Genomic DNA, 57671 nt, shown 5'->3' with positions numbered 1-57671 from the left:
AGCGGCCTGAGCCGTTACAACCTCTTCACCCCGCAGGATTTTGTATGGGTGCTTACCCAGATGAAGAATGAATTTAACTGGGAGCGCATCAAAACCATCTTACCCACCGGCGGAACAGGCACATTGGGTGGCTTGTATAAAAACTACGAAGGACGGATCTATGCCAAAACCGGCACCCTCAGTAACCATGTAGCGTTAAGCGGTTATATCATCACCCGCAAGGGTAAGCAACTGATCTTTTCCTTCATGGTTAATGCACACCAGGCATCCGCCGCCAATATCCGGAAGGGAATTGAGAAGTTTTTAACCGCAATGATCGAAAAATATTAATTACCCCTCCGCCCTTCGGGCACCTCCCCTTTTCAAAAGGGGAGGAAGATTTAGCGTCCGAACATCTTATCGAGATAGTCTTCCTTAAACTCTAAATAAGTGGGGCTTCCAGTGGGTGTTACATTCGGGCTGCTGCAGGTAAACAGTTCTTCTACCAGTACCAGCATTTCTTTCTGTGTTAACGATTGGCCCGCTTTAATGGCCTGCTGTCTGGCCATACAACGAACCAGTTTCTCGCGTTTGCTGAATTTGATATCGCTGCTGAAATGTTTGAACTGCTCGATCAGTAATTCGATCGAATGTTTTTCATTACCCGGTAAAATATCTGCGGGTATGCCCTGTATCACAAAACTATTGTTACCAAAAGGTTCTACCTGGTAACCGATCGCCAGCAGATCGGGGAGGAGCTCGGTTAACAAAGCCGCATCCGAACCGGCCATATCCAATGTAACGGGAAACAAGCTTTGCTGCGTGGCCATCTGCTGACCATGTGCCGCCAGTCCATAACGCTCATACAAAATCCGCTCATGCGCCAGCTGCTGGTGCACCAGTAAAAAACCGCTGTTGGTGGAGGCGATGATATACGTGTTGTGTAATTGCAGTAAAGGGGTGTCTGGCAGAACGTGCAAACCAGTTTGGAGTTGGGAGTTGGGAGTTTGGAGTTGTTGGGGTAGACTGCGTTCTGCGTTGGGCGTTGGGCGTTCAGCATCTGCCGGAGAGAAGAATTCTTTCCAATGTTTTAGTTCACTCTTCTCTGTTGGAGAACTCTTCTCTATAAAATGTGCCTGGTTCTTTTGGGTAAAGGTTTTGAACAGGTTGGAGGAAGAAGCTGCATCTTTTTTATCCGTGGTAAACGGTTTGCTTACAGCGTCCAGTCCCTGGATCTCTGCATTCAGGGTAAAATCCAGCGAGGGTGCAATACTGAACTGTGCCAGTGCATGTTTTACCGCCGCCTGTACAAATGCATAAATGATCTTCTCATCTTCAAACTTAATTTCCTGTTTGGTAGGGTGTACATTGATATCCACCTGCGAAGGGTCCAGGTCTATGTACAATACATAACTCGGGAAACTGTCTTTGGCAATCATCTCGTCAAAAGCACTGTTCACCGCATGGTTCAGGTAAGCACTTTTGATGAAGCGGTTGTTCACAAAAAAATACTGATCGCCTCTGGTTTTACGGGCCGTTTCCGGTTTGCCTACAAAACCATAGATATTCATATAATCCGTTTCTTCATTCACACTTACCAGCTTGGCATTGTAGGCATTACCCAGGATCTGAACGATCCTTTGTTTTAAACTGCCCGCTTCCAGGTGAAATACTTCCTGCCCGTTACTGGTGAGTGAAAAAAAGATGGCCGGGAATGCCATGGCCACCCGGGTAAACTCATCCACTATATGCCGCATCTCGGCTGCATTGCTCTTTAAAAAATTTCTTCTGGCAGGTACATTAAAGAATAGATTCTTCATGCTGATGCTGGTTCCGGTAGCACAGGCACAGGGTTCCTGTTTTACCACCAGGCTATTCTCTATTTCGAGGTAAGTGCCCAGTTCATCTTCGGCTCTTTTGGTTTTTACTTCTACCTGCGATACCGCAGCAATCGAAGCCAGTGCCTCACCGCGGAAGCCCATGGTTTTGATGCGGAACAGGTCTTCAATATTCCGGATCTTGCTGGTAGCATGCCGTTCAAAAGCCATACGGGCATCTGTTTCGCTCATGCCACGGCCATTATCGATCACCTGTATCAGGGCCTTACCCGCATCGGTTACAAACAGGCGGATCTCAGTAGCGCCTGCATCGGCGGCATTCTCCAGCAATTCCTTCACGGCACTGGCCGGCCGCTGAATTACTTCTCCCGCCGCTATCTGGTTCGCTATATTATCCGGTAATAACTGTATGATATCCGCCACTGCCAATCTTTGTTTACTAAAGGGAGCAAAAATACCACTCTCCCGTAACTTTTGGAAAGTTTTAAAACTTTCCAAAAGTTAGCCCCTTAGCGTAAATTTGCCCCTCTAAACCGAGTAAATATGACATTGAGTGCGGATATCAGGAAAATGGAACGCCATTTTGTTCCGAAAGATTTTGTGGTAACAGATTGGGCCTCCCTGGAACCTTTTTTTAAGGACCTATCAGACAGAAAGCTGGATTCCCGGGCCGACCTCGAGAAATGGCTGAAAGATATGAGCGAGATCGAAGCCGTTGTAAGCGAAGACGCCTGCTGGCGCCAGATCAAAATGACCTGCGATACAACCGATAAAACACTGGAAGAGGCTTTCACCTATTTCTGTATGGAAATTCAGCCCAAACTGCAGCCCTATGCCGATCTACTGAACCGCAAACTGGTGGATTGTCCTTTTACCAGAGAACTGGATCAGCAGAAATATTTCACGTATCTGCGCAGCGTTAAAAAGAATATCGACCTGTTTCGCGAAGCTAATATTCCGCTGCAGGCAGAACTGAGTGTGATGCAGCAGCAATATGGTGCCATTGCCGGAAAAATGACGGTGGAAGTGAACGGACAGGAATATACCCTGCAACAGGCGGCTAAATTTCTGGAGAGTCACGACCGGAAACTGCGCGAAGAAGTGTACCGCAAGATCCAGGAGCGCAGGCTGCAGGATCAGCAGGCCATGCACGATCTCTACACACAACTCATTCATAAAAGAGATGAAGTAGCCAAAAATGCAGGCTTCGCCAATTACCGCGATTATAAGTTTGTAGAGCTGGGCCGTTTCGATTATACCAAAGAAGACTGCTACCAGTTTCATGAAGCGGTTAAATTGCATGTGCTTCCTTTGATCGAGAAAATTTACCAGAAGAAAAAAGCAAAACTCGGACTGGATACCCTGCGCCCATGGGATACCGAAGCCGAACCGGAAGGCATAGAACCTTTGAAGCCTTTCACCGACGGAAAGGATCTCTACGAAAAATCAGTGAAGTGTTTTGAAGAGCTTAATCCCTTCTTCGCAGATTGCCTGCGTAAGATGAATGAACTGAAACATTTTGATCTCGAAAGCCGTAAAGGCAAAGCACCGGGTGGTTATAACTGTCCGCTGTCTGAGAGTGGTGCACCGTTCATTTTTATGAACGCTGCCGGACAAATGAGCGATGTTACCACCATGGTACACGAAGGTGGCCACGCCATTCATTCCTTTCTCGCACATGAGCTGGAACTGAGTGCGTTCAAAGAATACCCGATGGAAATTGCCGAAGTAGCCAGTATGGCCATGGAACTTTTCAGCATGAATCATTGGGAGGCTTTCTTCGATAACAAAGAAGATCTGCAACGCGCCAAAGAACACCAGCTCGAAAGAACCATTACCATCTTCCCATGGATCGCTATCATCGATAAGTTTCAGCATTGGGTTTACGAAAATCCCAATCATACCATTGAAGAAAGAACCGCACAGTGGATGAGCATTCTCAACGAATTCTCAACCAACAGTATCGATTACACCGGACTGGATGCGTTCCGCCAAATAGGCTGGCAGCGCCAGTTACACCTGTTCGAAGTGCCTTTCTATTATATCGAATACGGCATAGCCCAGTTAGGCGCCATTGGTATGTGGATGCAGTACCAGCAGAACCCGCAACAGGCTTTGCAGAACTATATTCATGCCTTGAGCCTCGGTGGTACCAAAACCTTACCCGAATTATATAAAACTGCCGGATTAAAATTTGACCTGTCTCCGGCGCATATCAAAACACTGATGGAGTTTACGGCTACGGAGATGGATAAACTCTAAGTTTCAATAAGAGAAGAACGAAGAAAAAGAGATTGAAAAGATGACTCCTTTTCTTCTTTTCTCATTTATTGAAATCATCCCAATAAAAAACGCTACCAACTGGTAGCGTTTTTAGTATCAACTCTCTTTAGGTGGTTCCTCTCTCGGTGGTCCCTGCGGAGGCCGGTTTCCCTGTGGTCTCGGACCCTGGTTCCTTTGTCCCTGCTGTGGTCCGCGGTTTTGTTGCGGTGGTCTGGGTCCCTGTGGTCTTTGGCCTTGCTGACCGGGTTCTCTCGGTCCCTGGTTTCTGGGTCCTTGCTGTTGTTGCCCACCCTGTTGCGGTCCACGGTTTTGTTGTGGTGGCCTGGGTCCTTGCGGTCTCTGACCTCCTCCTTGTTGACCGCCTTCTCTGGGCCCCTGGTTTCTCTGGCCCTGCTGTTGTCCACCTTGTTGTCTCGGTCCCTGGTTTCTACCGCCTTGTGGCTGTCCGCCACGACTACCACGTTCCTGGTCTCTTCTGCGGCGGTCGTTTTTCTCCAGTGTTTTTAAACTGATCTGGCCTACGAGATCAACAAAAGCTGCCGGTTCATTTTCTTCTCTTTGTTTGCTGCTCACAATCTCTACCGGCTGCAGTTCGTCTACTTTCTGTCCCTCGCGGTTCAGTCTTTTGATCTCTTTAACCCGCTGTATAGTTAATGGGTAATGTTTGGTGTTATTAGGCAACACATACCACATCAGGTTCTTGAAAATATCTTTTTTGATGAGGTGGGCCGTACCCATGGCTGTATCCAGTGTTTCGGCATAATCCGGAAACTGTTGTAAAGCATCCAGGTAAGTATCCAGTTCATAGTTCAGGCAACATTTTAAACGGCCGCACTGACCACTGAGTTTGGTCTGGTTAATAGACAGGTTCTGGTAACGGGCGGCGGTGGTGTTCACACTTTTAAAATCGTTCAGCCAGGTACTGCAGCAGAGTTCGCGGCCGCAACTGCCAATACCACCCACTTTGGCGGCTTCCTGGCGAATACCGATCTGGCGCATTTCTACCTTCACTTTAAAATCGCCTGCATATACTTTGATCAGTTCCCGAAAATCCACCCGGTCATCGGCGGTATAAAAGAAAGTGCCTTTTTTACCATCGGCCTGGATCTCCACTTCGCTCAGCTTCATATTCACGTTCAGCTGGCGGGCAATGGCGCGGCTGCGGGCCAGGATCTCTTTCTCGCGTCCCTTGCTGATATGGAAGGTTTCAATATCTCTTTCAGAACTGCGGCGGAGGATTTTTTTCATCTCAGAACCAAACTCGTCCACGCCTTTTTTCTTCATCTGCAGACGAACCAGTTCACCTGTCAGGCTTACTTCGCCCACATCAAAACCGCTCACACCTTCTACGGTTACATAATCGCCTTTGTCAAAATATTGCAGGGTGGTATTGCGGTAAAATTCTTTGCGGCTTCCCTGTTTAAAACTTACTTCAATTACTTTACAGGTACTCTCGGGGTCGCTGAAAGGAAGGTTCAACAACCAATCGTGCACGTTTAACCGGTTACAGCCACCTGTGCTGCAACCGCCGTTGCTTTTACATCCCCCCGGTTTACCCCCGTCTTTGGAGGAACTACATGATCCACAGCCCATATCTTATCAGATAAAAAATTAGTTAATAAAACAGAGGAGATGATTGGGCGGGCGATAGTACTGCTATGATGCTTCGGTTGTGTCACTCACTTCAGGGTCCGGGGCGTTAATCGGCCACGACCGGTACACAAGTGATTCTCCGCATCTGCCTTCAAAATATATTGATAAGCGTAAAACAGTGCAACGTGTATGTATCAGCTTTTCATACAGCAGCCAATCACCTACACAAACCCACACAAATCCCTCTCACTGCTCAGAATGCTTTTGTTTTCCGGCAATAGCCATCCAACTTGGGCACCCAAAGCCTAGTTCATCAAAATTAGGGTTTTGTTCTGAATGATATGGTACAGTTTAATGGTCAGGGCCTGGAACAGCATTTTGGCGTTAGCGTTCCTTTCTACATAATAAGCGGCCCGGTCCAGCTCTTCAATAATAGCCTGTTGCTGGCTCACAGAAGCTATTTTATTCAGTCTTTGGGCAAAATCCTTCTCATTATCCCCCAAAAACACCCGATCTGCCCCCAACACCTTGATCCGGATGCTTTGCTCCAGCAGGTGGTTAAAGTAACGGAGAAACTGTTTCTGCTTCTCACGGCCCAGTTTGGCCACTTCTTCGGTAAATTTTACCTGGGCCATGGGGCCGCCTTTCAGGGTGGCATTCAGCCAGTCGCGCAGCAGGCTCTGCCAGTCCTGGTCGGCATGCTGTATCAGTTGCAGGGCTTCCCGGTAATTGCCTTCGCAGATGCCGGCTATCTGCCGGGCGGTATCCGGGGCCAGTTTGGCCCTTTCTACCAGTGCCTGTTCTATCTCGCTGTTTTCCGGCATGGGAATCTTCACCAGCTGGCACCTGCTCAGAATCGTAGGCAGGATCTGTTCATCATTCTCGGCCACCAGTATAAATAAGGTATTGGGTGGTGGCTCTTCAATCAGTTTCAGCAGTTTGTTGCCTTCTTTGCCCAGGTATTCGGGCATCCAGAGCAGTAACACTTTGTATTCGCTCTCAAAACTTTTCAGGCTCAGTTGCCGGTTAATCTCGTTACACTCTTCGGCGGTGATATTTCCCTGTTTGTTTTCGGCGCCGATAAACTGCAGCCAATCGTACACATTGCCGTAAGGGTAGTTTTTTACAAATTCCCGCCACTCAGCTATATAATCAGCGCTAACAGGTTTGTCGCCCGCTTTTCTCGGTATTACCGGGTAAGTAAAATGCAGGTCGGGATGAATCAGTTGTTCTGCCCGCTGAAAAGCGGCCTGTTCTGCAATATGATCCGGGTGAATATATGTGGGTGTGGGTTCCAGTGCCGTCATACCGCCAAACAGGTCTTCTACCACGGGTGCAGGTTGCGGCAGCGAAACAATGTACTGCGCAAAAGCCAATGCCAGGGGTAAAGCACCGCTTCCTTCTTTTCCCAGAAACAGCAAAGCATGGCTCAAACGGTTCTGTTCTACCATTTCTGCCAGGTGTTGTTTTACTGCTTGTTGTCCTATGACATCTTTGAAAAGCATGATGGATTTGCGGATTACGGATTAGTCTGGCGTCAAAAGTAAAGGTTCCTGAAAATAAAAAGGAGAATGTTTGTTCACAAACATTCTCCTTCAAAAAAATAAAATCCGCTAATCCATCATCCGCCAATCCGCGAATTATTTCAGATATTTCAGAATCTCTTCGCTATCCGGTTTCACTTTACTTTCAAAATAAGCGATCATTTTACCGTTTTCATCCAGTAAGAATTTATTGAAGTTCCATTTGATCTCTGCATCCAGCACGCCATTCTGTGTTTTGCTGGTCAGCCATTTGTAAATGGGCGCTGTATCTTCTCCTTTCACACTCACTTTGCTGGCCAAAGGAAATTTAACTCCAAAACGTGCTTTGCAGAATTCCTGGATCTCGCTGTCGGCGCCAGGCTCCTGTCCGCCAAAATTATTGGCCGGAAAACCTACGATCACCAGTTTGTCTTTATACTCCTCGTACACTTTTTCCAGTGCTTCGTACTGTGGCGTATACCCGCATTTGGAAGCGGTATTCACCACTAAGATCTTTTTGCCCTTGAACTTGGAAAAATCGATGGTTCCGCCTTCAATGGATTTTACTTTAAAGCCGTGGATACTGGGATCGCCCGGCAGGGTAAATGCGCTGAACATAATAGCTGCAGCAATGGTTAACAGGTATTTCATGGTTGGTTGTTTTAGTAATGAACAGTTAAATATAGAAAAGGTTGGGGGATTTTTAGTTAGGAGTTGATAGTTAAAAGTTAATAGTGAATGAACTGGAGTAAAATCGGCTTTACTTTTAACTACTCACTTTTAACTTTTAACTCAAAAAGTATACCCTGCTGCCACAACACTCAATTCCGCCCCCTTTACCGCCAGCATAGACGCTCCGCAGGCTTCCAGGGTTGCCCCGGTGGTAATAACATCATCTACCAGCAGGATCTCTTTGTGGGTCAGGAGCTTGGGTTGGGTAACGGCAAACACTTCTTCCATATTCTGCCACCTGCTCAGGCGGTTCTGGTGGGTCTGGGTTTCGGTAAAGCGGGTTCGGGTTACGGCGTTGGTAAGAATGGGTTTGGGCCATACTTCCGCTATTCCCTCACAAAGCAGGGCAGCCTGGTTATACCCCCGCATAAATTCCTTCTTCGGATGTAAGGGCAGGGGAACCAGTACATCTGTGTCTGCGAATCTTTCGGAGGCGGCCAATGCATGACCCAGCATTCGCCCTAAAAAATAACCGGCCTCTTTATTGTTTTTGTATTTGAGCTGTACCAGCAGGTGTTGCAGTAAAGAAGGCTTGGTAAAATAAAAAGCCGCTGCGGCCTGCTTAACAGGTACTCTTCCATAAAATATTTTTTCTACCGGGTTACCTGCCTTGGCAAAAAAACCAGTTGCCGGCAACTGATGCATGCAGCGGGCACAGAGAAACTGGTGATCATACAACAAATCCGAACCACAACCTTCGCAGGTATGCGGATAAAAGAGATGCAGTAAGGAAGAAAGATAGCTGTTTGTTAATAATGCCATCAGGCAAAGTTCGATGGGTTTTGCATTGGATGATTAGGTATTTACCGCAGGGGGGCGTGAGTAGTGAGTAGTGAGTAGTGAGTAGTGAGTAGTGAGTAGTGAGTAGTAAGTAGGGGATTGACCTGCCTACTCACTACTGACTACTCACCCCCTAAAACAGCTGCTGGTACACTTCATCCACCCTGCTTAATGCCAGTACCTGGATCTTATACGCTTTGGGGTCGAAACTTTTTTTGTTGTAGCGGGATACGATGATTTTCTCAAAACCCAGTTTTTCGGCTTCGGCAATGCGTTGTTCGATGCGGTTAACCGCCCGGATCTCGCCGTTCAGGCCTACTTCGCCGGCAAAACAGACATGGGCGGGTAGCGGAACGTCTTCGTAGGAAGAGAGCAGGGCGCAGATCACAGCCAGATCGATGGAGGGGTCTTCTACTTTGATACCGCCGGCAATATTTACAAACACATCTTTCATCCCGAACTGGAAACCACCGCGTTTTTCCAATACGGCCAGTAATAACTGTAATCGGCGCAGATCAAAACCGCTGACGGTTCTTTGTGGTGTGCCATACACACTTTGTGTTACCAGTGCCTGCACTTCTATCAATAGCGGACGCATTCCTTCCAGTGTAGCAGCAATGGCACTGCCGCTTAACTGTTCTTCTCTTTGTGCGATCAGGATCTCTGATGGGTTGGAAACGATGCGCATTCCTTCGCCCGTCATTTCATAAATGCCCAATTCGGCGGTGCTGCCAAAACGGTTTTTCAACGTGCGTAATATGCGGTAGGCATAATGACGGTCGCCCTCAAACTGCAGCACCGTGTCTACCATATGTTCGAGTATCTTGGGTCCGGCAATGGAACCATCTTTGGTGATATGACCGATCAGAAAAACAGGTGTGTTGGTTTCTTTGGCAAAACGTTGAAACTCTGAAGCACATTCCCGTATCTGGGAAACACTACCCGCAGATGAATCAATGCTGTTGGATTGTAAAGTCTGTATCGAATCAACGATTACCAGCTGCGGTTTCAGTTTCTTGATCTCCTGAAAGATAGTCTGGGTGCCGGTTTCCGTGAGCAGGTAAAAATTATCATTGGTGATCTTTAACCTGTCTGCCCGCATTTTTATCTGCTGTTCACTTTCCTCCCCGCTGATATACAGAATGCGCAACTGATCGATCAGTAAACCATTCTGCAGAAACAAAGTACTCTTGCCGATACCGGGTTCTCCGGCTACAAGAATAATACTTCCGGGAACAATACCGCCACCGAGTACACGGTTCAGTTCCGTATCTTTTGTAATGATTCTTTTTTCTTTGGTACTGATCACATCCTGCAAAGCCACCGTTTTGGTGTTTCTTTTTTCCGCACTGTAATTATCCCAGCTCTCCTCTTTATTATTTCCTTTATCGAGTACTTCTTCTGTAAACGTGTTCCATTGCGAGCAGCCCGGACATTTGCCGATCCACTTGGCACTTTCATACCCACAATTGCTACAGAAAAAAGCTGTTTTGATTTTGCTCATGCGATAAAGATAAAGGGAGTTACAGAATCTGTTGCCGCAGTAACCAGAAAGATGAAACAAACTGCTGCAAAGGAGATACTAAATAAAAAAAAACGTCGTTACGGGGATACAAAACAGGTGTTATAAAGGCTCGATGTATAAAACGTAAAAGGGCCAACATTGCTGTTGACCCCGTTACTTACTAACCCATTAAATTCTTCCACTAAATTACAATAATGGGGCAGATTCCAAAATTATTTTTTGACCCTGTGTGTAAAATTCCCTTCTCCGAAAGCTGCTGCCAGTTTGTTGCCAGCTTCCTTTTTTGAATTTCAACTTATTGATAATCAAATGTTTGCAATATCTGTGGAATATTTTCCGACCTTCCTGTCTGGCCCAATAATAAGTAAGCGGATGATTCTGAGTTGATTAAGTATGCCTCGAAATTATATTAATTTTTAATTAATATGTGTGGTATTTTTTTCTGTTATTTCCAATAAAGCAATTCTTCGGGAAAGCAAAGGTAAAATCAGTCATTATAACATTATGAATAATCATAATGTTATAATTTTTCCTCTTTTGCTCAATTTTTTCAAAAAAAAATCTTCTACTCACAAATTTTAAGGTGATAAAAAAATAGATATGTAAACTGAAACTGAGGTTGCGGATGCAATCATTTTAGTGGCTAAACATCAAAAAAATAACCTTCCACATCTTCATTTCACCGGTAAATTTTGCCGTTTTACCCCTAAATATGGTTTATTTTAACAAAGTGTTAAGATTAAAATAAGATTAAAATACCCTTAATGAAATGATTGTTGCGCAGCTTTTCTTTTACTTAGGTGGTCACAAAAGCTGATAAACGGTTACATTTAAAAAAATCACAACATGAGAAAAAAACTGCTAATGACAGTTTGTGCTTATGCTATGGCCATACTGGTCGGCTTTGCACAGACAACTATAACCGGTAAGGTTGTAGACGACAAAGGGTCTCCTGTATCTGGAGCCACTGTTTTAGAGAAAGGCTCCAAAAACGGTGTTAGTGCCGGCAACGACGGCGCTTTTTCTATCAAAGTAAAAAGCGGCGCAACCCTGGTCATCTCTGCCCTGGGTTTTGAAAACAAGACCATAACCGCCACTTCTTCCAACCTGATGGTTCAGTTGGTTACCGATGTTCGCTCATTGAGTGAAGTGGTGGTAACCGGAGTAGGTGCAGCCACCAGTAAGAAAAAACTGGGTATCGCCGTCGAATCCGTTAACCTCGGTAACCAGGCTAAAGTACCTTCTGGCGATGTTGGCCAGCAACTGGTGGGCCAGGTAGCCGGAGCACAGATCTCTTCTACCAATGGTAACCCCGGTCAACCACTGAACATACTTCTACGTGGTATCAACACCATTCAGGGAGGAACTTTCCCGATGATCCTGTTAGATGGATTGCAGGTAGGTGCCACCGACCTGAACTCGATTGATGTAAACATCATTGAAAGAGTAGAGGTAGTGCAGGGTGCCGCCGCAGCTTCGCTCTATGGTGCACAGGGTGCCAACGGGGTAATTCAGTTGTTTACCAAAAAAGCAAAAGCAGGTAAACTGAATATCGATGTCAGCAGCAGCATTACCAGTAACGAATTGCTGAACGTAGGTAATGTAAGAAAAGCGGATAAACATGCTTTTGTAACCGATGCCAGCAATAATGTGATCAAAGCAAATGGACAACCTCTTGTTTTTGACCCTATTTACAGTACCTATGATGCCAACGTGCAGTATAATGCTTTAAGTGTTACCAGCTTTGCCAACAAAGCATACGACAAGAACCTGCAGTTCTATGATCACTACAAAATGTTTTTCCAGAAAGGATATGTGGCTAACAATTCTGTTACTATTTCCGGTAGCAGAGATAAAGTAGATTTCCTCCTGTCTGCTTCCTACAATAAGCAGAACTCCAACTTCAAAAAACTGGGTGATTATGCCCGTACCAACCTGACGGCTAAGTTGGGTATTGAGTTGGCTAAAAACCTTAAGTTAACCAGCTTAACACAGCTGGTGTATACCAAGAATACATTGAACCAGCAAAGTGGTCGTGGTATCCTGTTCGCATTGAACAATACACGCCCGTTTGCTAACTATGATTTTCAGGATGCAGATGGTAACTATGGTGTTTATTTTGGTGATGCCGCCGGTGTAAACGGATACAATCCTAACTATGAGAACCAATACTCCAGCACACTGATCAATAAGATTGATCTGCTGCAGAGTTTGAACCTGAACTACCGTCTCAACCGTTTTGTTGAGCTGGATGCGAAATACAGCCTGAACGTTCGCAACGACAATACTACGTATCGTTACGAAGACCAGATCGCTAATAAAAATGCAGATTACTGGCAGTTCTGGTTCGGAAACTTTAACCCGAATGCAACAGCTGCCAATACCGGAGAGATTGATAACTATGTAGAGCGTACTACTTTCCAGAACTTTATCGGTACAGCTACTATCCGGACAGATTTTGAAAAAGATTTTAACCTGAAACTTCCGATCAGAACCACTACTACTGCGGCTTTTGATTACCGGAAGAATAATTACAAAGTATTTTCTGCCTATGGATATGATGCGCCTGGATATTATCCATGGAATGCCAGCCAGGCAGCCGTATACAAGGTAATCCAGGATTACACAGAACCTTTTATCACTTATGGTTTCCTTGCTAACCAGCGCTTTGAGTGGGCTGATCTGGCCGGAGTATCTGTGGGTGTCAGAAGCGACTATTCATCTGCCTTCGGAAGTGGTGCCAACGCACAGACTTTCCCAAGAGGAGATGCCTTCCTGAATATTTCGAAATTTAAATTCTGGGAAGATGGTAAGATCTCCAATGTGATCACTGATTTCAAGATCAGAGCGGCCTATGGTGAAGCGGGTATCCAGCCAGGTGCCTTCCAGCGTTTCCCTGTACTGGGTGCTTCTAACCTTGGACAAAACAGTGTGTTCCGTTTCCCAACTTCCAGTCCTAACCCTGCGCTGAACGTAGAGATCTCTAAAGAGCGTGAGTTTGGATTTGATCTGGGTCTGAATCTGCTGAAAGGATCCTGGTTAAGAAACGCATCGTTATCTTTCACTTACTGGAAAAGAAATACAGACAACGCGATTTATCAGGTAGATGCTGCACCATCAACCGGTGTAGGTAGTGTATTGAACAATGCTTTTGGTCTGGGATCAAACGGTATCCAAGCTTCTTTAAACCTGAATGTATTATCCAAGAAAGATTTTACATGGGATTTTACCACTATTTTCTCCAAGCAATCATCAGAAATTACCAGTGTAACCGGTGCGGATGTGGTAGTAACCTCTGCTGCAGGTAGCTCTAATATTACACTGAAGCCAGGTTTGAAAATTGGTCAGTTATTCGGATTCCTGATGCTGAGATCTGTTGATCAGATTGAACCAAGTACAGGTCAGCCGGTAATACCCAAAGCCAACCAGGGCAATTATGAAATTGCCAGCAATGGATATGTGGTAGATAAAGCCACTAAACGTCCGGTTAATACTGCAGGTCAGTATGCTTTTGGAGATCCCAACCCCAAGTTCAATATGGGATTCATTAACAATTTCAGTTATAAAGGATATGTAACCTTCAGCATGCAGTGGGATTGGGTAAATGGAAGTCATTTGTATAACCAGACAAAAAGCTGGATGTATCGCGATGGTATCAGCAGTGATTATACTACTCCAATCACGATCAACGGGCAAACAGAAGCGTATACCGCATTTTATCGTGGTATTTATCAGGGAGGTGCTTTTAATGGAACTAAAGACTATTTCTATGAAGATGCATCTTTCATGCGATTGAGAAATCTGTCTGTAGGTCTGGATTTCGCTAAAGTGTTTAAATTAAAAGGCTTCCAGCGTTTACAACTGGTATTGTCTGGACGTAACCTGGTTACTTTTACCAAGTACACCGGTATGGATCCTGAAACCAGTTCAGGTGCATCCAACTCTTCTTTCGACCGCGGAGTTGATCACAATACCATTCCTAACACCAAAGCCTATACCATTGGCCTGAATGTTGGGTTTTAATCTTAATCATAAAAATTAGCAAACATGAAGAACAATAAAATAATGATTGGGATACTTGGGGCTGCTTTAAGCATGACCGCTTGTAAGAAAGACCTGGATATTTCCAACACAAATCTGCCAACTCCGCAAAGTGCTCAGAATGAGACAGGCATACTTTCGCTGGCGCAAGGGGCTATTTACAGGAACGGTTTCTTTGATTTGAAATATTCTGATGGTGTATATGGCCGCTTTTGGGCTGGTACAACCGGTTTCCATGAAATGCTTGGAGATATTATTGGAGTAGAAGCTGCTAATGCGTATATCAATCAGCTTGGTTGCCCTAACAAAGTAACCCTCGATAATGGAACTGTGGTATTGAACCCCGGTACTCCGAGTACGCAGTATGCTTTACTGCGCTCAATTAATAAAAATTCACAACAAGGTGGTAACCCAACTTATTATGAATGGGCGTATATGTATAACATGATCACTGCTTCGAATGCAATATTAGACCTTGTATCAAAAACAACCTTTACCGGTGCTGGCGCCGCTACTAAAAAAGCAACCGTTCAGGCATGGGCTTATTTCTGGAAAGGTTATGCATACGGAAGGGTGGGCTCTATTTATTATGCCGGTCTGGTACAGAATGCTACCACCACAGAAGCCAGCACTAATGGTAACTATGTAACCAAAGAAGCCATTATTACCGAGTCTAACGCCAATTACGACAAAGCTATTGCGGCATTGGGTGCTGCTACGGCCACTACTGATTATTCCACTACACTGGGTAGTCTGCTTCCTTCTTTTGTTCAGAAGGGCAAGGGTGGTATTTTGACCACTGCTATGTGGGTACGTAACATCAACACCCTGAAAGCACGTAATATTCTCGTTAATACTACGAAAGCGGCCATGACCGCTACGCAATGGCAATCTATTCTTACGTTGGTAAACAATGGCATCACTGCTACAGACCTGATTTTTACAGGCCGTACAGATGCCAACGGTGACTTTCTGGGTACTACCATTGCTGATAAAGTACAATCAACCGGTAGTGCTACCGGTACTTACAAACTCAGCGAGCGTTGGGTACAGGAGTTCAGAGCGGGTGATAAGCGAAAAGACAATAACGTGCGCACTTTGCCCAACGTAGGTGTATTTAACACCGACCGTGGTAATGCATTTAACACACGATATAGTTTAACCAATGGTGGAAGTGGATTGGCAGGCGTAGTAACTTATGCCAATACTACTGCAGGTGCTAACGAAATCACACTCTGTGGTACTTATGAAGAAAATGAGTTGATGAAAGCAGAAGCGCTGATCCAGACAGGACAGATTGATCTGGGTGTTCAATCCATTGATAGAGTAAGAACTTATCAGGGTGCAGGTCTCGCAGCCATCGGTGCAGGTTTAACACAGGCAGCTGCCTATGAAGAACTGAGGAGAGAAAGAAGAATTGCCCTGGCCTTTAAAGGACTTTCTTTCTATGATGCCCGTCGCTGGGAGATCATTGCCCCGGATAAATCACGTACCGGATGTAACCATATTTCGGCGGCAGGTACCTTAAGTACCAATGCTACCATCGTGTATGGCTTCCTGGATTATTGGGATGTTCCGGATAATGAACTGGCCTATAATCCGCCTGCAGCGGGTTCAGCACCAGTGGTTAATCCCAAACAGTAATTTCCTGCTACTATATTTTAACAATCAAGGCCCTGCAAAGGGTCTTGATTGTTTTAGAGAAGGTTGTAACTTACTACTTCAATCAAATAACATGCATTCCTATTTCAGCCGTTGTATCATCGCTTTCTTTTTATCCAACAGTATAGCGGCACAGGGTAATGGTGTGGTGGTAGGAGGAAAATGGCCCAGCCAGATCTTTATCAGTGATGTAAACGGCAGGCCTTTTGAAAGCCGTTTTGCAGATGTAGATGGCACACCTTATCTGCATGCTGCGTATAAATATGCAGATATCACACTGAAGCAGGGACGGAAATTTGTAAAAGTCAAGGCCAAACTCAACCTGGTAACACAGGAAACGATTTTTGAATCGGCAAACGGGGTAGAAGGATATATGGAAGCTGGTATGGTAAAAGAACTCAGTTATCTGGATACCACGGAAAAGGGTATTGTATCGTACAAGTTTCAAACCGGATTTCCGGCGGTTGATAAACAGACTGACTGGCATTTTTACCAGCTACTGGCAGAAGGGAAGTGCGGATTATTGAAATCGATTGTCAAAAAAGTAGTGGAAAGAAAAAATGAACTGTCGGGTGAAGTAGCCAAAGAGTTTGAAACCAGCGAAAATTTCTACCTGTATGTGAATGGAGAAATGCGGAGATTCAAAAAAGATAAAGAATTTGTACTCGCAGCGATGGCTGATAAACTGACGGCAGTTTATCAGTTTATTGCGGATAATAAGACCAGTTTTAAAAATATGGATCAGGTAGTACGTCTGATTGAATACTATAATTCACTCTGAGCAAAATATCAGGCATAAAAAAACTCAGGTTCAACAACCTGAGTTTTTTTTATGCCTGTAAGATCAGAATTTGATCTCCTCTTCGTGTTCGTTAAAGAATTTGAATTCGATCAGGTGATAATTTGTATTGGACTGTGCCTTCAGGTTGGTTTTGTATTTACGCTTCCATTTTTTGATGATGGAAGTGAAAAAACCTTTGGTGAGATAAGAATACACGATCGGGTGTACCACCAGTGTCAGGTTCTTGTGTGCATGGGTGATGAGGTAATGCAGGCGTTTTTCGATCTCATCTTCCAGTAATAAGGTAGAGCTGATTTTGCCGGTACCATTACAGGCCGGACAATTCTCCGAAGTATTGATATTTACTTCCGGACGCATACGCTGGCGCGTAACCTGCAATAAACCGAATTTAGAGATGGGTAATACAGAGTGTTTGGCGCGGTCAGATTTCATGTACCCTTCCATCGCTTCCTGCACTTTGCGTTTATTATCGGGCAGTTTCATGTCAATGAAATCTATCACAATAATACCGCCAAGATCTCTGAGGCGTAACTGCCGGGCAATTTCTTCTGCTGCTTCCAGGTTGGTTTCCAGCGCATTGTCTTCCTGGTTATTGCTCACGCTTTTATAGCCGCTGTTCACATCAATTACATGCAGGGCTTCTGTATGTTCTATAATGAGGTAAGCTCCACTGGGCAGGTTCACTGTTTTGCCGAAAGAAGATTTTACCTGTTTGGTAACACCATACTGATCAAAAATGGGTAATCCGTTATTCTGGTACAGCGTAACAATATCTGTTTTATCAGGCGCAATGCGCTGGATATAACTCTGGGTTACGCCAAACAGGTTTTTATCATTCACCACCACCCGGTTAAAGTCGGCACTCAGCAGATCGCGTAAAATGCTGGTGGTTTTATTCTCTTCGCTCAGGATCCTCACAGGGGCTACGGCGCCTTTGAGATTGGTTTTGATGGTTTTCCAGGTTTCTTCCAGTGCCAGCAGGTCCTGGTGCAGTTCTGCTGTGCTTTTACCTTCCGCTGCTGTTCTCACAATTACACCAAAATTTTTTGGGCGGATGGCTTCAACAATCTTATGCAGGCGTTTTCTTTCTTCCGAAGAATGTATTTTTTTGGAAACCGCTACGATCTCGTTAAAAGGAGTGAGTACAACAAACCTTCCCGGCAGGGATAATTCGCAACTGAGTCGGGGGCCTTTGGCTGCTATCGGTTCTTTTAAGATCTGTACCAGTACATGTGGTTTGCCATTCAGTACTTCGTTGATTTTACCTGTTTTAACGATCTCAGGTTCAGAATGGAATTTAGCGAAATCAAAGCCATTGGGTTCTTTGTCGTTCATGGCCAGTTGTGTAAACTTCAGGATAGAACGTACATAGGGGCTCAGGTCTGTATAATGCAGAAAAGCATCTTTCTCAAATCCCACGTCTACGAATGCGGCATTCAGTCCCGGTATCAGTTTCTTTACTTTACCAAGATACAAATCGCCTACGGCAAAACTGGCATTGGTGATCTCATTGTGGAGCTCAACCAGTTTCTTGTCCTCCAGGAATGCGATTTCAACACCTGTAGGGCCAGCATTTATAATTAATTCTTTGTTCACAAAATAGCAACTTTTACATACAAAATAACGGCCGGTATGCGGCAGGGCAAAACACACTTATATCCGTATCGCTCGTCACCTGATCAGGAAGGAAAAGGAAAAGTTGCAGCGTAGAAAGGTAGTGACGATATCCTGGAAAGTGCTAAAAACAGTCACGCCCATGGGCGTGACTGTTTTCTATAAAGGTCAGAAGCAAGAATTATTTATTCTTCTTCTTATGACGATTCTTTCTTAAACGTTTTTTACGTTTGTGAGTCGCAATTTTATGACGCTTTCTCTTCTTACCACAAGGCATACACTTAGTAATTTTGTTAGTTAATGAATAAATTTATTTTTTCAATTCGGTGATCCTTTTATCGAGTTCCTGTTGTGCTTCAGGTATTTTCACCAGTTTTTTTACGGCTTCATACCATTTCACGGCACTTGTTTTATCTCCTTTGGCTTCGTAGCATTCGGCAAGGTTAAAAAGGGCTTCTATGTTTTCGGGTTGTTTCTGAACAACGATAGTAAACCTTTCGATGGCTTTGTCGAACTGCCCACTTTTCTTTCCTCCCATACCCAATACCATCTGGGCATATATGTTACCCGGATCTTTCTGGGCAATTTCACGAACCGGTAAAATACCTTCCATGGGGTTGTCAGAAATATTGCCGAACAGGTAACAGGCGCCGATCCCGATTTTGCTGGAATCGTTAGCCGGATTAATCACAAGGGCTTTCTCTAAAAGAACTTTTGCATTGCTGGCCAGCCATGTTTGCATGGTAGCCTGCCCCTCCGTCATCAGGTTATCTAAAAACAGATGGGCGGCAAAGGTGAGGCTTTTTTCAGAATTTTCCAACTTAGCTGCTTCTGCTGTATAATAAGCATAGGGCTCGAAGATCCGGGCCGAGTCGCGCCAGAAGCGCGCCAGCTGGTGATATACATGTAATTGCTGCTCTTTTACATCGCCGCGAACAACGGAGTTTTCCAGTTTCAAGAGGCGTTGGCTCTGGGCAGGACTGATCTTTTCCTTGGCTTTGGTCAGGATCTCCTCAAACTTAATTGGTTGATGTTCAGCGTGTTGTTCTCCCGTGGCAGCGGGAGAAGGTTGTTTTGGGGGGATTGTTTTACCGAAAAAAAATAGTAAAACAAATAAGACTACACCACTTCCGATTAGTAAATACTGCTGTTTTTTCACTCCTGATTACTTTCCGCAAAGTTAGTCAGGCTTTCGTTTGCTTTTAACTTCGCTAACAAATTCTTTCGCGGGCTTGAAAGCAGGAATATAATGTTCCGGAATTTCCACGGCAACATTCTTCTTGATGTTACGCCCGATTTTGGCCGCCCGCTTCTTGGTAATAAAACTACCAAAGCCACGGATGTAGATGTTCTGGCCATTGGAAAGACTTTCTTTTACTTCCTTGAACATCGTTTCAAGGGTTACCAATACATCCACTTTAGGGATGCCGGTTTTGTCTGAGATCTGGTTGATGAGATCTGATTTTCGCATTTTTAAATGGTTTTAAGTAGGTACAAGGGATTAAAATAAGCTAAAAAAAACGAATAATGCAAGAAAGATAGCGTAAATATTATAGACGTTACTTATTGATAGATAAATGGTTCAATCCGGGTGACCAATGGCGGTTTTAACATATATAAATATTTGTGTTATTTAATTTGGAACCAACTGTTCACGGCTTTGTTGTATTAAAGCCTATTTTCGGACCCCATCTATGGAAAAAAGATTTACCCATACACTTTTACACTGGCATAAACGTCATAATACCCGGGAAATGCCCTGGAAAGGAGAGAAAGATCCGTATAAAATCTGGCTCAGTGAAGTGATGCTGCAGCAAACCCGCGTGGCACAGGGCTGGCAGTATTATAATAATTTTATCACTAAATATCCCACTATCCGCCAGCTGGCCAAAGCGCCCGATCAGGAAGTATTTAAGTTATGGGAAGGGTTGGGATATTATAACCGCTGTAAAAACCTGCTCTTCACTGCCCGCCAGATCGTTGCGGAGCGAAAAGGTGTTTTCCCGGATCAATATGAAGATATCCTGGCGTTAAAGGGAGTAGGTCCTTACACCGCAGCCGCTATTGCTTCTTTTGCTTATAACCAGCCTTATGCCGTGTTGGATGGAAATGTGTTCCGGGTACTCTCCCGTTTTTTCGGCATCGCGGAAGCCATAGACTCAGCCAAGGGCAAGATCCTCTTTACCCAGATAGCCGAAAAAGTGCTGGCCCGCAAAGAAGCCGGCATCTATAACCAAGCCATCATGGATTTTGGGGCCACGGTTTGTAAACCTTTTGCGCCAACCTGTACCAGTTGTTCATTGCAGCCCTATTGCAAAGCCTATGAACAGGGAACTGTGAACCGCTTGCCCATTAAAGAGAAAACATTACAGCGAAAGAACCGCTGGTTCTATTATTTTCTTTTCAGTTACAAAGGGAAACTACTGGTGAACCAGCGCCTGAACCCTGATATCTGGCAGAACCTGTTTGAATTTTACCTGCTCGAAACGGAGGAACAGGTAAAATGGGATGAAAATTCTGTGCACCAGTGGCTGAAAGACCAGATCGGTATCCGCAAAGCGGATATCAAACAGATTTCGCCTTTGCAGAAACAGGAGTTAACGCACCAGCAGATCAAAGGCCAGTTTATCCGGGTGGAACTGGAAACGCTGCCGCATTTTTTAGAGAACTATCGCTGGGAAACACCCAAAAACCTGCAGAAACTGGCTTTCCCTAAATTTATTACAGGGTACCTGGAAAAATCTTTTTTGCAAAAGGATCTTTTTTAAACCCATACAGGCAAAACTGTCGCATTTGTGAAATTTTACCTGCCGTTTCTTTTGTTCCTTAAAAAAAGTTATTTTTAAGAGAGATTCAACCTGCGACGAACTTAAAACCTATCCCATGAGAGGCGTTAATCGAGTAATGTTGATTGGTAATCTGGGGAAAGACCCGGATGTTCAGCACCTGGAAGGCAATATCGCGGTAGCAAAATTTCCGCTGGCTACCACCGAAACCTATAAAGACCGGTCGGGTAAACTGGTATCACAAACAGAATGGCATACCGTGGTATTGTGGCGCGGACTGGCAGAACTGGCGCAGAAATACCTGCACAAGGGTAGTTTGATCTATGTGGAGGGCCGGTTGCGTACCCGCAGCTGGGAAGACAAGGATGGTAATAAGAAATTTGCCACAGAAGTGGTGGGCGATAACCTGATTATGCTGGATAAGAGAGGCGAAGGGCATGGTGCACATGGTGGCCATGATTCGCTGGAAGGATATCCGGGAGATGAGATACCACCTATGACGGACCCGGGGGAAAGTTTACCTTTCTGATCAAACCCGTAAAAACAATACTTTTGGAAAACAGAAAGCAAGTGCCGTAGTACTGCCTGCTATACTGATCGTTCACTAAAAAAACAAACTTTGGATCACCACCCGGTTCTTCCCCTTTTCTCACATCCTGTTTTACTGGCGGCCATACAGGCACAGGGCACTACTGTACTGGTGATGGTTTTATTACTGCTGCTCTTTCTTTCATTTGTACTTTCCGGTTCGGAAGTGGCTTTTTTCTCCCTTACCTATAAGGACATCAATAACCTGAAATCGAAACAGCAACCCGCCTACAAACGCATTGTAGACCTGCTCGAGGAGCCCAAAGTATTATTGGCCTCGCTGCTGATTGCCAACAGTTTTATCAATATCTCCATCATCATCATCTCTAACCTGCTCATCGATAACATGTTCAACTTTGAACAGTTTGATGCCGTTTGGGTCGAGTTCCTGATCAAAGTGATTGCGGTTACTTTTATACTGGTGTTGTTTGGAGAAGTGATGCCCAAAGTACTGGCTACACAGAACAATGTACGTTTTGCCAAAGATTTTGGCGGTATTGTACAGGCGGTTTCCTATGCCTGTGCCGGACTGAGCAAACGGCTGGTAAAATATTCAGATATCATAGAACGTAAGCTGACCAACCGACCAGGTGGCGCATACAGTCTGGAGGAACTGGATCATGCCATTGACCTTACCACACAGAACACGGCATCAGAAAACGAGAAAAATATCCTGAAGGGGATCGTCAAATTCGGGAATATTACGGTGAAACAGATCATGAAAACAAGGGTGGATGTACATGGCATTGATCATTCGGTCAGTTTTGGAGAACTGATTGCTACAGCAAGAGATCTGAATTACAGTCGGTTACCTGTGTACAAAGAAGACCTGGACAATGTGCTGGGTATGATACACACGAAAGACCTGATTGCTTACCTGAACGAGTCGGATGAATTTGACTGGCACCCGCTGATGCGACAGCCTTATTTTGTACACGAGCAGAAATTTATTGAAGATCTTTTAAAAGAGTTCCAGTCCAAAAGAATCCATTTTGCCGTAGTGGTAGATGAGTTTGGCGGAACAAGTGGTATCGTAACACTGGAAGATATTCTGGAAGAAGTGATCGGTGAGATCAAAGATGAATTTGATGAAGAGGAAACCAGTTATAAAAAACTGGATGAGTACAATTATATTTTTGAAGGCAGAACCATGATCAACGATGTATGTAAGATCATGGACCTGCCTACGGATACTTTTGATTCGGTAAAAGGAGAGAGCGATTCGGTAGCAGGACTGGTGCTGGAACTGGCGGGAGAGATTCCGCAGCCTGCCAAGGTATTGCAGACCGGTGATTTTGAATTTACCGTACTGGAAGTAGAAAGGAACCGGATACAGAAAGTAAAAGTTACGATTAAGCCACAATTAGCATGATGAGGAAAATAGTTGCAAGTAGCTGTGTAATGGTTGCCGGTTTGTATCAAAGAAGCCGTTTTTCGTTGGTGATAGTTTTAATGGTGGTCGGCGCAGGTATCATGATTTTGTCCTGCAACAGCACATTTACTCCCAAACCCAAAGGGTATTATAGGATCAACTTCCCCGAAAAAAAATACCGGGTATTTGACCAGCCGGGTTATCCTTATTCGTTTGAGTATCCTGTATATGCCAATGTAGTAAAAGACAGCACTTTTTTCGGAGAAACTACGGAGAACCCCTGGTGGATCAATGTTGATTTTCCGCAGTTCAACGGCAGGATTTATGTGAGCTATAAAGAGATAGGCCGGAATAATTTTGATACCCTGATAAAACACAGTTTTGCCCTAACGGGGAAACATACGTCCAAAGCTTATTCTATCGATGATACGCTGATTGCTACACCCAATGGGGTGCATGGGATCTTTTTTACGGTAGGAGGTGATGTGGCAACGGCTAACCAGTTTTTTGTAACCGATTCGACCCGTCATTTTCTGCGGGGAGCCCTGTATTTTGATGCTACCCCCAATGCAGACTCACTGGGCATTGTGAACCGGTTTTTGCTGGAGGATATGAAACACCTGATCCAGACTTTTCAGTGGCGTAAGTAAACAATTCCAAAACAAGGCCACCCTGAAAAGGGCGGCCGTAAGGCAAACAAAGTACACCCTGCCGGTGACCTGTTTGTTATATAACGCCCATACTGCCAACGGGTTACTTTTAAATTGTTAATTATTTGGGTCATAACCACGGTGTGGGCTGCCAGAATGGGATTATCTTTGGCTAAATCAATCAGTGAACCGGATAATGATAGCCATCGATAATAAACTCGTCAGTGACGAGATACTGGAAGAGCAGTTTGTATGTGACCTCACTAAATGCAAGGGCGGTTGCTGTGAAGATGGTGATGCCGGTGCACCCATGGAGAAATGGGAGCTGGAAAAGCTGAAGACCTATTATGAAATGATAAAACCCTATATGACGGCGGAGGGGATCAAAGAAGTAGAGAAGCAGGGGAAATATATTTACGATAAGGAATTTGGTTGGGTAACACCTACGATCAACGGGTCTATCTGTGTATATGGCTACCGCGATAAACAGGGGGTGATCAAATGCGGTATAGAACAAGCGTATAATGAAGGCAAGCTGGACTGGAAAAAACCGATCAGCTGTCATCTCTTCCCGATCAGGATACAGAAAAGTAAACGGGATCCGGATATAGAATATGTAAACTACGAACCCAGAGAAGATTTATGTGCAGCAGCCTGTACTCTCGGTAAAAAACTGAAAGTGCCGGTATATGTATTTCTGAAAGATTCACTGATCAGGAAATACGGCGAGGAATTTTATGCGGCATTGGAAGCAGCGGCAACACATCTGGACAAAAACCGTTGAGCAACTGTTCTGATTGACAGGCGTAAATAAATTCATACGGCAGTAGCGAAATATACATCATCATGAAAGATACGGCAGCATCCTTCATTGCCAAGAGTACCATTAAGGCGGCCGACCTGGAACACAGGCGGAAAATCAATTTTAATATTGGCAAGTACAATGCCGTGGTTCCACAAGGCAAACAGCAATTTGGTAACCATGTGATGGATGCGCGCGAACAGGCCAAAAACCGTAAATGGGATGCGATTGAACACCTTGACCGCTACCTGCTGGAATTTGAGAAGAAGATCACGGCCAGGGGCGCCAAAGTGATCTGGGCAGAAAATACCGCTGAAGCCACTGAAGCTATCGGAAAGATCTGCCGCGAGAAACAGTGCAAAACACTGGTGAAGAGTAAGAGTATGGTAACCGAAGAGATTCACCTGAATGACTATCTCGAATCGATTGGTATAGAAAGTGTGGAAACAGATCTGGGCGAATATATACAGCAATTAGACGGGGAGCCTCCTTATCATATTGTAACACCTGCCATGCATAAAAGCAAGGAAGATGTAGCGCGTTTGTTTGCAGAAAAACTTGGAACACCCGCCGGTTTATCGCCCGAGGAACTGACATTGGTAGCACGAAAAATTCTGCGCGAAAAATATGTGCAGGCTGAAGTAGGTGTTACCGGCGCCAACTTTATTGTTGCTGATGTAGGCGGAATAGCTGTTACCGAAAATGAAGGTAATGCCCGCTTAAGCTGTGCCTGGCCCAAAACACATATTGTGGTGGTAGGGATTGAAAAAGTGATCCCCTCTATCAACGATCTGGCCTTGTTCTGGCCTTTACTGTCTACCTATGGCACGGGGCAGAAAATTACGGTCTACAATACTATTGTATCAGGTCCCAGACAACCCAATGAATCAGATGGTCCGGAAGAAATGTATGTGATACTGCTGGACAATGGTCGAACCAACCTGCTGGCACATCCCACTTCGCGCGAAGCTTTGTACTGTATCCGTTGCGGGGCCTGTTTGAATGCCTGTCCGGTGTATAAGAATATTGGTGGTCATGCTTATGAAACTACCTATAGTGGTCCGATTGGTAAAGTGATCACACCCTATCTCAGGGGAATGGAAGAATACAAACACCTCAGTTATGCTTCTTCCTTATGCGGTAACTGTACAGAAGTATGTCCGGTAAGGATTAATCTGCATGAGTTGTTGCTCGATAACCGGCATGAAGCAGTGGTGCTGGGTTCAAGTTCGCTGGCTGAGCGGCTTGCCTGGAAAATGTGGAAGACGGCCAGTTTGAGCAGGGGCATGATGAATATGGGTACCGGTAAGATGAAGAATTGGGTGGTGAATAAAGTATTCAAAGGCTGGACAACCCACCGGAGTGATCTGGATTTCAGTGGTAAGACCTTTAATGAAATGTGGAAAGAGAAACACCGGTAATTACAAACAAGTAAATAATTAGCAGTCATTGGAATCTCCGGGTGTTGATACGTTAGTGGTGTACACGCCGCGGATGACTGCGCGGTTGGCCTATATCATTCAAACAGTTTTGCCCGGTGTAACAGTAACAGATTCCAAAGAACAGATCGTGGAATGCGGAAAGTATTGCCTCAATTACTCAGATGAAATAATCGCTGGTAGTTTCCGGATCCTTCCTCATGGTTTGCTATCAGAGTCGGGAATTAAAGTACAACATTTACAGATTTCTCAGTGGGAAGAACTACCCGTTTTTTTTCAAACAGATGGAGACATTCCCTTTGATTTTTTTTCGGCTGTTTTTTATCTGCTCTCCCGATACGAAGAATACCTGCCGCATACCCTTGACCAATACGGCCGCTATTCGCATATCAACAGCCTTGCCTATAAAGAAGGTTTTTTAAAACAACCGTTGGTAAATCTCTGGCTGAAGAAACTATCATATACCCTACAGCAATTCACTCACGACTCACGACTCACGACTCACGATGCACGATTCACTTTCATCCCCACGTACGATATTGACGAAGCGTTCAGCTACCTCCACAAACCCTTATGGAAAAATGTACTCGGCTTTTACCGAGATCTGCTGCAGGGAAAGTTTGAGCAGGTGATAGAAAGAGGAAATGTATACAGCGGAAGGAAACAAGATCCGTATGACACGTTTGACTGGACCCATACGCTACATGAGAAGTTTGGATTACAACCCATTTATTTTTTGCTTACTATTCTGAAAAGAGGCGTTTACGATAAAAATTTGTCCGCACATTCAAAAGCCTTACAGCAGTTGTATCGCGGGTTGGCTGTAAAAAATACAATTGGTTTACATCCTTCCTGGCAAAGTGGAACAGAGGAGAGATTATTGGAAGAGGAGAAATCGTTTCTGCAAAAAATAATACAGCAACCCGTAACCATTTCCCGAAATCATTACCTGCGGTTCAACCTGCCGGACACTTATCGGCGGCTGATTACGTCGGGTATGACTGATGAGTATTCTATGGCATACGGTGGCGTTAACGGATTCAGGGCATCTTACTGTTTGCCTTTTTACTGGTACGACCTGGAACAGGAAACAACGACCACCCTGCGAATCCATCCCTTTTGTTTCATGGAAGCCAGTTCTTTTTTTAACCAGGGCTATACCGCTGAACAGGCTGCTGAAGAAATTCAATACTATCATGATATCGTGAAAGAAGTGAATGGTGAGTTCATCACGCTGTTTCACAATCATTTTTTAACGGAGCAGCCGCAATGGAAGGAGTGGCGGGAAATGTATGAAGCGTTTCTGTTGAAAAATTTCGGATAATGCACTGGTTCGGCTAACGATCATACATCACATTGCATCCGCATCGGTAGTTTGGGTAAGGATTTCTTTCTGTTTGCGGAGACTTTGGTTTACGAGGTAAACACCTACTAACGTAATCAGTGACCCTATGATGATGCTGAGGGTGATCTTTTCATTCATCACCAGTGAACCCACATATATGGCAACGATGGGGTTGATATATGCGTACAAAGAGGCTACGGCAGGCTGCAGATGTTTCATTGAATAAATAAAAGCAGCGAAAGTAATGAGGTTACTGGCTACCACGAGGTAAGCAATAGCACCCCAGGTTTCATGCGGTATTTGGGATAGCGGAATATGGTCACCTGAAACAAGCAGCATGATAAAAAGGATTACTGCACTGATCAGCATCTGCCAGCCGGTGGCGTTGTAGGCATTCATTTTTATTTTAGTGCGGGAAAGTACGATGGTTCCTACGCTCCAGCTCAACATGGCCAGTACCGATAGAATGATGCCCCAAGCATACCCTTCTGTGTAGTTATGAAAGGCATTATCGTAAAACACAATAGCAATACCCCCAATACCCAGAAACAGTCCGGCGAAAGTTCCCAGGGTAATCTTTGTGTTTTTATAAAAAATTCTTTCAATAATGACCACGCATAATGGATAGAGTGCCGAAATCAATGCCCCCATACCACTGGGTACATATTTTAAGGCAACGGTTGCGATGCCATTGGCGGAGATGAACAACAGTACCGCCATCAGTGTTAACCAGCGCAGTTCTTTCCAGCTGGGAATCTTCTGTCCCCGGATAAGGAAAAATGCTACCAGCACCACACCCGCAATTAATTGCCGGATGGCGGCCACTTCCAGTCCGGGTACTTTCTGCACGCCAATCTTACTGGCGATCCAGCTGGTGCCCCAGATAATGCTGGTAAGTGTTAAAGCGATATAGGCTTTTTGTTTGGTGGTCATACCCGCCGTCCCATAAGCACTTCCCCCGCGGGAGAAGTGCTGTTGTTTTAGTGTTTGAAGTGACGCATACCGGTCATTACCATGGCAAGGCCGTTGGTAACGCAGTATTCAATGCTGTCTTTGTCTCTGACTGATCCGCCCGGCTGTATAAATGCTTCCATGCCGGCTGCATGTGCGATCTGCACACAATCGTTAAAAGGGAAGAATGCATCGGATGCCAATACCGCACCCTTGAGATCGAAATTGAATTGTTTGGCTTTATCAATGGCCTGGCGCAGCGAATCGATGCGGCTGGTTTGTCCGCAACCTTTTCCTACCAGTTGTTTGTTCTTGATCAAGGCGATGGCATTACTCTTCAGGTGTTTGCAAACGAGGTTGCCGAATAGCAGGTCTTCTTTTTCGGCTGCTGTGGTTTCTCTGCCACCTACTTCTTCCCATTTGCTGTAATTGCCGATGTCTGCACCCTGTTCCAGTGTTCCGTTGAGTAAGGATTTGGAAGGGGTTTTGAGTTTTGCAGTATTGGCTGTAAGCTGGAGCAGTATCCTGTTCTTTTTGCTTTTCAATACTTCCAGTGCGTCTGCATCAAATGCCGGTGCGATCAGTACTTCGAAGAAGATCTCATTGATGGCATCAGCAGTGGCTTTGTCAATGGGTTGGTTACATACCAGTACACCACCAAATGCACTTTCCGGATCGCCGGCCAGCGCAGCGTCCCAGCTCTGTTTTACGGTAGCTCTTTCTGCAATACCGCAAACATTGGTGTGTTTAATGATCCCGAACACAGCCTGCTGGGTGCTGGTAAATTCCTGGATCAGCTGTACCGCAGCATCCACATCTACCAGGTTGTTATAAGAAAGTTCTTTTCCGTTCAGCTGTGTGAACAGTTCGGCGAGGTTGCCATGGAATACGGCCGATTGGTGCGGGTTCTCTCCATAGCGCAATACCTGTTGCATACCGGGATTGAAATAGTTGCTGATGGCAATATCGTAATGCATCACCACTTCAAAAGCTTTGGCGGCATAAGCTTTCCGCTGTTCAATAGTAGTTTCACCTTTTTGGTCGATCAGTAATTTCTCCAGGGATGCATAATCGTCTTTGGCAGCAATCACTACCAGGTCGCGGAAGTTTTTGGCTGCTGCGCGGATCATGGATGGTCCACCGATATCAATTTTTTCGATGATGAGTTTTTCTTCTGTGGTGGTACGCAGGGTTTCTTCGAAAGGGTATAGATCAACAATCACGAGGTCGATCTCGGGAATGTTATATTCTTTCATCTCTGCCAGGTCCTGTGCTTCATATCTTCTGCCCAGGATGCCGCCGAAAATAGCAGGATGCAGTGTTTTTACCCTGCCTCCGAGGATGGATGGGTAGGTGGTCAGACTTTCAACGGGTACACAGGTAACACCGAGATCTTCCAGAAATTTCTGGGTGCCGCCGGTGGAGTAGATGGTGATTCCCAGTTCCTGTAATTTTTTGGCAATGGGTTCCAGTCCGTCTTTGTAAAAAACGGAAATGAGGGCAGATTGAATTTTCTTTTGCATGTTGCTGTGTTTAACCCGCGGGGGTTGGTTGAAATAAAGAACGGCGCGTTCGTCAGAGATCCACTTCAAAAGCACCCTGCTCAGAAATGGTATGGTGCCGCAAATGTAGGCTGTCCGCGTCTTTTTTCCAGTACTGTATTTTCCACAATGGATTGCTGCTGTCGAATATATATTGTGCACAAATAAATCTTTGGGTCAACTGACTGAGGTGCAGGCGGGGATTGCTACTGAGGATAATAATGTCTACGGGGATTTTTTCAGTTGGCAGAGGACCAGTTAACGGCCGATCAACCACCAACACGGTTTTCCGGCTGCCCGCAATGATGTTTCCGGAAATCTGGGTATGTTTAAGCTGATCAGGGTTGGAAATACCAAAGAAAAGCCGGGCTGGAGCCAGGTGATAATTGGCCAGGCTGGTTTTATCCTGCAGTTGTGGGCTACCCCGGAATAAAAAGTTCCGTCCTTCTATGATATCCATGGCCTGCATCCGGGGAATATTGTATACAACCAGTTTATGCTGTTGCTTTTGTTCTATAACTGAGATGGCGCGCATACAATATATGCCTCCGAAAGCAGCCAGTGCCCCTATCAATGCCATTGGTTTTTTGGTGCTGATCCATAAGGCAAAACCGATCAGTACACCATACAGCAGGAGCGCCTGTGCCAGGCTGAAGGCAATATTACCGGTAACGGCAAAAGGAAGGCGATGGGTATTCTCGATTACCTGGTTCAGTTGGTGGATGAGAAAGGTGATGATTTTACCTGTGAATTCATTTACGAAAATGAACTTATGCACCAGCAACAACAATAACTCGCCGTATAAGATCAGGCCTGATAAAGGCACTGCTATAAAATTGGTAAAGAGAAATAAATTGGGAAACTGGTGAAAATAATAGAGCACTACAGGTAAAGTGAGTATCTGTGCCGCCAGGGTTACTGCATTGAGTTGCCAGAGTTTTCTCAGCAGGGGATTTTCGAGGTAGATGCTGCGGTAAATAGGCTGCCTAAAAATTACAATACTGGTAACGGCTGTGTACGATAACTGAAACCCAACATCCCAGAGAAAATAGGGATTGTAGATAAGCAAACAGAATGCCGAAGCGGCCAGGGTATTCAGGATCTGCGTTCGCCTGCCAAGACTTTCGCCGATGATGATGAAGGAAAACATGACCACTGATCGTAAGATGGAGGGGGCCATGCCTGCGAGATAACTGAATCCCCATAAAACCAATAGCAGGATCGCTGGCCGGATGATACGGATTACTTTGTATTTGCGGAAGGGTTTCAGCAAAACTAACAATAACCCATAGATCATACCCAGGTGTAAACCGCTGATGGCGATGATATGCACCACACCGGTATTACTGTAGGCCTGCACCAGGTCTTTATCAAGGTCTTCGCGATAGCCGATCAGCAATGCCTCTGCCACACCCTGTTCTTTTTCCCCGGGGATCCGTTTGCGGAGGATGGTAAGCAGTTTTGTTTGGGTACGGATCAAAGCGTTGGTGAAGGAGGAAAGTCCTTTTGTAGCAAGCAACCTGTATTCTCCATCCTGCAGAAACACCTGGTGACGAATACCCTGAAAAGCGCAGTATAACCGGTAGTCAAAGGCCCCCGGGTTGCCGCTGTTGGTGATGGGTTGCAGTTTTTTCTTTATCAGCAGCTGTGAGCCATAGGTAATGCCAGATGGCAGATTATTTTTTCTGAAATAGAGTAACAGGTTTCCCTGCACAGGTAACCAACCTTTCTGTGTATGTACCCATTCTACTTTTGCCAGTGCTTTGTAAGAATTGGTTTTGGTAACAGGTGTCTCTTGCAGCGTTACCAGGATGCCGGTGGTTTGTTGCAACTGATGACCCACCCAGTTGGGTTGGTGCCGGAGATCCTGCAGCCAGGTTCGGGAAACACCGAGACAGATTAGCAGCAGGTTGAATAACAGGCCGGTGATCCATCTCAGCCGGTATTGTGAAGCCAACGACAAAAACCGAAACAGCAAAAGCAATCCTAAGGCAACCAGACCGGTGATGCAAAGAATTGCAAAGGGTACAACCAGGTAGCGGCCAAGCAGGATGCCGGGGATCAACGGAATCAATAGTCGTACAAAAGGGGCGGAGCGCCAGTATTTTTTCCCATATCGCCGCATGGCTAAACCTAATCAAAACAGCCGGTCTTTGCAGAACCGGCTGTTTAATCAGGTATAAATACGCGGTATAAGTATCCTGGTTTATTTACTTAGGTTCATACTTCTTTCCTTGTACAAGGTACGGAAGTAAGGATCCCGCAGGTCTTTGATGAAGCGGATGGCTTCGCCGGTACTCTTCATTTCGGGACCGAGTTCTTTGTTTACGCCGGGGAATTTTTCGAAACTGAAAACAGGTTCCTTGATGGCGTAACCCTCTAGTTTTTTCTCCATGGTAAAGTCGGTCAGTTTGGCTGCGCCGATCATTACTTTGGTGGCAATATTGAGATAAGGGATCTGGTAAGCTTTGGCAATGAACGGTGTGGTACGGGAAGCCCTTGGATTGGCTTCGATCACATATACCTTATCGTTTTTGATGGCAAACTGGATATTGATCAGACCTTTGATCTTCAGCGCTCGGGCGATCTTCTCGGAATAATATTCCATGGTTTCCACGATCAATGGTGTAAGATTAAATGACGGCAGAACCGCATTACTATCGCCGCTGTGAATACCGGCAGGTTCAATATGTTCCATCACACCCATCACATGAAAATTCTCGCCGTCAAAAATGGCATCTACTTCTGCTTCCTGGCAACGATCGAGAAAATGATCGATCAGAATTTTATTGCCGGGTAAATGTTTCAGCAGGCTGATAACGGCTTTCTCTACATCTTCATCATTGATCACGATCCGCATGCGCTGTCCACCAATTACATAACTCGGTCTTACCAGTACAGGATAACCCACCCGGTTTGCAACGGCAATAGCTTCGTCGGCATTCAGGGCGGTGCCATATTCAGGGTAAGGGATATTAAGTTCTTTCAACAGATCACTGAAACGGCCACGGTCTTCTGCGATATCCATATCTTCAAAAGCAGTACCAATGATCTTAATGCCGTTCTCGTGCAAACGTTTGGCCAGCTTTAAGGCAGTTTGTCCGCCCAGCTGTACAATGACACCCTCCGGTTTCTCCAGTTCAATAATTTCCCAGAGATGCTCCCAGTAAACGGGCTCGAAATAGAGCTTATCTGCCATATCAAAATCCGTTGATACGGTTTCGGGGTTACAGTTCACCATAATGGACTCGTAACCACACTCTTTAATGGCCAGTAAGCCATGTACACAACAGTAGTCAAACTCAATACCCTGACCTATTCTGTTAGGACCACTGCCCAAAACAATGATCTTTTTCTTTTGCGACGGGATTGATTCGTTGGAGTTTAATGTAGGGTTCATTTCTGCGAGGAATTGCGCAAAATTAGGGGTACGGGCGTATTTCGGACGTTTTTTTTTGAAATAAAGCCGGAAATCCAGTGCCATCAGGGCTTTCAGCGAATAGCCGGGCCGCAGATGACACAGATTTACACGGATTCTGGGGTCGGGGGGGTACCCCTTCAACAGACTAACAACAGTTTGTATTATTCTTACCTGCTATATTATCTTCTTTCACACCGGCTTTCACCAGAATGATCTCCAACGGACAGAAACGGGTAAAAGATGACTGCAGCAGGTTAACACCCACAAATACCGCCAGCCATAACCACTGAATATTTACATAAAATGCCAGTACTACACTGATCAATACAAATGTGCCGGCAACTGCGCGAACGATTCTTTCTTTCATGAGGGTAGGTTTAATGTGATGATTGTTGAACATTTAACGTAAAAGCCCGGAGCGGAAACTCATCGGCCAGTTTTTCGTTGTATTCTTTCACCAGTTCCATGGCCCGGCTGGCCAGTTCTGTACTGGTAAACGAAAACAGGAGAATCGAATCGAACTGGGCATCTCCGGCACCGAACCAGTCGTCGAGCAGGTTATGGCTGTTGCCGTCTTTGAAGCCCTGGATATCAGTGGCACTGAAAATATGAATACCTGCTTTTTTTAACAAGGCCGCGGCCTGGTCGCTGTATTCTTTTAAGGCGGTGATAATGAATAGTTGCATAAGGGTTGATTTTATTTGGTTGTACCACGCATCATTTTATAATAGAGCAGTGGCACTACCAACAGTGTCAGGAATGTAGATGTAATGGTTCCTCCCATCAGCGAGATGGCCAGTCCCTGAAAGATCGGATCGAACAGGATGATGATGGCACCCAGTGCTACGGCACCGGCTGTTAAGAGGATGGGGGTGGTTCTTACCGCACCGGCTTCAATGATGGCTTGTTTTAAAGGGATGCCTTCCCGTAAACGGATATTAATGAAGTCGATCAGCAATATCGAATTTCGGACCATCACGCCTGCCAGGGCAATAAAACCGATCATAGAAGTAGCCGTAAAATAGGCACCCATTACCCAGTGACCCAGCAGGATGCCGATCAATGAAAGTGGTATGGCCGCCAGCATCACCAACGGAACGGTGAAATTCTGGAACCAGCCTACGATCAATACATAAATGATGATGATCACTGCTGCGAATGCGATACCGAGATCTCTGAATACCTCATACGTGATCTGCCACTCGCCATCCCATTTCAGTGTATACACATCCTGGTTCTCCGGTTGATGGGTGTATTCTTCTGCAAGCGTTGTATACCCAGCGGGTAATTTGATATTCTTCAGACTGTCGGAGATCTGCGAGATAGCATAAAACGGACTTTCCAGTTTACCTGCCATATCGGCCATCACATACACTACTTCTTTCTGGTTTTTGCGGTAGATGCTTTTGTCTTTGGTGGCTGTTTGTACATTCACCACATCGCGCAATGCTATCATATTGCCCTGCATACCGGTTACTTGCAGGTCCAGTAATTGATTCATACTTCCTTTGTCTGCATCTGTTACCTGCAAACGGATAGGTACCTGGTTAAAAGCGTTGGGCAGGTTCAGATTACCGGATGGCATGCCTGATAATGCTGCCTGCACGGTGGCTGTAACCTGTGCGGTGGCTACCCCATTGCGCATCGCTTTTTCTTTGTCAACGGTAACGCGGTATTCGTGCTGATCGTCTTCTACCATCCAGTCTACATCTACCACATCAGTTGTGGTTTGCATCATCTGTTTGATCTGCTTCGCGATAGCGATCTGCTGTTCGTAATCCGGACCATATACTTCTGCTACCAGTGTGGAGAGAACCGGAGGTCCTGGTGGTACTTCCACGATCTTTACGTTGGCGTTATACTTAGCAGCAATCTGCTGAATAGGGCCGCGCATGGCTTTGGCAATATCGTGGCTTTGTTCGCTGCGTGCTGTTTTATCTACCAGGTTCACCTGGATGTCGGCTACGTTTTCGCCTCTTCTTACATCGTAGTGACGCACCAGTCCGTTAAAACTGATCGGTGCCGATGTTCCCACATACCCTTCATAATTTTTTACCATCGGTTGCGCCGAAATGTAACTGGAGATATCTGCAGCCACCGCCTGTGTTTTCTCCAGCGTGGTTCCTTCCGGCATATCGATCACTACCTGGAACTCATTTTTGTTATCGAAGGGCAGCATTTTAACGGCTACGGATTTGGTATAAAACAATACCATCGATCCCAACAGTACTACAATCGTGCCCAGGATAAAGGCCCATCTTTTCCAGCGTGTTTCCAGCATGGGTTGAATAAAAGCGTAATAGATTTTATAGATGCGGCTTTCTTCCAGTTTTTCTCCGTGATGATCTTCTTGTGTTACCCCTTTCTTTTCTTTCTCACGCAGAAAAATATAGCCGAGATACGGTGTTAAGGTTAATGCCACGATCAAGGATAATAACATGGCGATAGAAGCACCGATGGGCATTGGGCTCATATAGGGTCCCATCAATCCAGATACAAATGCCATTGGCAACACGGCCGCTACTACGGTAAATGTGGCCAGTATGGTTGGATTACCTACTTCGTTGATCGCATAAATGGCAGCCTGTAATGGTGGTAGTTTACGCATTTTGAAGTGACGGTGCATGTTCTCTGCAATGATGATAGAATCATCCACTACAATACCCGTGATGAATACCAGCGCAAACAGGGTGATCCTGTTCAAAGTGTAATCCATCATATAATAACTGAACAGGGTAAGTGCGAAGGTGACGGGTACGGATAAGAATACGACCAGTCCACCGCGCCATCCCATGGCCAGCATCACAAATAAAGTTACTACCACAATCGAGATAAAGAGGTGGAACAGCAGTTCCGATACTTTATGCGAAGCGGTATCACCATAGTTTCTTGTTTCGCTTACCTGCACATCTGAAGGGATCAGGTTTTGTTGCAGGTTTGCTACCTTGGCTTTGATGGCTGTAGCCAACTGCATGGCATCAGCTCCTTTTTTCTTGCCAATGGCGAGCGTAACGGCAGGATAAGAAGCACTATATTTTTTATAACCGGCCGTATCTGCTTTTCCTGCACCATAAAAAACATACTGGGCAGGGGTAGAAGGGGCTTCCGATACTTTGGCTACCTGGTTCAGGTATACAGGCTGACCGCCTTTCATGCCTACTACCAGTTTAGCCACATCTTCTGCGCTGTTTAAAAAGTCGCCGGTCTGCACAGAAAAAGCGGCATCATTCTGTAACAGGGTGCCTGCATCGCTCTGTGTATTGCCTGCCTGAATGGCTTTGCTGATGGTGAGGAAATCCACTCCCTGTAAAGCCATCAGTGATTTATCGAGTACTACTTTTACTTCGCGGTTTCTGCCACCGGTGATAGAGATATCTGCTACATCAGGTACTTTCTTTAATTCGTTGGAAAGTTCCTGGCCGAGTAATTTCAAACGGTAGTCATCATAATTCTCTCCCCATAAAGTGAGTGCCATTACCGGCACATCATCAATGGCACGTGTTTTAATGAGAGGCAGGGTGGTGCCCTGTGGCATGGCATCCATATGTTTCATCAGCTCGCTGTAGAGTTTTACGAGTGAGCGTTCCACATCTTCGCCCACATAAAACTGAACAATGAGCATGGCCTGACCTTTCATAGAGGTAGAGTACACATACTCTACGCCTTTGATATTGGAGATAAATTTCTCCAGTGGAGCGGCTACCTTGGTTTCCACTTCTTTGGGTGTGGCACCGGGGTAACCGATAAAGATATCTGCCATCGGTACCTGGATCTGCGGTTCCTCTTCACGGGGCATCAGGAAAGTACTGTATGCACCGATGGCGAGGAAAGCGAACATCAGCAGGATGGTCAGCTTTGATTGTAAAAATGCTTTGGCTATATTACCTGAGAGTCCTTTTTCCATAGTTTATTTTTTGATGGTTACCGGTGCACCATTGTATAATCTGCCTTCGGCAGAGAGAATAAATGTTTCGTTGGCAGCTAGGCCAGACAATACTTCTACCTGATCGCCGCTGGTAGTACCCAAACGTACCCAACGCAGTAAAGCTGTGTTCTGAGAACTGATGGTGTACAGGCCGGTAAGCTGGTCGCGGGTGATAATGGCTTTGGTGGGGACCAGTATTTTACCGGATTCTTTTGTGGTAGCTGCGGTTGTTCCTTTTACCGGAATACGCAGATGCACATACATGCCTGCATAGAGTTGTTTGGCTTCAGAAGCAGGAACAGAAATCTTAATGATGTATTGTCCGCCGGTAAATTGTGAAGAAGGGTTTACCTGTATCACTTTACCGGTGATGGTTTTATTCGCTGATTCGATAGACATGTTGACCGCATCTCCCAGTTTTACAGATGCGATCTGGTTTTCCGGAATAGATGCGCTTACCTGCAGATTACCGGATTGCTCTAATGTAAGTACCGGCATGCCGGGGTTGGCCATACTGCCGGCATCGGCCATTTTCTGGGTAATAATGCCTGCAAAAGGTGCAGTTACAATGGTATAAGTCAGTTGGGCACTTACTTCGTTGCGCATTTGTCTGGCTGCATCTGCACTGGCTTTAGCCGACTGGAACTGCAGGGTTACCTGATCCAGTTCTTTGGCAGACGCGCTTTGCTGTTTGTACAGGGCCGTATATCTGTCAAGATCTTTTTGTGCGGCACGCTGTGCGGCTTCAGCCTGGGCAATCATAGCATCGGTCTGTGCTCTTTTGGCGGTGATATCGTTGCTGTTAACTGTGAACAATAACTGGCCGGCATTAACCCGATCGCCTACTTTTACTTTCATCTGGGTGATATAACCCATTACACGGGTACTGATATTTACTGACTGAGAGGCTTCTACCTGTCCGCTGGCTTCAAGTACGCCGGCATTGATACTTGTTCCGCCTGCTGTAGCTGTTTGAACAACCACCGGTGCTTCTGTTTTGGCGGCTGTTTCGGTTTTATCGCCGGAGCAGGCTGCCAGTGAGAATACTGCCGTAGCGGCGAGTAAGATGAGAGGAAATCTGTTAACTATCATAGCAATGTATTTGCGGGTTAATTATTTGGATGTGGTTAAAAATTGTAAATACGTAAGGGTACTTTTCTGCATAAACAGTGCCTGTGCCAGCAACATTTTTTGCTGTGCCAGTTGGCTCTGTGCCATTAAAACATCGGTTGTGTTTACCAGTCCCTGACTATACCGGTTGCGGATAATTCTGAGTGCTTCTTCTGCCTGTTCTGCAGCAGTGGTCTGCTGACTGATGCGGAAGCGGGTATCATCCAGCTGGCGTTTGGTTTTGCGGATTTCAACAGTACCCTGTTGCAGTTGCTCCTGCAGTTGTTCCTGCAGTTTTGTTTTTTCGAGCGTTTGTGTAGCAGCTTTGTTTTTGGCCTGGTTGCCTTTAAAAATATCCCAGGATAACTGGATGCCGGCGAAATAGGCATTGGCTCCAAAGCCGAACAATTTTTGATCGTTCAGCTGGTAATTACCAAATGCATTTAACCGGGGTAACATGGATTTTTGTGTGCTTTTGATAGCGAGATCGTAGGCAGAGAGGGCGGTATTCATGGCTTTGATATCAGCACGTGCGCTTGAAACGCTGTCTGTAAATCCGGCCGCAACGGGCAGTACAACCGTTTGTGTGGTATATACCTGACCGGTGGCCGTGTTCATCAGCTGACTAAGCTGATCAGAAATATTGCTGATCTGGGAATTGGCTTCTGCCAGGTTGGTCTCAACCGTTTTTACCTGTACTTCTACCTGCAGCAGATCTGATTTCTGCAGTAATCCCTGCTGGTAACGGTCATTGGTAAAACGATAGATCTCGCGAACAGTTGTAAGTGCCTCCTGCAAAACCTTTACGGCTTCGTACGCAAATTCCAGTTGCAGGTAACTATTGGTAACCTGCAGGGTAATGGTTTCTTTGGTTCGTTGGGTTTTGAAAGCGTACACTTCCGCTTCTTTTAAAGCAGCTTTCCGCAGATAGTTCATATCCGCGTTAAAAATGGGCTGCTGTACACTCAATTGGGTCATTACATTAGAAGTGGCGCCGGGGTGATTGAGTGTAGCGGGATTAAAATCGCTGGACTGCACCTGTGACTGCTGTAACTTAAAGCCAAACGCATTCAGGGGTTGGTTTGTGGTAAAACCTGTGTAGGAGAGGTTTACCTGCGGCAGCCAGATGGCTTCTGTTTGTTTGAATTGGGAAAGGGAGATTTTCTCAGCGGTTCTGGCTAATCCAATCTGTCTGTTCTGCTCTTGTGCCATACGGATGGCATCGTTGAGTAACAGCGGTTTGGTATGCTGCTGGGCTGTAACAGCCAGCGCAGAAAATACCATTGAAACAGAGAGAACCAGCGTGCGTAGAAAATAAGAACGACGGCTTTTATATATCATATGCTTCTTTTGAGGAAGCAAAAGTACCAGCCGAAAAAGAGCGGGATTGTAACATAAGTCACATATCCCCAGCGGGAGTATTACTGGAAATCCTTAGTCCAGTAACTCTTCGCAATAATACCCGGCATCCTGTAACGAGCTTTCAACAGCACGGGCAGAAAGTTGTTGGGCTTCTATACGTAGAATGTTGTCGCAGTCGTGCATGTCTACATTCCAGCGGTGTATACCGGGCAGGTTTTGCAGAACCGGTCTGGCCTGGTTAACCAGTTCGGGGTTGTGCAGATTGGTTTTGAAGATGAGGATATCCATGGGTTTTGGTCCCCGGTCGGAACGCTGCAGCGGTCTGACCGGTATTTTTGGTTGATGTAGATGATATGATCTATGTTCGGATTAAACTGATAATGCCGCTCTAATCCTGTACGCACCGTTCTGGCCGCTTAAGCGTCCTGACCGGTGCCGGTGCCCCACATGCGGCAGCGGTTGCGCCATTCCTGTTTGATCTTTTCTCTTTCTTCGGGGGTCATGCCCTGCCATTTTTCTTTCATCTCATTTTTCCAATGACCTCCCTTACCGCCACAGCGGCCTGAAAATCCACCAAAGAGAATTTTACTCAGTAACAGCAGCCCCAGTGCCTGCCAGAAGCTGATGAGTGACACGCCGCTGATTACAACGGCCAGTATCTGGTTCCATAATAACATAACAACATAACCCAGCGCCCCGGCAATGGCGAGCGCCAGTAAGGTAAAGCCGATAATTTTTTTGATCCAGAATTGCTTATTCATGGTGATTCGTTTTTTATTTATGTAAGAGCTCATCCCGCAAACTGCCGAGTCTTTCTCTCAAATGCAGTACCGCATAGCGTTTACGGCTGAGTAAAGTATTAATGGTTTCGCCACTTTGTTCGGCAATGGTTTTAAAGGGTACGCCTTCTATCTCATTCAGGATAAATACCTCCCTCTGCGCCGGGGGCAGTTCATTCAATGCATTGTGCAGGGCTTCCCAGAAAAGATTACGGAGATAATCGGTTTCAGGGTTATTGCGCTCGTCAAAAAACAGATCCGTCCAGTTAAACATGGATTCATCATCTGCTTCGGTATAGAGATCTTCCAGTAATTCGGGTTTGTGTTTGCGTTGCCTGTCGGTGATCTTGTTGCGGGTAACCGTAAACAGCCAGGCAGTCAACTGCTCAATGGGTTTGGTATTACCGATGAACTGGTAAAATACATCCTGCAGAATATCTTCCGCATCTGCCTCATTACTAACCCGTTTGCGTATAAAGCCCATCAGCCGGTGGCTGTAGGTATTGATTACCTCTGTAATGGTATTCCGTCGGGCTTCGGCCATAGGGGCAGGTATCGTCAATGCCTTTGTCATGTCTAAAAGGGTAGACGGGCAGGGCAAGGTAATATTTTAGGCGGGAAAAGATTTTTTTAGCCTCCGGGAACACCGAATATCGAACGCCGAATGTCGAAGTCAAAAGTCAAAAATAAAAAGTCAAAAAGGTCCACTGCAATGCATCGGATACTATTTCGACATTCGGTGTTCCCTGTTCGGTGTTCGATATTCACTTCAGTCCTCCCGCCGCTTCATGGTCGTCATATACATTTCGGAGGCGGAGCAGCTCTTTCTTCATTTCGTCCAGAATGGCCTGGTAGGATTTGTTGGTTATCACATTGTTCAGTTCTGCCGGGTCTTTTTGCAGGTCAAATAACTGCCATTCGTTTACGGTGTAGAAATAGAGCAGTTTGTAACGGTTGGTACGTACCCCTACATGTTGCAGCACCGTATGGTCTGCTTTATATTCATAGAAATGGTAGTAGAGACTGTTACGCGGCAGGGTTCTGACCGGATTTTCCAATACCGGTTTCAGGCTTAGCCCCTGCATGGAAGCAGGTACTGTAATGCCGGCTATATCAAGAAAGGTAGGGGCATAATCAATGTTCTGCACCATGGTATTGGTTTTGGTGCCGGCTTTGATATGGCCGGGCCACCTGGCCAGCAGGGGAGAGCGCATGGAGATATCGTACATCCATCTTTTATCAAACCAGCCATTCTGGCCCAGGTAAAAACCCTGGTCGGACGTATATACAACCAATGTATTCTGTGCCAGACCGCTTTTATCGAGGTAATCCAGCACCCTTCCGATATTATCATCTACCGATGCTACACAGGCCAGGTAATCCTGCATGTACCACTGGTATTTCAGTCGTAATAATTCTTTACCCTGCGGACGTTGTTGCTGAATGATCTCACCCCGCTCCTTATAAATCTCTACAATTCTTTTTCTTTCCTGCGCAGGTATGCGGTTAATGATGGAACGGTAATAAGCGATCTCGGAAGAGTCGGGTTTTAACCAGGGAATATCCATCAGGTAGGCCGGGTCTACTTTCAGGTCGCTCGAAAGTTTCATATCCGGCAGGATACTCATGGTTTGCAAGCGCCAGGCACTGCCACGTCCGGTGGTATCTGTATATAAACTTTCCGGTTCGGGAAAGGTTTTGGTATGGTACTGTTCGATATGTTTGAGGGCAGGAAAGAAATACCGGTGTGGTGCTTTGTGATGCAGCATCAGCATAAAAGGTTTGGCAGGATCCCTTTTTTCCTGCAGCCATAGCAATGATTCATCCGTAATAACGTCGGTGGCATAACCATGATAGGTGCTGGTATCGCCCTTCATGCCGATGATGCGTGGTTCATAATAAAGCCCCTGACCCGGTAAAATTTTCCAATAATCAAACCCTGTAGGATAAGTGCTTAAATGCCATTTGCCGATGATGGCTGTCTGGTATCCTGCCTGCTGCATCAGCTTGGGCATGGTTAGTTGCGAACCATCAAAACGGGAACGGTTATCGATAAATCCATTCTTGTGTGAGTGTAGTCCCGTTAACAAAGTGGCCCTGGCCGGTCCGCAAATGGAATTGCCTACAAAAGAATGACTGAACAGCATTCCTTCTTTGGCCAGACGGTCTATATTAGGTGTGTTGATCAGTGTTCTATTATAGGCGCTGATGGCGTTGGCATCATGGTCATCGCTCATGATATACAGAATATTCGGCCGCTGCTGGGCCAGTAACAGTGCGGGTAGTAAGGTTAGAAGGCTAAGCAGTTGTTTCATGTTGCTTGGGTTGTGAATGGGCAATGGTGAATGGTGAGTCGTCAGTCGTGAGTAGTCAGTAGTCAGTAGTCAGTTTTGCGGAGCCCCACTCACCACTCACTATTGACTATTGACTATTGACTATTGACTATTGACTATTGACGTCTCACGATTGCCGTGAAACAAATTACAGCATTTCTCACAACCCCGTAACTTTAGGGTCTGAAAAGAAAAGACATGGAATTTGGTCGCGTTCCCGAGGCTGAGCTGGATGGCATTGATTTCCGTTTACCGGCAGATACTGTCTTTAACCGGCAGGTATTATCCGGCGTACGGGCGGCAGCTCCCAAAGTATACCTGGGATGCGCCAAATGGGGGCGGACCGAATGGGTGGGGAAGATCTATCCTCCCAAAACCAAGGAAAAAGATTTTCTGGCACATTATGTAAAACATTATAACAGTATTGAACTGAATGCCACGCATTATAAGATCTATGGAGCCGAAGGCATTGCCAGGTGGGCAGAGAAAGCGGGCGACAGGGATTTTATGTTTTGCCCGAAAATGTACCAGGGGGTTACACACAGAGGTAGTTTGCTGAACAAGGATTTTATCACTTCACAGTTTCTGCGCGGTATCGTGGCTTTTGAAAAACACCTGGGTCCTGTTTTTGTGCAGGTGAGCGATGCGTTTACTGCCAAACGGAAAGAAGAGTTGTTTAGTTTTCTGCGGTCACTGCCCACCGATATGTCTTTTTTTCTTGAAGTGAGGCATCCCGATTGGTTTGGGAATGAAACAATCCGTACAGAACTATTCGAATTTCTCCGTTCTATCAATATGGGTATCGTGATTACCGATACCAGTGGCCGGAGAGATTGCGCGCACATGCATCTTACTGTGCCGAAAGCTTTTATCCGGTATGTGGGTAACAGTCTTCATCCAACGGATTATACAAGGGTAGATGACTGGATCAGCCGGATCGGGTACTGGATCGATAATGGGCTGGAGGAGCTATACTTTTTTATGCACATGCATGATGAGGCTTTTTCGCCGGAGCTGACGGTGTATATGGTAGATAAATTAAATGCTGCTTGCGGACTACAGCTGATCAAGCCGGTTTTTGTACCGCCTGCAACTTTGTTCTGATGATTAAAATGAGGGTTATGAAAAAATATCTGTTCGTATTACTGGTAACGACCCTGGTGGGCTGTTCTGGTACAAAAGTGCTACATACAGAGCTGGGTGATAATGTAGACCTGACTAAATACAAAACCTTTGATTTTTACCAGGTGCGTGCCAGCGGCGATACGTTGAGCACGTTATTCAATGAGCGTATCAACCTGCTGAAAGAAGCCATCAGCCGGGAACTGGAAAGAAGAGGCTACCAGCATAGCAGCCAGCATCCCGATCTGCTGGTAAATATTGGTATACGGGTAAAAGAAGAAATTCAGACAAGGGAAACCGACTGGAGAACAGATGGCGCCCCCCGTTATATAGGCCAACGCAATTATAGCTGGAAAAGCCAGGAGATAGAAGTGGGTCGCTACCGCGAGGGTACCGCTGCCATTCACCTGGTAGATGCTGCACAGCAAAAACTGGTATGGAAAGGTGTGGTACAGGGCATTGTGCCCGATAAACGAACCGATTCACAGGCCGAAGCGCAGAAAGGAATGCAGCTGTTGTTTGAAAAATTTCCGGTACCGGTAAAACAATAGCGCACTCAGCTGATATCGTATAATTCTTCCCAGCGGGTGGTGTAGCGTGGACTGCGTAGTTCCTGCCGCATTTTCCAGTTGCGGGTGGTGCCCGAAGAGGCAAACTTGAGCACATCATCGCGCATAGCGAAGTTTACATTGTCGATCATACTCATGAGCATACGGCTTTTGTTTGCTGCGGGTGCTGCAAAGAGGCTCCCCTGAATGGAACTGTCTGGCACAATGCCGCTTAACATAACCCCGGCTTTCTTGTATACTTTACCGGGATCGTACAGTCTTTCCACCAGCGCCAACGCGGGTTTGATGAGTTCATGGGTACAGGAGGTAGCCAGGGGCAGAATAATATGGCTGCCTACGGTAGGTCCGTGGCGGAAATGTGTACTATGCGATTGCTCGCGTGGTACTACGAATACACTGATGGTATTGGCAGCCCCATGTTGCCTGCGTAATTTTTCTGCTGCGCGGGAAGTGTAGGTGGCAATGGCTTCTTTGATATCTTTCAGTTCTCTTACCGGGCTGCCGAACATACGGGTGGTGGCGATCATTTTTTTGTTGACGAGTTCGTCCATCATCTGTATACTCTCAATGCCCTTGAGCTCGCGCACCAGACGGGCGCCGGTTACGCCACCGAGGTGCTTGGTGGCCCATGCCACATCTCTGGTGCTGAGATCGTAGGCGGTGTTAATATTCATCGCGTGCAGTTTTACCGAATACTGGTGCCCCACGCCCCATACGTCTTCCACAGGGGTTCGCTGTAAAGCCTGTTCTGTTTTACGCGGGGTATCAAGCACCAGCACGCAGTTGGTGGCTTCCTTGTTTTTCTTGGATAAACGATTGGCCACTTTGCTCAATACTTTGGTGGCAGCTACGCCGATGGATACTTTGATGCCCGTCCACTGTTCTACTGTTTCGCGCAGGTGCAGCGAAAAAGCGGCGAGGTCCTGCCGGCGGATATGCGAGAGGTCTACAAAACATTCATCTACCGAATACACTTCTACTGCATGCGGCGGTAACAGCATACGCAGGGTTTCCATTACGCGCCAGCTGAGATCGCCGTAGAGATTATAGTTGGAAGAGAAAGCCGCCACGCCGTGTTTTTCGATCAGGGGTTTGGCTTTGAAATAGGGCCCCGCCATTTCTACTCCCAGGGCCTTGGCTTCATCGCTGCGCGAGATGATGCAACCGTCGTTATTGCTTAATACCACTACAGGCTTATTCTGGAGCGCCGGCCGGAACAGGCGCTCGCAGGAGCAGTAGAAGCTGTTGCAATCGATGATGGCTTTCAAGGGGGAGTTTGTTTATTAGTTTACTGGTTTATTTGTTTATTGGTTGAAGGATGGGTGGAACGCTGCAGTGTGCGACGCAACGGGTGTTGCCTCATGTACTGTAGCCGGGCCCCTGCTTCAGATGGTTCTGATGGAATGGATGACTACCCCCCATGCGGCATAATTACTGAATTCATCTACGGGAATGTTACCATATTTTTTGTTTTCGGCCAGCAGGGTAACGCCCTTCATATGCATCTGCAAACGCCTTACCAGTAACTCGCCGTTGAGGATGGCCACGATGATTTTTCCATTCACGGCTTTGATGCTGCGGTCAACAATGAGCACATCGCCGCTGAAAATACCGGCTTCGGTCATGGCATCGCTGTTCATGCGGAAGAAAAAAGTGGCCGGTTTGTTGCGGATGAGCTGTTCATTCAGGTCAATACCCCGCTCCATATAATCATCGGCAGCAGCACCAAAACCGGTGGCGTTGGCAGTGGGCACCTGCCACTGGTTGTATTTTTTAGAGCCTTTGTAGGCGGCCCCGTACCATTGTTCCCCGTCCATATAAATTAAATTTTGTTATGCTAAATTATTTAGTAAATTTATACTAAATTAGTTATCAGGGTAAAAATATCTTTATGGAAACAGGATCAGTAACCAACCGGTTGTTCCACACACCGGTGCAGCAATTGCATGAATACCTGCTGGTGGCGCATCCTGATGCGGCCGTGGGGGAGAAACTGGTGGAAGAAAAAAAATGGTTCACCACGCAGTACAAGGAAGCCGTAGCGGTGAAAACAAGACCGCATATCACCGTGGCCAATTTTCTCGCAAAGGAAGAAATGGAATCCACCATCATCCGCTGGATGCACCGGATCATCAGTAACCAGAGCCGTTTTACCGTAACGCTCGACAGGTTTAGCGGTTTTAAACCTCATACCATTTACCTGCGGGTGCAGGACCATGCCCCTTTTCAGCAACTGGCCAAAGAACTGAAAGTGGTGGACCAGTATGTGCGGGGATATGGTTGTCCGGAAATGCACCTGAGTAACCATCCGCATCTCACCATTGCCAGGCGTTTACCCGAAACAGTGTATCACCGGGCCGAAGCCGATTATGCGCAAAAAAAATTCCAGGCATCTTTTGAAGTAAGTGAACTGGTATTGTTAAGGAGGGAACATGCGTTTGATAGTTGTAAGCAGGTGAATGTATTTGGACTGCGTCCCTGACTCACCCCTGCCCCTCTCTGCTGCGCAAAGAGGGGAGTAACTGATTGGTATAATAGTGGTGCATCAGCACCACTATTATACCAATCAGATTTTTAATCATATTAATCAGCGCTACAATCATATGCAATCAGAAATCTTATCGGGATATGCCACTGCAGAATACAGGCTGGTGATAGAACTACCGGAAGCCCTGCGGGAAGAATTGATGCGTGTTAAGAAATATTTTGCAGAAACCTATGATTGTGCGGTAGCGGCAGTGGGTAAACCACAGATTAGCCTGCTGCGTTTTCAGCAGTATGAAATGATAGAGAAACGCATCATACACCGCCTGCAGTTATTAGTAGCGGCGCAGGATGCATTTCTGGTAGAATTGGATGGGTTCAGCAGTTTTCCTACGCATACCATCTGCTTTCAGCTAACCACGCAGGAAGCTGCCAAAGCTTTGGTGAAATCGATCCGTCCGATACAACACCTGCTCAAAATAGATAAGGAACGGAAACCGCATTTTATTACCGAACCCTACATTACACTGGCTGCCTCCTTATTGCCCTGGCAATACGAAAAAGGCTGGCTGGAAATGAGTAATACCCATTTCGGCGGCAAATTCATGGCCGAACAACTGGTACTGTTAAGAAAGCGGGAGGGTGAAAAAAGATATGAAACCATACAACGGTTTGTAATGAAGAATGAGAAAGCGGTGACCGTACAGGGGGCTTTGTTTTGACCCACCCCCGGCCCCTCCCTGCCCGGCAGGGAGGGGAGAAGATACAAACCCCTCTTTGCGCAGCAGAGAGGGGTGGCAAGCGAAGCGATGCCGGGGTGAGTTGATTTTGGAGGAGTAAAAAAATATCATCATGCCAGACGAAATATCAACAGACAACCATTACCTCAAAGGCCGCGGCGCACAGTTCAATCCGAGAAACCGTTTTCTGAAGAATGAAAAACTGCGCGACCAGATCGAAAGTATTGACGACTGGACCGAGCCGAATGTAGCCACCGTTTACCTGGAAGACCATGCCAAAAGCATCGTGAATAAAGTGGAGAGTCCGGATGTAGGCATGTGGTACAGCATGAACCCTTACCAGGGATGCGAACATGGCTGTATTTACTGTTATGCCCGTAATGCCCATGAATACTGGGGCTATAGTGCCGGACTGGATTTTGAACGAAAGATCATTGTAAAAAAGAATGCCCCCGAACTGCTGCGTAAATTTCTGATGCACAAAAACTGGGAATGTACACCCATCAGCCTGAGTGGTAACACGGACTGTTACCAGCCCGCAGAGAAAAAATTTGAACTCACCAAACGCATGCTGGAAGTATGTGCCGAGTTTAACCAGCCGGTAGGCATGATCACCAAAAATGCCGGCATCCTGCGCGATAAACAGCTGCTGCAGCAAATGGCAGGCAAAAATTTAGTGAGTGTACTCGTAAGTATTACTTCTTTTGATGAAGATCTGCGGCGGGCCATGGAGCCACGAACCACTACGGCCCGGCAACGGTTACGCGTGATCAGGGAACTGAGTGAAGCGGGTGTAAGAACGGGCGTGATGCTGGGTCCGATGATACCGGGACTTAATGAACACGAAATGCAGCGCATCATGGAAGCGGCCAGTGAAAACGGGGCCAGATTCAGTGCCTATACGTTTATCCGGTTGAATGGCGCCATCAAACTGATATTTCACGACTGGCTCTATAAAAATTTCCCCGACAGGGCCGATAAAGTATGGCACCTGATACAGAACGGGCATGGCGGCAAAGTGAACGACAGCCGGTATGGTGTTCGCATGCGTGGCGAAGGGCCTATCTCTGATCTGGTAGGCCAGCAGTTTAAGAAGTACAATAAAATTTACGGACTGAATGCAGAGCGCTGGGAACTGGATTGCAGTCAATTCAGAAGGCCGGGGGAGCAGGGGAGGTTGTTTTGATCCCTGCGGGAAAATCATTTGTACAAATTCTGGCACCCAATCTTCCTACCTTCGCACCATGAAAACAATCGGCCTCATTGGTGGTGTTACCTGGTTATCTACCGCAGAATATTATAAGTTACTGAATGAACTCGTAAATGAAAGAGAAGGTGGCGTAAGTTCGGCCCGCGTAATTATCTATTCCCTTAATTTTCAGGAGATCAAAACCCTTACCGAGGCCGGTGACTGGGATACCATTTCTGTGATCATGTGCGATGCCGCCCGCCGCCTGGAAAGGGCCGGAGCCGATTGTATATTACTCGGTGCCAATACCATGCACAAAATTGCCGATGCAGTGCAGGAGGCAGTAGCCATTCCGCTGGTGCATGTGGCCGTGGTTACGGCCAATGCCATCAAACAGAAACAGCTACAAACGGTTGCTTTGCTCGGAACCAAATATGTGATGCAGCAGGATTTTTACCGCGCCAAACTGGAGCAACAGGGCTTAACGGTGCTGATACCTGCGCAGCAAGATATCGACTATATCAACAACGCCATCTACACCGAATTTGCCAAAGGCATTTTTACGGCTGAAGCCAAACAAAAGTTTCTACACATCATCGAAGGGCTCATAACCAGCGGAGCACAGGGGGTAATTTTTGGTTGTACCGAGATCCCCATTCTGCTGAAACAGGAAGACTGCAGTATTCCTGTATTTGATACTACTTTACTGCATGCTACAGCGGCGGTGGATCTGGTGTTGCAGTAAGTTACTAGTATTCTGGTTTTGCATTATTTGGACCCTCATAAGATACGCTCAGCACAAAAGGTTGGCAGGCTTTGGGCCCGATGCTTTATTTTCGCCATAAACCAGCCAAAATATGGAGGCAGTGATAGAAGCCATCGGGGAATTATTTGTATCAGCCGGGCATCCCCAGCCCGACCGGATCGAGAAATTACCGCAAAGCGGCAGCGACCGCATTTATTTCCGGATTTATTCCGGCAAACATACTTTCATCGCCACCTATAACCTCAACCGCCGCGAAACGCAGACCTTTATTTATTTCAGCCGCCATTTTGTACAGGCCTGTCTGCCTGTACCGAAAATCCTGGCGGTGAATGCGGATGATACCATTTATATACAGCAGGATCTGGGCACGGATTCACTGTTGAACAAACTGGAAGAACATGGCCATGGAGAGTATGTATATGGCCTTTTTCAGCAGAGTCTGGCAGAACTGGCGCGTGTACAGATCCTCGGCGACCAGGGATTGAATTATGAATGGTGCCTTACCGCCAAAGAGTTTGGCAAACAGGCCATCATGAGCGATCTGTTATATTTTAAATATTATTTCCTCGATACCCTGCAACTGCCTTACGATAAACAGGCCATGCTGGATGATTTTGATGCGCTCAGCACTTATCTTACCCGCACAGAGAACAAGTATTTTATGTTCCGCGATTTTCAGAGCCGGAATATTATTGTGAAAGATGACAAAGTAAATTTCATCGATTACCAGGGCGGTATGAAAGGCGCTTTGCAATACGATGTGGCTTCCCTGCTCTGGCAGGCCAAAGCGGAACTGAGCGAGCAATGGAAAGACTCGCTGCTGGAATATTACATGGATGAGATTGATAAACTACTGCATAAACCGGTTGATCGTATCACTTTCGTTAGTCAGTACAACGGCTATGTATTGATCCGCCTGCTACAGGTAATGGGAGCTTATGGTTTCCGCGGTTTGTTTGAGCGCAAAGCACATTTTCTTGCCAGTATTCCATTGGCCCTGCGCAACCTGCAGTTTTTTATAGACCATAAACGGATCGGGATTGTAACGCCGGAGTTTGACCGCGTATTAAGACTGGTGGTGGCAGAAGATATGATCAAACGCTTTGAACCGGTGCAGGCAGATGAAAATACTCCCTTGCTGATAGAAGTGAATAGTTTCAGCTATAAAAAAGGCATCCCTGCCGATCCGAGTGAAAATGGTGGTGGTTTTGTGTTTGATATGCGCGGTATCCTGAACCCGGGCCGCTTTGATGAATACAAAACACAGACAGGTAAAGACAAACCCGTACAGGATTTCCTGGAGCAACGCACCAAAATGAACGAGTTTCTGAACAGTGTATGGGACCTCATCGATATCACGGTGGAGCAATACCTGAAACGCGGGTTCAGTCATCTCATGATCAACTTTGGCTGTACAGGTGGCCAGCACAGAAGCGTATACGCCGCCGAACAAACCGCCCGCCATTTGCGCAATAAGTATAAAGTAAAAGTAAAACTGGAGCATACCAACAGTGTTAACTGGGTAAAAGAGTTACCTGCATCCTGATGAATCCGTAATCCGCCAATACGCAATCCCATGAAAGCAATGATCTTCGCCGCAGGCCTCGGTTCCCGCTTAAAACCCTGGACCGATTCTCACCCCAAAGCACTGGCACTGGTGAATGGGAAATCTTTGCTGCAGCGTAACATTGAATATTTGCAGCAGTTCGGGATTGATGAAGTGATTGTGAATGTGCATCATTTTGCAGAGCAGATCATACAGGCTGTAACAGCGCATAATGGCTGGGGAAGTAAGGTTTCTATTTCGGATGAAACCGATGAGGTATTGGAAACGGGTGGTGGACTAAAAAAAGCTGCCGCATATTTTGCTGGCGAAAAGGATTTTGTGGTGATGAATGCCGATATCCTTACCCAGCTGAACCTTGGTGCAATGATACAGCAGCATCGGTCAACACCCGTACTCGCCACACTGGCCGTTGCGGAAAGAGAAACTTCCCGGTATTTTCTGTTTGATGAACGCTCTGTGTTATCAGGTTGGTGTAATGTAAAAACGGGAGAAGAAAAGATTGTTCGTGCAGTTACTCCACTGGTACGGAAGGCGTTCAGCGGCATTCACGTTATCAATACCCCGTTACTGGGAATGATCAAACAAACGGGTAAATTTTCGATGGTGGATGTGTACCTGGATCTCGCCAAAGAACATATCATCTCCGGCTACGATCATACAGGCGCTTTGCTGATAGATGTGGGCAAGCCGGAAAATATAAGCAAGGCAGAGGCAGTTTTCCTTTAATCATTTTACATGAAAAAGATCCGTTTTGCGATCATAGGTTGTGGTGCCATAGCAGCCCGTCACGCTATTCATATACAGCACTATGGTGAGCTGGTAGCGGTATGTGATCTGGTGGAGGAGAAAACATTGGCTTTTGCCAATCAATACCGGGTTCCCTATTATCTGACGATGGAGGAGCTGATCTCAAGAGAAACAACTATTGATGTGGTGGTGATCTGCTCCCCTAATGGATTACACGCAACCCAGTCTGTACTGGCCCTCCGGCAGGGATACCATGTGCTGGTTGAAAAACCCATGGCATTAACAGTAGCTGATTGCGAAACAATGATTCAGGCTGCTGCTGATTCGGGTAAGCAGCTGTTTACCGTTATGCAGAACCGGTTTAATCCGCCGGTACAGGCAGTAAAAAAACTACTGGATGCGGGTAGTTTTGGCCAATTATATAGTGTACAGGTAACCTGTTTATGGAACAGGGATCAGCACTATTACCAGTCATCTTCCTGGCGGGGAACCAAGGCATTGGACGGCGGTATTTTATTTACCCAGTTCAGCCATTTTATCGATTTGCTGTATTGGTTCTTTGGCGAAGTAGATACGGTGATGTCTGTTATGGATAATATGGCACATCAAAGCTGCAGTGAGCTGGAAGATGTGGGGGCTGTTGTATTGCGATTTAAGAGCGGTATCATCGGCACCATTCATTTTGCAGTGAATAGTTTTCAGACGAACAGGGAAGGTTCTATTACTATCTCGGGAGAAAAGGGAATGGTAAAGATTGGCGGAGAATACCTGAACACGATCGAATATGCGGCATTTGAGGATGCGGTTATGCCAGCCTTACCTGAAAGTGCGGCCGTGAATGACTACGGAACCTACCGGGGTTCTATGAGCAATCATGATCAGGTTTACCAGAGCATGGTGGCAACCCTGCAGCAGGGTACTCCTTTTTATGCTGCTGCAATGGATGGCCTGAAAACAGTAGCGATTATTGAAAAAATTTACCAGGCGGCTAATGCACGGTAACTTATTTTTACAGGGCTAAGCATGAAATACCAATCCACCCAAAGCGCAATCGTTAATGTACGGTTTGGCAAAAATGCCAGACTGGTAGAACCCTGCAACTTATATAGCTGCCAGTTGGGAGACGATTGTTTTGTAGGCCCTTTTGTTGAGATACAGAAAGGGGTGCAAATCGGAGACCGTTGCAAAATCCAGTCCCATACTTTTATCTGTGAAGGGGTAAGGATTGGCTCAGATTGTTTTATCGGGCATGGCGTAATGTTTACCAATGATACTTTCTCCACTGGTGGTCCCGCCGGTGATCCTGCTTTGTGGCAACCCACCCATATAGGAAACCATGTATCCATCGGCAGCAATGCCACCATTCTTCCCGTAAATATTTGCGATCAGGTAGTGATCGGAGCGGGGGCAGTAGTTACAAAAAATATCACCGAACCCGGCACTTATGCCGGCAATCCTGCCCGCAGGCTGAAATGAGTTGGTCCCTCCATTGCCAATTGCCTACTCACCATTCACTATTACACTTTGATATAGATCTTCTTCTTATCCAGCACATACACAATCGACCAATACATCAGAATCATACAAAGGGCGTATACCAAAGAGCCCACCCGCAGGTCGGTGGCAATGTCTTTACAGATATGCTGGTAAAACCAGGGGAAGGCAGATGTGTATACATTTTTCCCTTCGGGTGATACATGGTCTACCCAGCGGAACATACCCAATACCCGCGGTAAAAAGCCACTGAGTACAAAAATGAACAAAGGGTTTTTCCCGAACACATCAAAGAACCTGCCCCAGGCTCCTTTGTTTTCTTTGAATTCGATGAGATAGATCAGTGTACTGAGTACGAGTATGGCCAAACCGGTGGTATAGAGGGTGTAACTGCTGGTCCAGATCTTTTTATTGATCGGGAACACCATATCCCAGCAATAACCGGTAAATACGAGTACCAGTCCGGCAATCAGCAGGTTCGACAGCATTTCATAACTCTTCCCTTTTTGCTGTATATACTGCCCCACCAGGAATCCGAAGATCACCTGCACTATCGCTGCTACGGTACTGGGTAATCCTTCCGGATCAAAGGGAACACCTTCACCCTTGTAAATATGGGTCACGCCCAGCAGGTTGATATCGATCTGTGTACCAAACCAACCGGTTAAACTATACGGGTCGCCGGGTGTGCCCAGTAACAGACAGATCAGCCAATAGAGCAGCAGCAGTATACCGCTGATCACGAAAGCACCTCTGGTTTTGGCATAAAAAACGATGACAGATGCGAAGAAATAACAAAGGGCGATCCTTTGCAGTACGCCCAGGATCCGGATATTTTCCCATGTTTTGGCCACGATCGATTCTCCTTCCCATTTTACAAACGGGCTCCAGTTCAGGAACAGGCCAATGGCAAAAATGAGAACGGTTCTTTTGATCACTTTTTTCCAGAAAACAGCAGGCCCTGCCTTCTCAAAACGCGGCATCACAAAAGCCATGGCATTACCCACAGCAAACAGGAAAAAGGGGAATACCAGATCGGTGGGGGTGGCACCGTGCCAGGGGGCATGTTTCAGGGGGCCGAAAATATTGGCCCAGCTGCCCGGGTTATTAACCAGTATCATCAGGGCTACAGTAGCGCCCCGGAAAACATCGAGCGAATAATAACGTTGGTTCATGGCAGGCAATTGTAAAATGAAGATAAGAAAGTTAGCTGCACATCACACAGGGTTTTGGCTTACCACCCGGATCGGGATAGTTGTGATTTCTTTCACGGGTTGCTAGCCGTAATTATTGTTACTTTGTAACTTACCTATATCGTTTTTTGCGTATGAGCAGAAATGTACTGATCACAGGCGGGGCGGGCTTTATCGGTTCGCATGTTGTGCGTTTATTTGTGAACAAATACCCCGGCTACCGCATCATTAACCTCGATGCCCTTACCTATGCCGGTAACCTCGAAAACCTGACCGATATTGAGCAGCAGCCTAATTATGTTTTCTCGAAGACCAATATTCTCGATACGGAAGCGCTGAAGAAAGTATTTGAACATTACCAGGTCACAGATGTGATTCACCTGGCGGCCGAATCGCATGTAGACCGCTCCATTGTATCGCCGCTGGATTTTGTATACACCAATATCATCGGCACCGTGAACCTGCTGAATACGGCAAGGGATTATTGGAAAGCTGATTATTCAAAGCACCTTTTTTACCATATCTCTACCGATGAAGTGTATGGCAGCCTGGGTGATACCGGTTTTTTCACCGAAACCACTGCTTACGATCCCAATTCACCTTACTCCGCCAGCAAAGCAGCGTCTGATCATTTTGTGCGTGCCTACCACGAAACCTATCATATGCAGACCATCGTGTCTAACTGTTCCAATAATTACGGGCCTAATCATTTTCCTGAAAAACTGATCCCGCTCTTTATCAATAATATCATTCAGAAAAAACCATTGCCCGTATATGGGGATGGTTTGTTTACCCGCGACTGGCTTTATGTAAAAGACCATGCATTGGCCATCGACCTGGTCTTTCACAAGGGAGTGGATGGGGAAACCTATAATATTGGTGGCTTTAATGAATGGAAGAATATTGACCTGGTAAAACTGCTTTGCAAACTGATGGATGAAAAACTGGGCAGGGCAGTGGGTGAGAGTGAGAAACTGATCACGTATGTAAAAGACAGGCCGGGACATGACAGGCGTTATGCTATTGATGCCGGTAAGATTAACAAAGAGCTGGGTTGGGCACCTACGGTTACTTTTGAGGAAGGGCTGCGCGAAACAATCGATTGGTTCCTTGCCAATACAACCTGGTTGAACCATGTTACCAGTGGGGCCTACCAGAACTATTACCAGTCTATGTATACCAACAGATAATTATGCGAATTGAAGAAACCTTATTACCCGGCTGTTTCCTGGTGCATGATACCTTTCATGGCGACCACCGCGGGTATTTTTTTGAGAGCTTTAACCGGAAAACTTTTTTAGATCAGACAGGACTGGATATCAATTTTGTGCAGGATAACCAATCGCATTCACAGAAAGGGGTTTTGCGCGGATTACATTTTCAACAGGGGGATGCGGTACAGGCCAAACTGGTAAGGGTATTAAAAGGAAAGGTACTGGATGTGGCGGTTGACATTCGCCCCCAATCCCCAACTTTTGGTAAACATGTGGCGGTGGAATTGTCGGAAGATAGCCATACCCAGTTATTTGTACCCCGTGGTTTCGCCCATGGGTTTGTGGTGTTGAGTGAATCGGCTACATTTTTTTACAAGTGCGATAATTATTACAATCCTGCTACCGAAGCGGGTATTATATTTAATGACCCGGCCCTTGCCATTAATTGGCAGCTGCCGGAAACTGAATTGATGTTATCCGCTAAAGACAAAGCATTACCTACGCTGCAGGAATTGGTTCCTGCGCTAAAATTCTAAGTTATGAAAGGCATTATCCTGGCAGGAGGATCCGGTACCAGATTATACCCCATTACCAAGGGCATCAGTAAACAACTGATGCCGGTATACGATAAACCCATGATCTATTACCCGATGTCGGTTTTGATGCTGGCGGGTATTCATGAGATCCTGATCATCACAACTCCCGAAGATGCGCCCCAGTTCAAACGTTTGCTGGGCGATGGGGCAGAGTTAGGCTGTCGTTTTGAATATGCCGTACAGGAAGTGCCGAATGGACTGGCACAGGCTTTTGTCATCGGCGAAAAATTTATCGGTACAGATAAAGTGGCACTGATACTGGGGGATAATATTTTTTATGGTGCAGGTTTCAGTAAACTGGTGCAATCATTCAATGATGTAGTGGGAGCTGCTGTGTTTGCCTATGAAGTAAATGATCCCGAGCGGTATGGTGTGGTAGCGTTTGATACCAACCAGAAAGCCATCTCCATCGAAGAAAAACCGGTGAAGCCCCAATCTAATTACGCGGTGCCGGGTTTGTATTTTTATGATAATACGGTGGTAGAGATTGCCAAAAATATAGCACCTTCTGCCCGTGGCGAATATGAGATCACCGATGTGAACCGCGTATACCTGCAGCAGGGAAAATTGCAGGTAGGCATCATGAACCGCGGCACCGCCTGGTTGGATACGGGAACTTTTGATTCACTGGCCGATGCCTCCGAATTTGTACGGGTGATCGAAAAGCGCCAGAGCCAGAAAATCGGATGCATCGAAGAAGTAGCCTACCGGATGGGCTTTATCAACCACAGCCAACTGCTGCAACTGGCCGATAACTATGCCAAAAGCGGTTATGGCGAATATCTGCGCCGGATCCGTCTCTGAAAATTACTCCTAAGTAGTTTATAATCAGTTCTGTATATTTTTTATGCAAAAAGATTAAACAAAAAAAGCTTCACCCTGTTATTCTATACATGAACGCTTTTACCATCAAAGACCTGGAAAACCTGTCTGGCATCAAAGCCCATACGATCCGTATCTGGGAACAGCGCTATTCTTTTTTGAATCCGCAGCGTACAGAGACCAATATCCGCTACTACTCCAACGATGAGTTGCAGAAGATACTGAATATTGCGTTGCTGAATAAATACGGGTATAAAATTTCCCATATTGACCGGATGACATTCTCCGAGATGAATGATAAGATCCTGTCTCTTACCCAGGCCCAGGCCCAGCAGGAGCGGATCGTAAATGAACTGATCCAGCACATGGTAAATGTGAATATGGATGGTGTG

At 46.0% G+C, this 57671-nt stretch carries 51 protein-coding genes (2 of these 51 cut by a window edge); 26 read left to right on the top strand and 25 right to left on the bottom strand.

Going from position 1 to position 57671, the window contains the following annotated elements; all coding sequences use genetic code 11:
• On the top strand, positions 1–330 hold the 3' portion of the coding sequence (locus tag AC1RNB_RS05625) for a D-alanyl-D-alanine carboxypeptidase (RefSeq protein ID WP_493081450.1). 981 nt of this gene lie to the left of the window's left edge; 330 of the gene's 1311 nt are visible here — the last part of the coding sequence; the start codon falls outside the window, past its left edge; the stop codon is at positions 328–330.
• Between the two features lie 50 nt (positions 331–380).
• On the opposite strand, the gene mutL is transcribed toward AC1RNB_RS05625, so the two are convergent.
• Positions 381–2240 carry a DNA mismatch repair endonuclease MutL gene (gene mutL, locus AC1RNB_RS05620; protein WP_493082066.1) on the bottom strand — a complete coding sequence of 620 codons (1860 nt, stop codon included), beginning with the start codon at positions 2238–2240 and terminating at the stop codon, positions 381–383.
• 120 nt (positions 2241–2360) lie between these two features.
• Here mutL and AC1RNB_RS05615 point away from each other — a divergent pair, with 120 nt between their 5' ends.
• Positions 2361–4079, top strand: coding sequence for a M3 family oligoendopeptidase (locus AC1RNB_RS05615; protein ID WP_493081448.1), 1719 nt, complete (start codon positions 2361–2363; stop codon positions 4077–4079).
• Between the two features lie 117 nt (positions 4080–4196).
• Here the strand turns inward: AC1RNB_RS05615 and AC1RNB_RS05610 are convergent, their stop codons facing one another.
• The 5 genes from AC1RNB_RS05610 to radA form a co-directional block, all read right to left on the bottom strand.
• On the bottom strand, positions 4197–5594 hold the full coding sequence (locus AC1RNB_RS05610) for a PSP1 domain-containing protein (RefSeq protein WP_493081447.1): 1398 nt from the start codon (positions 5592–5594) through the stop codon (positions 4197–4199).
• A gap of 404 nt (positions 5595–5998) precedes the next feature.
• Positions 5999–7198 carry a DNA polymerase III subunit gene (locus AC1RNB_RS05605; RefSeq protein WP_493081446.1) on the bottom strand — a complete coding sequence of 400 codons (1200 nt, stop codon included), beginning with the start codon at positions 7196–7198 and terminating at the stop codon, positions 5999–6001.
• A 135-nt stretch (positions 7199–7333) separates the two neighbouring features.
• Entirely contained in the window at positions 7334–7867 is a 534-nt protein-coding gene (locus AC1RNB_RS05600; RefSeq protein ID WP_493081444.1) for a glutathione peroxidase, read from the bottom strand.
• A 141-nt stretch (positions 7868–8008) separates the two neighbouring features.
• Entirely contained in the window at positions 8009–8710 is a 702-nt protein-coding gene (locus tag AC1RNB_RS05595; RefSeq protein WP_493081442.1) for a ComF family protein, read from the bottom strand.
• Positions 8711–8861: 151 nt separating this feature from the next.
• Entirely contained in the window at positions 8862–10232 is a 1371-nt protein-coding gene (gene radA / locus AC1RNB_RS05590) for a DNA repair protein RadA (protein WP_493081441.1), read from the bottom strand.
• Positions 10233–11099: 867 nt separating this feature from the next.
• Between radA and AC1RNB_RS05585 the strand changes: the two genes are divergently transcribed.
• The 3 genes from AC1RNB_RS05585 (at position 11100) to AC1RNB_RS05575 (ending at position 16737) form a co-directional block, all read left to right on the top strand.
• The gene (locus AC1RNB_RS05585; protein WP_493081439.1) at positions 11100–14276 is read left to right on the top strand and encodes a SusC/RagA family TonB-linked outer membrane protein; all 3177 of its coding nucleotides are present in this window, start codon (positions 11100–11102) and stop codon (positions 14274–14276) included.
• Between the two features lie 24 nt (positions 14277–14300).
• The gene (locus tag AC1RNB_RS05580; RefSeq protein WP_493081438.1) at positions 14301–15938 is read left to right on the top strand and encodes a RagB/SusD family nutrient uptake outer membrane protein; all 1638 of its coding nucleotides are present in this window, start codon (positions 14301–14303) and stop codon (positions 15936–15938) included.
• 91 nt (positions 15939–16029) lie between these two features.
• Positions 16030–16737 carry a hypothetical protein gene (locus tag AC1RNB_RS05575; protein ID WP_493081436.1) on the top strand — a complete coding sequence of 236 codons (708 nt, stop codon included), beginning with the start codon at positions 16030–16032 and terminating at the stop codon, positions 16735–16737.
• A gap of 63 nt (positions 16738–16800) precedes the next feature.
• On the opposite strand, the gene AC1RNB_RS05570 is transcribed toward AC1RNB_RS05575, so the two are convergent.
• From AC1RNB_RS05570 to AC1RNB_RS05560, 3 genes are all read right to left on the bottom strand, one after another.
• The gene (locus tag AC1RNB_RS05570) at positions 16801–18354 is read right to left on the bottom strand and encodes an Rne/Rng family ribonuclease (RefSeq protein ID WP_493081434.1); all 1554 of its coding nucleotides are present in this window, start codon (positions 18352–18354) and stop codon (positions 16801–16803) included.
• A gap of 328 nt (positions 18355–18682) precedes the next feature.
• Positions 18683–19531: a tetratricopeptide repeat protein gene (locus tag AC1RNB_RS05565; RefSeq protein WP_493081432.1), complete on the bottom strand. Its 849-nt coding sequence runs from the start codon at positions 19529–19531 to the stop codon at positions 18683–18685.
• Positions 19532–19552: 21 nt separating this feature from the next.
• On the bottom strand, positions 19553–19843 hold the full coding sequence (locus AC1RNB_RS05560; RefSeq protein WP_490834541.1) for an HU family DNA-binding protein: 291 nt from the start codon (positions 19841–19843) through the stop codon (positions 19553–19555).
• A 223-nt stretch (positions 19844–20066) separates the two neighbouring features.
• On the opposite strand from AC1RNB_RS05560, the gene mutY reads away from it, so the two are divergent.
• The 7 genes from mutY (at position 20067) to AC1RNB_RS05525 (ending at position 27333) form a co-directional block, all read left to right on the top strand.
• Complete coding sequence (gene mutY / locus AC1RNB_RS05555) at positions 20067–21140, top strand: A/G-specific adenine glycosylase (protein ID WP_493081429.1); 1074 nt, start codon at positions 20067–20069, stop codon at positions 21138–21140.
• A gap of 115 nt (positions 21141–21255) precedes the next feature.
• Positions 21256–21687, top strand: a complete 432-nt coding sequence (locus tag AC1RNB_RS05550; protein WP_493081427.1) for a single-stranded DNA-binding protein — start codon at positions 21256–21258, stop codon at positions 21685–21687.
• A 90-nt stretch (positions 21688–21777) separates the two neighbouring features.
• Complete coding sequence (gene gldE / locus AC1RNB_RS05545) at positions 21778–23118, top strand: gliding motility-associated protein GldE (protein WP_493081425.1); 1341 nt, start codon at positions 21778–21780, stop codon at positions 23116–23118.
• Positions 23115–23768, top strand: coding sequence for a gliding motility lipoprotein GldD (gldD, locus tag AC1RNB_RS05540; RefSeq protein WP_493081423.1), 654 nt, complete (start codon positions 23115–23117; stop codon positions 23766–23768). Before gldE ends, gldD begins: the two co-directional genes overlap by 4 nt.
• Positions 23769–23952: 184 nt before the next feature.
• Positions 23953–24552, top strand: coding sequence for a DUF3109 family protein (locus AC1RNB_RS05535; RefSeq protein ID WP_493081422.1), 600 nt, complete (start codon positions 23953–23955; stop codon positions 24550–24552).
• Between the two features lie 62 nt (positions 24553–24614).
• A complete protein-coding gene (locus tag AC1RNB_RS05530; protein ID WP_493081420.1) occupies positions 24615–25991 on the top strand; it encodes a LutB/LldF family L-lactate oxidation iron-sulfur protein in 1377 nt (458 codons plus the stop codon).
• 55 nt (positions 25992–26046) lie between these two features.
• Positions 26047–27333 (top strand): polysaccharide deacetylase family protein, encoded by a 1287-nt coding sequence (locus AC1RNB_RS05525; RefSeq protein ID WP_493082065.1) that lies wholly within the window; start codon positions 26047–26049, stop codon positions 27331–27333.
• Between the two features lie 27 nt (positions 27334–27360).
• Here AC1RNB_RS05525 and AC1RNB_RS05520 read toward each other — a convergent pair whose 3' ends face one another.
• From AC1RNB_RS05520 to AC1RNB_RS05460, 13 genes are all read right to left on the bottom strand, one after another.
• Positions 27361–28287 carry a DMT family transporter gene (locus tag AC1RNB_RS05520; protein ID WP_493081419.1) on the bottom strand — a complete coding sequence of 309 codons (927 nt, stop codon included), beginning with the start codon at positions 28285–28287 and terminating at the stop codon, positions 27361–27363.
• A 47-nt stretch (positions 28288–28334) separates the two neighbouring features.
• On the bottom strand, positions 28335–29828 hold the full coding sequence (purH, locus tag AC1RNB_RS05515) for a bifunctional phosphoribosylaminoimidazolecarboxamide formyltransferase/IMP cyclohydrolase (RefSeq protein ID WP_493081418.1): 1494 nt from the start codon (positions 29826–29828) through the stop codon (positions 28335–28337).
• Positions 29829–29880: 52 nt separating this feature from the next.
• Positions 29881–31971, bottom strand: coding sequence for a ComEC/Rec2 family competence protein (locus AC1RNB_RS05510; RefSeq protein ID WP_493081417.1), 2091 nt, complete (start codon positions 31969–31971; stop codon positions 29881–29883).
• Between the two features lie 81 nt (positions 31972–32052).
• Positions 32053–33408 (bottom strand): carbamoyl phosphate synthase preATP-grasp domain-containing protein, encoded by a 1356-nt coding sequence (locus tag AC1RNB_RS05505; protein WP_493081415.1) that lies wholly within the window; start codon positions 33406–33408, stop codon positions 32053–32055.
• Between the two features lie 4 nt (positions 33409–33412).
• Positions 33413–33634 carry a YgaP family membrane protein gene (locus tag AC1RNB_RS05500; protein ID WP_493081413.1) on the bottom strand — a complete coding sequence of 74 codons (222 nt, stop codon included), beginning with the start codon at positions 33632–33634 and terminating at the stop codon, positions 33413–33415.
• Between the two features lie 10 nt (positions 33635–33644).
• Positions 33645–33953, bottom strand: a complete 309-nt coding sequence (locus AC1RNB_RS05495; protein WP_493081411.1) for a hypothetical protein — start codon at positions 33951–33953, stop codon at positions 33645–33647.
• An 11-nt stretch (positions 33954–33964) separates the two neighbouring features.
• The gene (locus tag AC1RNB_RS05490; protein ID WP_493081409.1) at positions 33965–37171 is read right to left on the bottom strand and encodes an efflux RND transporter permease subunit; all 3207 of its coding nucleotides are present in this window, start codon (positions 37169–37171) and stop codon (positions 33965–33967) included.
• A gap of 3 nt (positions 37172–37174) precedes the next feature.
• Positions 37175–38284 (bottom strand): efflux RND transporter periplasmic adaptor subunit, encoded by a 1110-nt coding sequence (locus AC1RNB_RS05485; RefSeq protein ID WP_493081407.1) that lies wholly within the window; start codon positions 38282–38284, stop codon positions 37175–37177.
• A 21-nt stretch (positions 38285–38305) separates the two neighbouring features.
• The gene (locus tag AC1RNB_RS05480) at positions 38306–39643 is read right to left on the bottom strand and encodes a TolC family protein (RefSeq protein ID WP_493081405.1); all 1338 of its coding nucleotides are present in this window, start codon (positions 39641–39643) and stop codon (positions 38306–38308) included.
• Positions 39644–39736: 93 nt separating this feature from the next.
• Positions 39737–39952: a hypothetical protein gene (locus tag AC1RNB_RS05475; protein WP_493081404.1), complete on the bottom strand. Its 216-nt coding sequence runs from the start codon at positions 39950–39952 to the stop codon at positions 39737–39739.
• 128 nt (positions 39953–40080) lie between these two features.
• Positions 40081–40425 (bottom strand): hypothetical protein, encoded by a 345-nt coding sequence (locus tag AC1RNB_RS05470; RefSeq protein WP_493081402.1) that lies wholly within the window; start codon positions 40423–40425, stop codon positions 40081–40083.
• Positions 40426–40438: 13 nt separating this feature from the next.
• Positions 40439–41017, bottom strand: coding sequence for an RNA polymerase sigma factor (locus AC1RNB_RS05465; protein ID WP_493081400.1), 579 nt, complete (start codon positions 41015–41017; stop codon positions 40439–40441).
• Positions 41018–41207: 190 nt separating this feature from the next.
• Entirely contained in the window at positions 41208–42758 is a 1551-nt protein-coding gene (locus AC1RNB_RS05460; RefSeq protein WP_493081398.1) for a sulfatase family protein, read from the bottom strand.
• A gap of 216 nt (positions 42759–42974) precedes the next feature.
• On the opposite strand from AC1RNB_RS05460, the gene AC1RNB_RS05455 reads away from it, so the two are divergent.
• Both AC1RNB_RS05455 and AC1RNB_RS05450 read left to right on the top strand, forming a co-directional pair.
• Positions 42975–43880, top strand: coding sequence for a DUF72 domain-containing protein (locus tag AC1RNB_RS05455; RefSeq protein WP_493081396.1), 906 nt, complete (start codon positions 42975–42977; stop codon positions 43878–43880).
• Positions 43881–43897: 17 nt separating this feature from the next.
• Complete coding sequence (locus AC1RNB_RS05450) at positions 43898–44449, top strand: DUF4136 domain-containing protein (RefSeq protein WP_493081394.1); 552 nt, start codon at positions 43898–43900, stop codon at positions 44447–44449.
• 5 nt (positions 44450–44454) lie between these two features.
• On the opposite strand, the gene AC1RNB_RS05445 is transcribed toward AC1RNB_RS05450, so the two are convergent.
• Both AC1RNB_RS05445 and AC1RNB_RS05440 read right to left on the bottom strand, forming a co-directional pair.
• The gene (locus AC1RNB_RS05445; protein WP_493081392.1) at positions 44455–45735 is read right to left on the bottom strand and encodes a Y-family DNA polymerase; all 1281 of its coding nucleotides are present in this window, start codon (positions 45733–45735) and stop codon (positions 44455–44457) included.
• A 117-nt stretch (positions 45736–45852) separates the two neighbouring features.
• Positions 45853–46284, bottom strand: coding sequence for a LexA family protein (locus AC1RNB_RS05440; RefSeq protein ID WP_493081390.1), 432 nt, complete (start codon positions 46282–46284; stop codon positions 45853–45855).
• Positions 46285–46358: 74 nt separating this feature from the next.
• Here AC1RNB_RS05440 and AC1RNB_RS05435 point away from each other — a divergent pair, with 74 nt between their 5' ends.
• The 8 genes from AC1RNB_RS05435 (at position 46359) to AC1RNB_RS05400 (ending at position 53436) form a co-directional block, all read left to right on the top strand.
• Positions 46359–46949, top strand: coding sequence for a 2'-5' RNA ligase family protein (locus AC1RNB_RS05435; protein WP_493081388.1), 591 nt, complete (start codon positions 46359–46361; stop codon positions 46947–46949).
• A 121-nt stretch (positions 46950–47070) separates the two neighbouring features.
• A complete protein-coding gene (locus AC1RNB_RS05430) occupies positions 47071–47673 on the top strand; it encodes a 2'-5' RNA ligase family protein (RefSeq protein ID WP_493081387.1) in 603 nt (200 codons plus the stop codon).
• 130 nt (positions 47674–47803) lie between these two features.
• On the top strand, positions 47804–48877 hold the full coding sequence (locus AC1RNB_RS05425; protein WP_493081385.1) for a PA0069 family radical SAM protein: 1074 nt from the start codon (positions 47804–47806) through the stop codon (positions 48875–48877).
• Between the two features lie 58 nt (positions 48878–48935).
• Entirely contained in the window at positions 48936–49625 is a 690-nt protein-coding gene (locus AC1RNB_RS05420; protein WP_493081383.1) for an aspartate/glutamate racemase family protein, read from the top strand.
• Positions 49626–49737: 112 nt separating this feature from the next.
• Positions 49738–51192 carry a RapZ C-terminal domain-containing protein gene (locus AC1RNB_RS05415; protein WP_493081381.1) on the top strand — a complete coding sequence of 485 codons (1455 nt, stop codon included), beginning with the start codon at positions 49738–49740 and terminating at the stop codon, positions 51190–51192.
• Between the two features lie 30 nt (positions 51193–51222).
• Complete coding sequence (locus tag AC1RNB_RS05410) at positions 51223–51939, top strand: nucleotidyltransferase family protein (protein ID WP_493081380.1); 717 nt, start codon at positions 51223–51225, stop codon at positions 51937–51939.
• A 9-nt stretch (positions 51940–51948) separates the two neighbouring features.
• Positions 51949–52962 carry a Gfo/Idh/MocA family protein gene (locus AC1RNB_RS05405; RefSeq protein WP_493081378.1) on the top strand — a complete coding sequence of 338 codons (1014 nt, stop codon included), beginning with the start codon at positions 51949–51951 and terminating at the stop codon, positions 52960–52962.
• A gap of 21 nt (positions 52963–52983) precedes the next feature.
• The gene (locus AC1RNB_RS05400; RefSeq protein WP_493081376.1) at positions 52984–53436 is read left to right on the top strand and encodes an acyltransferase; all 453 of its coding nucleotides are present in this window, start codon (positions 52984–52986) and stop codon (positions 53434–53436) included.
• Positions 53437–53477: 41 nt separating this feature from the next.
• Here AC1RNB_RS05400 and AC1RNB_RS05395 read toward each other — a convergent pair whose 3' ends face one another.
• Complete coding sequence (locus AC1RNB_RS05395; RefSeq protein WP_493081374.1) at positions 53478–54629, bottom strand: acyltransferase family protein; 1152 nt, start codon at positions 54627–54629, stop codon at positions 53478–53480.
• 152 nt (positions 54630–54781) lie between these two features.
• Here AC1RNB_RS05395 and rfbB point away from each other — a divergent pair, with 152 nt between their 5' ends.
• The 4 genes from rfbB to AC1RNB_RS05375 all read left to right on the top strand — a co-directional run.
• Complete coding sequence (gene rfbB / locus AC1RNB_RS05390; protein WP_493081372.1) at positions 54782–55837, top strand: dTDP-glucose 4,6-dehydratase; 1056 nt, start codon at positions 54782–54784, stop codon at positions 55835–55837.
• A gap of 2 nt (positions 55838–55839) precedes the next feature.
• A complete protein-coding gene (gene rfbC, locus AC1RNB_RS05385; RefSeq protein WP_493081370.1) occupies positions 55840–56397 on the top strand; it encodes a dTDP-4-dehydrorhamnose 3,5-epimerase in 558 nt (185 codons plus the stop codon).
• A gap of 3 nt (positions 56398–56400) precedes the next feature.
• Positions 56401–57261 carry a glucose-1-phosphate thymidylyltransferase RfbA gene (gene rfbA / locus AC1RNB_RS05380; RefSeq protein WP_493081368.1) on the top strand — a complete coding sequence of 287 codons (861 nt, stop codon included), beginning with the start codon at positions 56401–56403 and terminating at the stop codon, positions 57259–57261.
• An 89-nt stretch (positions 57262–57350) separates the two neighbouring features.
• A protein-coding gene (locus AC1RNB_RS05375; protein ID WP_493081367.1) for a MerR family transcriptional regulator crosses the window boundary here: on the top strand, positions 57351–57671 show its beginning. It continues 558 nt past the right edge of the window; only the first 321 of its 879 coding nucleotides appear in the window; its start codon is at positions 57351–57353; the stop codon falls past the right edge of the window.

Source organism: Sediminibacterium sp. GW821-FHT12F12 (genome assembly GCF_058806635.1).
This window is presented reverse-complemented; position numbering and strand designations above follow the sequence as displayed.

Coding starts and splice junctions, on each gene's coding strand:
- AC1RNB_RS05520 (WP_493081419.1), bottom strand. CDS start 28,287: ATGACCACCAAACAAAAAGCCTATATCGCTTTAACACTTACCAGCATT.
- AC1RNB_RS05455 (WP_493081396.1), top strand. CDS start 42,975: ATGGAATTTGGTCGCGTTCCCGAGGCTGAGCTGGATGGCATTGATTTC.
- AC1RNB_RS05615 (WP_493081448.1), top strand. CDS start 2,361: ATGACATTGAGTGCGGATATCAGGAAAATGGAACGCCATTTTGTTCCG.
- AC1RNB_RS05470 (WP_493081402.1), bottom strand. CDS start 40,425: ATGAATAAGCAATTCTGGATCAAAAAAATTATCGGCTTTACCTTACTG.
- AC1RNB_RS05480 (WP_493081405.1), bottom strand. CDS start 39,643: ATGATATATAAAAGCCGTCGTTCTTATTTTCTACGCACGCTGGTTCTC.
- AC1RNB_RS05560 (WP_490834541.1), bottom strand. CDS start 19,843: ATGCGAAAATCAGATCTCATCAACCAGATCTCAGACAAAACCGGCATC.
- AC1RNB_RS05600 (WP_493081444.1), bottom strand. CDS start 7,867: ATGAAATACCTGTTAACCATTGCTGCAGCTATTATGTTCAGCGCATTT.
- AC1RNB_RS05410 (WP_493081380.1), top strand. CDS start 51,223: ATGAAAGCAATGATCTTCGCCGCAGGCCTCGGTTCCCGCTTAAAACCC.
- AC1RNB_RS05405 (WP_493081378.1), top strand. CDS start 51,949: ATGAAAAAGATCCGTTTTGCGATCATAGGTTGTGGTGCCATAGCAGCC.
- AC1RNB_RS05435 (WP_493081388.1), top strand. CDS start 46,359: ATGGAAACAGGATCAGTAACCAACCGGTTGTTCCACACACCGGTGCAG.
- AC1RNB_RS05475 (WP_493081404.1), bottom strand. CDS start 39,952: ATGGATATCCTCATCTTCAAAACCAATCTGCACAACCCCGAACTGGTT.
- AC1RNB_RS05415 (WP_493081381.1), top strand. CDS start 49,738: ATGGAGGCAGTGATAGAAGCCATCGGGGAATTATTTGTATCAGCCGGG.
- AC1RNB_RS05420 (WP_493081383.1), top strand. CDS start 48,936: ATGAAAACAATCGGCCTCATTGGTGGTGTTACCTGGTTATCTACCGCA.
- AC1RNB_RS05575 (WP_493081436.1), top strand. CDS start 16,030: ATGCATTCCTATTTCAGCCGTTGTATCATCGCTTTCTTTTTATCCAAC.
- AC1RNB_RS05485 (WP_493081407.1), bottom strand. CDS start 38,284: ATGATAGTTAACAGATTTCCTCTCATCTTACTCGCCGCTACGGCAGTA.
- AC1RNB_RS05495 (WP_493081411.1), bottom strand. CDS start 33,953: ATGCAACTATTCATTATCACCGCCTTAAAAGAATACAGCGACCAGGCC.
- purH (WP_493081418.1), bottom strand. CDS start 29,828: ATGCAAAAGAAAATTCAATCTGCCCTCATTTCCGTTTTTTACAAAGAC.
- AC1RNB_RS05465 (WP_493081400.1), bottom strand. CDS start 41,017: ATGACAAAGGCATTGACGATACCTGCCCCTATGGCCGAAGCCCGACGG.
- rfbB (WP_493081372.1), top strand. CDS start 54,782: ATGAGCAGAAATGTACTGATCACAGGCGGGGCGGGCTTTATCGGTTCG.
- AC1RNB_RS05585 (WP_493081439.1), top strand. CDS start 11,100: ATGAGAAAAAAACTGCTAATGACAGTTTGTGCTTATGCTATGGCCATA.
- AC1RNB_RS05450 (WP_493081394.1), top strand. CDS start 43,898: ATGAAAAAATATCTGTTCGTATTACTGGTAACGACCCTGGTGGGCTGT.
- AC1RNB_RS05580 (WP_493081438.1), top strand. CDS start 14,301: ATGAAGAACAATAAAATAATGATTGGGATACTTGGGGCTGCTTTAAGC.
- AC1RNB_RS05395 (WP_493081374.1), bottom strand. CDS start 54,629: ATGAACCAACGTTATTATTCGCTCGATGTTTTCCGGGGCGCTACTGTA.
- radA (WP_493081441.1), bottom strand. CDS start 10,232: ATGAGCAAAATCAAAACAGCTTTTTTCTGTAGCAATTGTGGGTATGAA.
- AC1RNB_RS05400 (WP_493081376.1), top strand. CDS start 52,984: ATGAAATACCAATCCACCCAAAGCGCAATCGTTAATGTACGGTTTGGC.
- AC1RNB_RS05425 (WP_493081385.1), top strand. CDS start 47,804: ATGCCAGACGAAATATCAACAGACAACCATTACCTCAAAGGCCGCGGC.
- AC1RNB_RS05430 (WP_493081387.1), top strand. CDS start 47,071: ATGCAATCAGAAATCTTATCGGGATATGCCACTGCAGAATACAGGCTG.
- gldD (WP_493081423.1), top strand. CDS start 23,115: ATGATGAGGAAAATAGTTGCAAGTAGCTGTGTAATGGTTGCCGGTTTG.
- rfbC (WP_493081370.1), top strand. CDS start 55,840: ATGCGAATTGAAGAAACCTTATTACCCGGCTGTTTCCTGGTGCATGAT.
- rfbA (WP_493081368.1), top strand. CDS start 56,401: ATGAAAGGCATTATCCTGGCAGGAGGATCCGGTACCAGATTATACCCC.
- AC1RNB_RS05440 (WP_493081390.1), bottom strand. CDS start 46,284: ATGGACGGGGAACAATGGTACGGGGCCGCCTACAAAGGCTCTAAAAAA.
- AC1RNB_RS05530 (WP_493081420.1), top strand. CDS start 24,615: ATGAAAGATACGGCAGCATCCTTCATTGCCAAGAGTACCATTAAGGCG.
- AC1RNB_RS05490 (WP_493081409.1), bottom strand. CDS start 37,171: ATGGAAAAAGGACTCTCAGGTAATATAGCCAAAGCATTTTTACAATCA.
- AC1RNB_RS05460 (WP_493081398.1), bottom strand. CDS start 42,758: ATGAAACAACTGCTTAGCCTTCTAACCTTACTACCCGCACTGTTACTG.
- AC1RNB_RS05510 (WP_493081417.1), bottom strand. CDS start 31,971: ATGCGGCGATATGGGAAAAAATACTGGCGCTCCGCCCCTTTTGTACGA.
- mutY (WP_493081429.1), top strand. CDS start 20,067: ATGGAAAAAAGATTTACCCATACACTTTTACACTGGCATAAACGTCAT.
- AC1RNB_RS05595 (WP_493081442.1), bottom strand. CDS start 8,710: ATGGCATTATTAACAAACAGCTATCTTTCTTCCTTACTGCATCTCTTT.
- AC1RNB_RS05605 (WP_493081446.1), bottom strand. CDS start 7,198: ATGCTTTTCAAAGATGTCATAGGACAACAAGCAGTAAAACAACACCTG.
- AC1RNB_RS05550 (WP_493081427.1), top strand. CDS start 21,256: ATGAGAGGCGTTAATCGAGTAATGTTGATTGGTAATCTGGGGAAAGAC.
- AC1RNB_RS05500 (WP_493081413.1), bottom strand. CDS start 33,634: ATGAAAGAAAGAATCGTTCGCGCAGTTGCCGGCACATTTGTATTGATC.